Source organism: Sphingomonas sp. PAMC 26621 (assembly GCF_000251145.1).
Lineage (GTDB): Bacteria > Pseudomonadota > Alphaproteobacteria > Sphingomonadales > Sphingomonadaceae > Sphingomonas.
Map to the genome: position 1 here is coordinate 55110 of NZ_AIDW01000014.1, position 57521 is coordinate 112630.

General features: G+C 67.0%; 49 protein-coding genes, 1 tRNA gene and 2 pseudogenes (2 of these 52 cut by a window edge). 24 read left to right on the forward strand and 28 right to left on the reverse strand.

Annotated features, from left to right (window positions below):
* Positions 1-608: the 3' portion of a LacI family DNA-binding transcriptional regulator gene (locus RI03_RS06695; RefSeq protein WP_010216098.1), read on the forward strand. 400 nt of this gene lie to the left of the window's left edge; the window shows 608 of its 1008 coding nt (coding positions 401-1008); its start codon lies off the left edge, out of view; the stop codon is at positions 606-608.
* On the opposite strand, the gene RI03_RS06700 is transcribed toward RI03_RS06695, so the two are convergent.
* The gene (locus RI03_RS06700; RefSeq protein ID WP_010216100.1) at positions 609-1943 is read right to left on the reverse strand and encodes an MFS transporter; all 1335 of its coding nucleotides are present in this window, start codon (positions 1941-1943) and stop codon (positions 609-611) included.
* Positions 1944-2096: 153 nt separating this feature from the next.
* Between RI03_RS06700 and RI03_RS06705 the strand changes: the two genes are divergently transcribed.
* Both RI03_RS06705 and RI03_RS06710 read left to right on the forward strand, forming a co-directional pair.
* Positions 2097-4556: a TonB-dependent receptor domain-containing protein gene (locus RI03_RS06705; protein WP_010216101.1), complete on the forward strand. Its 2460-nt coding sequence runs from the start codon at positions 2097-2099 to the stop codon at positions 4554-4556.
* 65 nt (positions 4557-4621) lie between these two features.
* Positions 4622-5734 carry a glycoside hydrolase family 68 protein gene (locus tag RI03_RS06710; RefSeq protein ID WP_010216102.1) on the forward strand — a complete coding sequence of 371 codons (1113 nt, stop codon included), beginning with the start codon at positions 4622-4624 and terminating at the stop codon, positions 5732-5734.
* A 38-nt stretch (positions 5735-5772) separates the two neighbouring features.
* Here the strand turns inward: RI03_RS06710 and RI03_RS06715 are convergent, their stop codons facing one another.
* The 6 genes from RI03_RS06715 to RI03_RS06740 all read right to left on the reverse strand — a co-directional run bounded on the left by RI03_RS06715 (position 5773) and on the right by RI03_RS06740 (position 18556).
* Entirely contained in the window at positions 5773-6648 is an 876-nt protein-coding gene (locus tag RI03_RS06715; RefSeq protein WP_010216103.1) for an SDR family oxidoreductase, read from the reverse strand.
* Between the two features lie 67 nt (positions 6649-6715).
* Positions 6716-7036, reverse strand: a complete 321-nt coding sequence (locus tag RI03_RS06720) for an HNH endonuclease (RefSeq protein WP_010216104.1) — start codon at positions 7034-7036, stop codon at positions 6716-6718.
* 87 nt (positions 7037-7123) lie between these two features.
* Entirely contained in the window at positions 7124-9280 is a 2157-nt protein-coding gene (locus RI03_RS06725; protein WP_010216105.1) for a xanthine dehydrogenase family protein molybdopterin-binding subunit, read from the reverse strand.
* 33 nt (positions 9281-9313) lie between these two features.
* The gene (locus RI03_RS06730; protein WP_010216107.1) at positions 9314-12364 is read right to left on the reverse strand and encodes a glycosyl hydrolase family 28-related protein; all 3051 of its coding nucleotides are present in this window, start codon (positions 12362-12364) and stop codon (positions 9314-9316) included.
* An 85-nt stretch (positions 12365-12449) separates the two neighbouring features.
* Positions 12450-15491, reverse strand: a complete 3042-nt coding sequence (locus tag RI03_RS06735) for a TonB-dependent receptor plug domain-containing protein (protein WP_010216110.1) — start codon at positions 15489-15491, stop codon at positions 12450-12452.
* A gap of 56 nt (positions 15492-15547) precedes the next feature.
* Positions 15548-18556, reverse strand: a complete 3009-nt coding sequence (locus RI03_RS06740; protein WP_010216112.1) for a glycosyl hydrolase family 28-related protein — start codon at positions 18554-18556, stop codon at positions 15548-15550.
* A 212-nt stretch (positions 18557-18768) separates the two neighbouring features.
* Here RI03_RS06740 and RI03_RS06745 point away from each other — a divergent pair, with 212 nt between their 5' ends.
* Positions 18769-19338 carry a gluconokinase gene (locus tag RI03_RS06745; RefSeq protein ID WP_037514914.1) on the forward strand — a complete coding sequence of 190 codons (570 nt, stop codon included), beginning with the start codon at positions 18769-18771 and terminating at the stop codon, positions 19336-19338.
* A gap of 30 nt (positions 19339-19368) precedes the next feature.
* Here RI03_RS06745 and RI03_RS06750 read toward each other — a convergent pair whose 3' ends face one another.
* The gene (locus tag RI03_RS06750; protein ID WP_010163050.1) at positions 19369-20046 is read right to left on the reverse strand and encodes a FadR/GntR family transcriptional regulator; all 678 of its coding nucleotides are present in this window, start codon (positions 20044-20046) and stop codon (positions 19369-19371) included.
* 288 nt (positions 20047-20334) lie between these two features.
* On the opposite strand from RI03_RS06750, the gene RI03_RS06755 reads away from it, so the two are divergent.
* From RI03_RS06755 to RI03_RS06765, 3 genes and pseudogenes are all read left to right on the forward strand, one after another.
* Positions 20335-20601: a response regulator transcription factor gene (locus RI03_RS06755; RefSeq protein ID WP_010216115.1), complete on the forward strand. Its 267-nt coding sequence runs from the start codon at positions 20335-20337 to the stop codon at positions 20599-20601.
* 19 nt (positions 20602-20620) lie between these two features.
* Positions 20621-21717, forward strand: a pseudogene (locus tag RI03_RS06760) (Gfo/Idh/MocA family protein).
* A gap of 153 nt (positions 21718-21870) precedes the next feature.
* Positions 21871-23118, forward strand: a complete 1248-nt coding sequence (locus RI03_RS06765; protein WP_010216116.1) for a CaiB/BaiF CoA transferase family protein — start codon at positions 21871-21873, stop codon at positions 23116-23118.
* 192 nt (positions 23119-23310) lie between these two features.
* Here the strand turns inward: RI03_RS06765 and RI03_RS06770 are convergent, their stop codons facing one another.
* The 4 genes from RI03_RS06770 to hflK form a co-directional block, all read right to left on the reverse strand.
* Positions 23311-24969 (reverse strand): helicase HerA-like domain-containing protein, encoded by a 1659-nt coding sequence (locus RI03_RS06770; protein WP_010216117.1) that lies wholly within the window; start codon positions 24967-24969, stop codon positions 23311-23313.
* A gap of 105 nt (positions 24970-25074) precedes the next feature.
* Entirely contained in the window at positions 25075-26610 is a 1536-nt protein-coding gene (locus RI03_RS06775; protein ID WP_010216118.1) for a Do family serine endopeptidase, read from the reverse strand.
* A 110-nt stretch (positions 26611-26720) separates the two neighbouring features.
* On the reverse strand, positions 26721-27536 hold the full coding sequence (gene hflC / locus RI03_RS06780) for a protease modulator HflC (protein ID WP_010163057.1): 816 nt from the start codon (positions 27534-27536) through the stop codon (positions 26721-26723).
* A 38-nt stretch (positions 27537-27574) separates the two neighbouring features.
* Complete coding sequence (gene hflK / locus RI03_RS06785; RefSeq protein WP_010216119.1) at positions 27575-28735, reverse strand: protease modulator HflK; 1161 nt, start codon at positions 28733-28735, stop codon at positions 27575-27577.
* Between the two features lie 71 nt (positions 28736-28806).
* Here hflK and RI03_RS06790 point away from each other — a divergent pair, with 71 nt between their 5' ends.
* From RI03_RS06790 to RI03_RS06800, 3 genes are read left to right on the forward strand one after another with little or no spacing between them, the layout of a single operon-like run.
* Complete coding sequence (locus tag RI03_RS06790) at positions 28807-29769, forward strand: Mrp/NBP35 family ATP-binding protein (protein WP_026046511.1); 963 nt, start codon at positions 28807-28809, stop codon at positions 29767-29769.
* Positions 29748-30194 carry a CoA-binding protein gene (locus RI03_RS06795; protein ID WP_010216121.1) on the forward strand — a complete coding sequence of 149 codons (447 nt, stop codon included), beginning with the start codon at positions 29748-29750 and terminating at the stop codon, positions 30192-30194. Before RI03_RS06790 ends, RI03_RS06795 begins: the two co-directional genes overlap by 22 nt.
* A gap of 33 nt (positions 30195-30227) precedes the next feature.
* Positions 30228-30764 carry a hypothetical protein gene (locus RI03_RS06800; RefSeq protein ID WP_010216122.1) on the forward strand — a complete coding sequence of 179 codons (537 nt, stop codon included), beginning with the start codon at positions 30228-30230 and terminating at the stop codon, positions 30762-30764.
* A gap of 32 nt (positions 30765-30796) precedes the next feature.
* Here RI03_RS06800 and RI03_RS06805 read toward each other — a convergent pair whose 3' ends face one another.
* The 3 genes from RI03_RS06805 to RI03_RS06815 form a co-directional block, all read right to left on the reverse strand.
* Positions 30797-32083, reverse strand: a complete 1287-nt coding sequence (locus tag RI03_RS06805) for a homoserine dehydrogenase (protein WP_010216125.1) — start codon at positions 32081-32083, stop codon at positions 30797-30799.
* A 96-nt stretch (positions 32084-32179) separates the two neighbouring features.
* Positions 32180-33133 (reverse strand): isopenicillin N synthase family dioxygenase, encoded by a 954-nt coding sequence (locus RI03_RS06810; RefSeq protein WP_010216126.1) that lies wholly within the window; start codon positions 33131-33133, stop codon positions 32180-32182.
* A 110-nt stretch (positions 33134-33243) separates the two neighbouring features.
* On the reverse strand, positions 33244-33654 hold the full coding sequence (locus tag RI03_RS06815) for a DUF3597 family protein (RefSeq protein ID WP_010216128.1): 411 nt from the start codon (positions 33652-33654) through the stop codon (positions 33244-33246).
* A gap of 126 nt (positions 33655-33780) precedes the next feature.
* Between RI03_RS06815 and RI03_RS06820 the strand changes: the two genes are divergently transcribed.
* The 3 genes from RI03_RS06820 to RI03_RS06830 all read left to right on the forward strand — a co-directional run bounded on the left by RI03_RS06820 (position 33781) and on the right by RI03_RS06830 (position 36295).
* Complete coding sequence (locus RI03_RS06820; protein WP_010216129.1) at positions 33781-35013, forward strand: multidrug effflux MFS transporter; 1233 nt, start codon at positions 33781-33783, stop codon at positions 35011-35013.
* A gap of 96 nt (positions 35014-35109) precedes the next feature.
* Positions 35110-35460, forward strand: a complete 351-nt coding sequence (locus RI03_RS06825; protein WP_170318353.1) for a DNA primase — start codon at positions 35110-35112, stop codon at positions 35458-35460.
* 139 nt (positions 35461-35599) lie between these two features.
* On the forward strand, positions 35600-36295 hold the full coding sequence (locus RI03_RS06830) for a hypothetical protein (protein ID WP_010216130.1): 696 nt from the start codon (positions 35600-35602) through the stop codon (positions 36293-36295).
* Between the two features lie 27 nt (positions 36296-36322).
* Here RI03_RS06830 and RI03_RS06835 read toward each other — a convergent pair whose 3' ends face one another.
* Both RI03_RS06835 and RI03_RS24030 read right to left on the reverse strand, forming a co-directional pair.
* Entirely contained in the window at positions 36323-36529 is a 207-nt protein-coding gene (locus RI03_RS06835; protein WP_010216132.1) for a hypothetical protein, read from the reverse strand.
* A 61-nt stretch (positions 36530-36590) separates the two neighbouring features.
* Positions 36591-36767, reverse strand: coding sequence for a hypothetical protein (locus RI03_RS24030; protein ID WP_170318354.1), 177 nt, complete (start codon positions 36765-36767; stop codon positions 36591-36593).
* Between the two features lie 59 nt (positions 36768-36826).
* On the opposite strand from RI03_RS24030, the gene RI03_RS06840 reads away from it, so the two are divergent.
* The gene (locus tag RI03_RS06840) at positions 36827-37546 is read left to right on the forward strand and encodes a Crp/Fnr family transcriptional regulator (RefSeq protein ID WP_238542301.1); all 720 of its coding nucleotides are present in this window, start codon (positions 36827-36829) and stop codon (positions 37544-37546) included.
* Between the two features lie 214 nt (positions 37547-37760).
* On the opposite strand, the pseudogene RI03_RS06845 reads toward RI03_RS06840, so the two are convergent.
* Positions 37761-38440: pseudogene (locus RI03_RS06845) on the reverse strand (RBBP9/YdeN family alpha/beta hydrolase).
* A 285-nt stretch (positions 38441-38725) separates the two neighbouring features.
* On the opposite strand from RI03_RS06845, the gene RI03_RS06850 reads away from it, so the two are divergent.
* The 5 genes from RI03_RS06850 (at position 38726) to proC (ending at position 41899) form a co-directional block, all read left to right on the forward strand.
* On the forward strand, positions 38726-39514 hold the full coding sequence (locus RI03_RS06850; RefSeq protein ID WP_051007239.1) for a TlyA family RNA methyltransferase: 789 nt from the start codon (positions 38726-38728) through the stop codon (positions 39512-39514).
* Positions 39515-39575: 61 nt separating this feature from the next.
* The gene (locus RI03_RS06855; protein WP_010216137.1) at positions 39576-40157 is read left to right on the forward strand and encodes a TspO/MBR family protein; all 582 of its coding nucleotides are present in this window, start codon (positions 39576-39578) and stop codon (positions 40155-40157) included.
* A 19-nt stretch (positions 40158-40176) separates the two neighbouring features.
* The gene (locus RI03_RS06860; RefSeq protein ID WP_010216138.1) at positions 40177-40479 is read left to right on the forward strand and encodes an accessory factor UbiK family protein; all 303 of its coding nucleotides are present in this window, start codon (positions 40177-40179) and stop codon (positions 40477-40479) included.
* A 108-nt stretch (positions 40480-40587) separates the two neighbouring features.
* Positions 40588-41088, forward strand: coding sequence for a YbjN domain-containing protein (locus RI03_RS06865; RefSeq protein WP_026046515.1), 501 nt, complete (start codon positions 40588-40590; stop codon positions 41086-41088).
* A 4-nt stretch (positions 41089-41092) separates the two neighbouring features.
* Positions 41093-41899: a pyrroline-5-carboxylate reductase gene (proC, locus tag RI03_RS06870; RefSeq protein WP_010216141.1), complete on the forward strand. Its 807-nt coding sequence runs from the start codon at positions 41093-41095 to the stop codon at positions 41897-41899.
* Positions 41900-41918: 19 nt separating this feature from the next.
* Here proC and RI03_RS06875 read toward each other — a convergent pair whose 3' ends face one another.
* Entirely contained in the window at positions 41919-42407 is a 489-nt protein-coding gene (locus RI03_RS06875) for a MarR family transcriptional regulator (protein ID WP_010163078.1), read from the reverse strand.
* Between the two features lie 72 nt (positions 42408-42479).
* Here RI03_RS06875 and RI03_RS06880 point away from each other — a divergent pair, with 72 nt between their 5' ends.
* The 3 genes from RI03_RS06880 (at position 42480) to RI03_RS06890 (ending at position 45080) form a co-directional block, all read left to right on the forward strand.
* On the forward strand, positions 42480-43619 hold the full coding sequence (locus tag RI03_RS06880) for a branched-chain amino acid aminotransferase (protein WP_010216142.1): 1140 nt from the start codon (positions 42480-42482) through the stop codon (positions 43617-43619).
* A gap of 65 nt (positions 43620-43684) precedes the next feature.
* A tRNA-Gln gene (locus RI03_RS06885) sits at positions 43685-43759 on the forward strand.
* A gap of 760 nt (positions 43760-44519) precedes the next feature.
* Positions 44520-45080 (forward strand): HD domain-containing protein, encoded by a 561-nt coding sequence (locus RI03_RS06890; RefSeq protein ID WP_010216143.1) that lies wholly within the window; start codon positions 44520-44522, stop codon positions 45078-45080.
* A 118-nt stretch (positions 45081-45198) separates the two neighbouring features.
* Here the strand turns inward: RI03_RS06890 and RI03_RS06895 are convergent, their stop codons facing one another.
* The gene (locus RI03_RS06895) at positions 45199-46593 is read right to left on the reverse strand and encodes an MFS transporter (protein ID WP_010216144.1); all 1395 of its coding nucleotides are present in this window, start codon (positions 46591-46593) and stop codon (positions 45199-45201) included.
* Positions 46594-46635: 42 nt separating this feature from the next.
* Positions 46636-47127, reverse strand: coding sequence for a pyridoxamine 5'-phosphate oxidase family protein (locus RI03_RS06900; RefSeq protein ID WP_026046517.1), 492 nt, complete (start codon positions 47125-47127; stop codon positions 46636-46638).
* Between the two features lie 161 nt (positions 47128-47288).
* On the opposite strand from RI03_RS06900, the gene RI03_RS06905 reads away from it, so the two are divergent.
* Positions 47289-47633, forward strand: coding sequence for a hypothetical protein (locus RI03_RS06905; RefSeq protein ID WP_010163084.1), 345 nt, complete (start codon positions 47289-47291; stop codon positions 47631-47633).
* A gap of 120 nt (positions 47634-47753) precedes the next feature.
* On the opposite strand, the gene RI03_RS06910 is transcribed toward RI03_RS06905, so the two are convergent.
* The 4 genes from RI03_RS06910 to RI03_RS06925 all read right to left on the reverse strand — a co-directional run bounded on the left by RI03_RS06910 (position 47754) and on the right by RI03_RS06925 (position 52042).
* Positions 47754-48722, reverse strand: coding sequence for a phosphatase PAP2 family protein (locus RI03_RS06910; RefSeq protein WP_010216147.1), 969 nt, complete (start codon positions 48720-48722; stop codon positions 47754-47756).
* Between the two features lie 167 nt (positions 48723-48889).
* The gene (locus RI03_RS06915; protein ID WP_010216149.1) at positions 48890-49153 is read right to left on the reverse strand and encodes a hypothetical protein; all 264 of its coding nucleotides are present in this window, start codon (positions 49151-49153) and stop codon (positions 48890-48892) included.
* 126 nt (positions 49154-49279) lie between these two features.
* Positions 49280-49630: a DUF3147 family protein gene (locus RI03_RS06920; protein WP_026046519.1), complete on the reverse strand. Its 351-nt coding sequence runs from the start codon at positions 49628-49630 to the stop codon at positions 49280-49282.
* A 72-nt stretch (positions 49631-49702) separates the two neighbouring features.
* The gene (locus RI03_RS06925; protein ID WP_026046520.1) at positions 49703-52042 is read right to left on the reverse strand and encodes an ATP-dependent helicase; all 2340 of its coding nucleotides are present in this window, start codon (positions 52040-52042) and stop codon (positions 49703-49705) included.
* 390 nt (positions 52043-52432) lie between these two features.
* Here RI03_RS06925 and RI03_RS06930 point away from each other — a divergent pair, with 390 nt between their 5' ends.
* Positions 52433-54070: an inorganic phosphate transporter gene (locus RI03_RS06930; RefSeq protein WP_026046521.1), complete on the forward strand. Its 1638-nt coding sequence runs from the start codon at positions 52433-52435 to the stop codon at positions 54068-54070.
* Positions 54071-54217: 147 nt separating this feature from the next.
* On the opposite strand, the gene RI03_RS06935 is transcribed toward RI03_RS06930, so the two are convergent.
* The 3 genes in view from RI03_RS06935 to RI03_RS06945 are tightly spaced (at most 48 nt apart) and all read right to left on the reverse strand, a layout consistent with a single transcriptional unit that may run on beyond the window.
* Positions 54218-55468 carry a cation:proton antiporter gene (locus tag RI03_RS06935; RefSeq protein WP_037514938.1) on the reverse strand — a complete coding sequence of 417 codons (1251 nt, stop codon included), beginning with the start codon at positions 55466-55468 and terminating at the stop codon, positions 54218-54220.
* A 48-nt stretch (positions 55469-55516) separates the two neighbouring features.
* Positions 55517-56914, reverse strand: a complete 1398-nt coding sequence (locus RI03_RS06940) for an alpha,alpha-trehalose-phosphate synthase (UDP-forming) (protein ID WP_037514939.1) — start codon at positions 56912-56914, stop codon at positions 55517-55519.
* Positions 56911-57521, reverse strand: the 3' end of a protein-coding gene (locus RI03_RS06945) for a glycoside hydrolase family 15 protein (protein ID WP_010216157.1). 1171 nt of this gene lie beyond the right edge of the window; only the last 611 of its 1782 coding nucleotides appear in the window; its start codon lies off the right edge, out of view; the stop codon is at positions 56911-56913. Before RI03_RS06945 ends, RI03_RS06940 begins: the two co-directional genes overlap by 4 nt.

Sequence of the window (57521 nt, forward strand, 5' to 3'; positions counted from 1 at the left end):
GCCAGTCGAACCAGATCGATGCGATCGAACGCGTCGCCGAACGCTATCGCCGGATCGTCGTGTGGGGCGCGATCATGCCCGACAAGACGCAGGTGACGGTCGGCAGCGATAATGTCGCGGGCGGGCGGATCGCGGCGGAACATCTGCTGGCGCAGGGGCGGCGGCGGCTGGCGTTCTTCGGCAATACCGAGGTGCCGGAATTTGCCGCGCGCTATGCCGGCTTCCAGCAGGCGCTCGCCGCATCGGGGAGCGGGCAGGCGACGTTGCTGCCGGTGCATCTGACGAGCGAGGCGTCCTATGCCGCGATCGAGGCGTATCTTGCGGGGCATTCGTCGCCCGACGGGATCGTCGCGGCGTCCGACGTGATCGCGATGAGCGCGCTGCGGGCGCTGTCCGCGCATGGCAAGCGCGTCCCGCAGGACGTGAGCGTCGTCGGCTATGACGACGTGGTGATCGCGATGCACACCAACCCGCCGCTGACGACGGTCCGGCAGGATGTCGCGCGCGGGGCCGCGGTGATGGTCGACCTGCTGTTCCGCCGGATGGAGGGCGAGGACGTCCGATCGGTCGAGATGGCGCCCGAGCTGATCCTGCGCGCGTCCGCCTGATCAGGCCACGGCGAGCTGCGGCTGTGGCTGCGGCGCGCGGACGAACCAGGTCGCCACCGCCGCGGCCAGCATCATCCCCCCGCCGAGCAGCAGCACGTGGCGCGGATCGCCGCCCAGCAGCGGACGATAGGCGAGCCATACGAACAAAATCTCGACCATCATCGGGATGACGATGAACATGTTGAAGATGCCCATGTAGACGCCGGTCCGCTCGGGCGGGATCGCGTTGGCGAGCATCAGATACGGGTTGCCCATCAGGCTGCCCCAGCCGATCCCGATCCCGACCATCGCGACCACCAGCAGCGGGATCGACCCGGTCGAGGCGATCGTCAGCATCGCCGCGCCCGACAGCACCATCGCGACCGCATGGATCGGCCGTGCGCCGAACCGCCGCGCGAAGGGCACCATCGCGAAGGCCGAGACGAAGGCGACGAGATTGTAGAACGCCCCGAGCTGGCCGTTGAGCAGCCCCGCGTCGCGAAACCCGACGCTCCCGGGATCGCTGGTGTGGAACACGCCGCGGGCGAGCGCGAGCACGACATATTGCCAGTAGCAGAACATGCCGAACCACTGGAACAGCATCGCCACCGCAAGCTGGCGCATCGTCGGGGGCATGTCGCGGATTGCGTCGACAAGGCCGGTGACGGTCGAGCGCAACGACAGCGGATCGGCGGTGATCGCGGCGTCCTCCTCCGGCGTCAGCGGCAGCTCGGGGACGCGCCAGACCGACCACAGGATCGTCGTGATCGACAGCACCGCGCCGATCAGGAAGCTGATCCGCGTGATTTCGGGGATGCCGTTGCTGTCGAGCGTGTCCTTGTTGAGGCCCCACCAGACCAGCAGCGAGGGGGCAAGATAGGAAAGCGTCTGCGCGAGGCCGGTGAACGCGCTCTGCGTGAGGAAACCGAGCGGCCGCTGCGCCGCATCCAGCCGGTCGCTGACATAGGCGCGGTACGGCTCCATCGTGACGTTGTTCGCGGCGTCGAGCACCCACAACAGGCTCGCCGCCATCCACAGCGTCCGGCTGTACGGCATCGCGAACAGGCACAGGCTGCACAGGATCGCGCCGACGAGGAAATAGGGGGTGCGGCGCCCGAGGCGGGTCCGCGTCCGGTCGCTCATCGATCCAATCAATGGCTGGATGACCAGTCCGGTCATCGGACCGGCGAGCCACAGCAGCGGCATGCTGCCCTCGTCCGCGCCGAGATAGCTGTAGATCGGCCCCATGTTGCTTTGCTGCAGCCCGAAGCTGAACTGCAGGCCGAGGAACCCGAGGTTCATCTGCAGGATCTGCGCGAACGGCAGATGGATCTTGCCGACCGATACGCTGGTCACGTCTCTCTCCCGAAACGGCGGACTGTTGCCACCCTGCAACGGCGCATAAGCGATCCCGCAAACGATTGCAATTTTCGTCTTGCAAACGTTTGCACGAATCGATTAGGACCGGATCGAGCCGATAAACGGCCATGTTGTTTCCAGGAGAGTGATATGTTGAAAGGGCGCACCCTTTTTCTCGCGACGACCGCGCTGCTGGCCGCCACGCCGGTTTTCGCACAGCAGACCCCGGCCCCGGCGGCTGCGCCGGACCCCGCCGCCGAGCCACCGGCGAGTGACGACATCATCGTCACCGCGGTCGCGCGCGGGCAGAACCGCCTCGACAGTTCGGTTTCGGTAAGCTCGCTCAACAGCGATGCGATCGTCAACGCCGCCCCGCGCTCGACCGCCGAGCTGTTCCGCAGCCTGCCGGGCATCCGGTCCGAATCCTCGGGCGGCGAGGGCAATGCCAATATCGCGGTGCGCGGCCTGCCGGTCGCCTCGGGTGGCGCCAAGTTCCTGCAGCTCCAGGAAGACGGGCTGCCGATCCTAGAATATGGCGACATCGCCTTCGCCAATGCCGACATCTTCCTGCGCGCCGACTTCAATGTCGCGCGGATCGAGGCGGTGCGCGGCGGTTCCGCCTCGACCTTCGCCTCCAACTCGCCGGGTGGCGTAATCAACCTGATCTCCAAGACGGGCGAGCAGGAGGGCGGCTCGATCCAGGGCACCGTCGGGCTCGACTACGGCGAATATCGCCTCGACGCCGATTACGGCGGCAAGCTCAGCGATACGCTGCGCTTCAACGTCGGCGGGTTCTACCGCGTCGGCGAGGGGCCGCGGCGTGCGGGCTATGACGGCAACAAGGGCGGACAGATCCGCGGCAACATCACCAAGACCTTCGACCGGGGCTTCTTCCGCCTCAACGTCAAATATCTCGACGATCGCGCGATCGCCTATCTGCCGAGCCCGGTCCGCGTGACCGGAAGCGACAGCAACCCGACCTACCGCTCGCTGCCCGGGCTCAGCGCCAATACCGACACGATCCACAGCATCTATTTCACGCGCGCGGTCACCCTCGACGGGGCGAACAACCGCGAGGTCGACGACATTCGCGACGGGATGCACCCGGTCGTCAAGGCGATTGGCTTCGAAACCGAATTCGAGGTCGCCGACGGGTGGAAGGTCAGCGACAAGTTCCGCTATTCGGACATTTCGGGGCGCTTCATCTCGCCCTTCCCGGCAAGTGTCGACACCGCGCAGAACCTTGCCAATGCGATCGGTGGCCCGGGGGCGATCCTGAGCTATGCCAACGGCCCGAATGCCGGGCAGGCCTATGCCAACCCGACGACGTCGAACGCGATCGGTGTCGTGCTGTTCAATACGAAGCTGAACAGCCTCAACAACATCACCAACGATCTGCGAGTCAACCGGCGGTTCAATGCCGGGGACGGGACGGTCGACTTCTCGGCCGGCTTCTACAAGTCGCGCCAGACGATCAACGTCGACTGGACGTGGTCGTCCTACCTGCTCGACGCGAAGGGCGACAATGCCGCGCTGCTCAACGTCCGGACGGCCACCGGCCTGTCGCGGACCGACAACGGGCTGGTCGCGTATGGCGCGTCCTTCTTCGGCAATTGCTGCCGTCGCAGCTACAACGTCGACTACGACACCAACGCGCCGTTCGCGTCGATCGGCTACACTGGCAGCGGCTTCAACGTCGATGCCAGCGTGCGCTATGACACGGGGAGCGCCCGCGGCTTCGTCATCGGCGATGGCCCGGTGACGAGCTTCGACGTCGACGGCAACGGGACGATCTCCTATCCCGAGACGCAGACCACCATCCTGCCGCTCAACAGCCCGCAGCCGGTCAACTACAACTTCCACTATGCGTCCTATTCGTTCGGCGCGAACTATCGGCTGGCGAGCGACCTCTCGGTCTTCGCGCGCTACAGCCGCGGCGGTCGCACCAATGCCGATCGCTTCCTGTTCAACGCAAACAATGTCAGCGCGACCTCGGGACAACTCCAGCCCGGCGCGCGCCCGGTCGATTTCGTCCGCCAGGCCGAGGCGGGGGTGAAGTACAGCCATGCCGGGCTCAACCTGTATGGCACGGGCTTCTGGGCGAAGACCGCCGAGCAGAATTTCGAAGCGACGAGCCAGCGGTTCTTCGACCGGACCTACCGCGCTTACGGCGTCGAGCTCGAGGGCAATTACCGGATCGACGGGTTCAGCCTCGCCGCCAGCGGGACCTATACCAAGGCCAAGATCATCAGCGACAACGTCACCCCCGCGGTGATCGGCAACCGCCCGCGTCGCCAGGCCGAGTTCGTCTACAAGGTGACGCCGCAATATACGACCGGGCTGTTCACGCTCGGCGCGAGCGCGATCGGCACGACGTCGAGCTACACGCAGGACACCAACCAGCTGAAGCTGCCCGGTTTCACGCAGGTCAACGCGTTCCTGAGCGTGCGTCCGGTGGAGCGGGTGCAGGTCTCGATCAACGCGAACAACCTGTTCAACACCAAGGGCTTCACCGAAGCGGAGGAGGCATCGATCCCCACCAACGGCATCGTGCGCGCGCGCTCGATCAACGGCCGCACCATCTCGGCCGCGCTCAAGCTCGACTTCTGAACCGACCGCCCCGGGCGCCATCCCGCCCGGGGCATCTTGACGCCTGATCCAGTGAGTAGCCCGCTATGACAAGTCTCTGGTCCCGCGACGCGGTCGCCGCGATCGCGGATCGGCCGATCCCCGAGGTGCCGCGGATCGCCGCGCACAGCATGCCGCCGGTCCTCCCGGGGCAGGACCTGTGGGATTACTGGCCGGTCCAGGAACGCGACGGGCGGACCGCGACGATTGCCGGCGGCATGCTCCAGATGCTGCTGTCCGCCCCGGTCATGCCCGACCCCGAATCCCGCCACGCGCTTGCCCGCATCCGGTTGATGCACGAGACGCCGAACGGCTGGTGCGACCTTGGCACCATGTTGCCCGACGGGCTTGCCCCGGGGAGCCGTGAATGGTCGGGATCCGCCATCGTGACACCCGGGCATGACCGCGTGACGCTCTACTTCACCGCCGCCGGGCATCGCGGCGAGGCCAAGCCGAGCTTCGACCAGCGCCTGTTCGAAACCACCGCCACGCTGTCGGTCGAGGCAGGCGTGCCCCGGCTGACGGACTGGACGACCCCCATCGAGTCGGTCGTCGCCGACGGCGAGATCTACACGCGCGACATGGCCGGGGGCGGCGCGATCGGCACGATCAAGGCGTTTCGCGATCCGGCGTGGTTCCGCGATCCGGCGGATGGGGCCGAATATCTCGTCTTCGCTGCCTCGCTTGCGCAATCGACGTCGCCCTATAACGGCGCGGTCGGGCTGGCGCGGCGCGTGCTCGGGGGCTGGGCGCTGCAGTCGCCGCTGATCACGGCGGACGGGGTCAATAACGAGCTCGAGCGCCCGCATATCGTCCACCACGACGGGCGCTATTATTGCTTCTGGGCGACCCAGCGGAAGGTCTTCGCGCCGGAGGGACCGTCGGGACCGACCGGCCTGTACGGAATGGTCGCCGACCGGATCGAAGGGCCATGGACGCCGCTTAACGGGAGCGGTCTCGTCTGCGGCAACCCGCCCGCCGCGCCGCTTCAGGCGTATAGCTGGCTGGTGCTCGCCGACCTCAGCGTGTTGAGCTTCGTCGACCGGCCCGGGCTCGCCGCGAACCCGGTGGATGCCGCCGAAGCGCGCGCGCATTTTGGCGGCACGCCCGCGACGCCGTTCCGGATCGTGCTGAACGGCGACCGCGCGGCGGTGGCCTGAGGCAGCGAACGGCCGGGCCGTGCCGCTGCCCCGTACGATCAGTTGATCGGCACGCCCCCGGTGACCGCGATCACCGCGCCCGTCATGTAACTGCCCTCGGCGGAGGCGAGCAGGACATAGGCGGGGGCAAGCTCGGCGGGCTGGCCCGCGCGGCCGAGCGGGGTGTCCTGCCCGAGTTCCTCGAGTTCCTGCGGAGACTTGGCGATCGGCTGGATCGGCGTCCACACCGGACCGGGCGCGACCGCATTGACGCGGATCCCCTTGGCCGACAGCAGGTTGGACAGCCCGACCGTCAGGCTCGAAACCGCGCCCTTGGTGGCGGCGTAGACGATCATGCTCTTGGTCGCGACCTTGGCCTGCTCGCTGGTGGTGTTCACGATCGCGGACCCAGGCTTCATGTGCGGCGCGGCGGCCTTTGCGAGGCGGATCATCGCAAAGACGTTGGCCGAGAAGGCGGACTGCATCTCGTCGTCGTCGATGCTAGCGATGTCCTCGTTGATGGTCTGCTGGGCCGCATTGTTGACCAGCACGTCCAGCGCGCCCAGTTCGGCGACGGTGCGCTCGACCAGCGTCGCGCAATGCGCGCGATCCCGAAGGTCGCCCGGCAACAGCAGGCAGCGCCGCCCCGCCTGCTCGACCCAGGTGCGCGTGTCCTCGGCATCGTCCTGCTCGACCTCGAGATAGGAGATCGCGACGTCCGCGCCTTCGCGGGCATAGGCGATCGCAATCGCCTTGCCGATCCCGGAATCGCCGCCGGTGATGAGCGCGACCTTGCCCGCGAGCAGGCCCTTGCCGACATAGCTCTGTTCGCCATGGTCGGGCTTGGTCTTCATGTCGGTGGTCAGGCCGGGGCCCTGCTGCTGCGGTTCGCCGGGGAAGCTGGTGGGCTGGCTGGTGCGGGGGTTGTCGGTCATGCGGTTCTCTTTCCTGCGATGTCGCTGACCGAACGGTCGTGACCCGGTTAAGTGCCCGCGATTCCGCTCAGTCCGGCGCGCGGCGGCGGGTGGGGGCGTGAAAATCGGCGGGTTTGTCCGCGATCCAGCGCAGGAAGCGCGCGATGTCGGGCTGGACCCGCAACGCGTCGAGCTCCGCAAGGCCTGTCGCGAGATCGTGGTTGGAGACGCAGGCGTGGATGGTGCGGTGGCAGATCGGGTGCACCGGCAACACCTCGGTCCCGCCACGACTCTTGGGGATGCGGTGGTGCCACTCGACCTTCCGACCGAGCGGTCGTGCGCATAGCCCGCAACGTTCGGCCTCGGAAGGTAGGAGCGCGCGCGCGTCCGCCTGCCGCAGTCCTTCCATCCGCTTCACCCGTCCGCCCATTTTCCCAACATGGTAACCCCCGCGCGCGCTGCCAAGGGGCGTTGAGGATGCGCCATAACCGACTGTTCAGGCTAGCGTTTCGAGTCTTATCGGCAGGTTTCGCACACGGCGGCCCGTAGCGTTGAAGACGGCGTTGGCGACCGCGGCGTTGACCCCGATGATCCCGATTTCGCCGAGCCCCTTCACCCCCTCGGGGTTGACCGCGGGATCGTCGTCCTCGAGCAGGATCGCGGTCATTGCGCCGACGTCGGCGGCGGTCGGCACGAGATATTCGGCAAGGTCGCGATTGAGATACGCGCCGGTCCGTGGGTCGACGATCGTCTCCTCGAGCAGCGCCGCGCTCTGGCCCCAGATCATCCCGCCGAGCAACTGGCTCCGCGCGGTCAGCGGGTTGAGGATTCGGCCCGCGGCGAAGGCCCCGACATGCCGGCGGATTCGCACCTCGCGGGTATCGGCATGGACCCCGATTTCGACGAAATGCGCGCCGAAGGTCCAGGCAAGCTTGTCCTTGGGGGTGCTGGCGAGCTTGAGATGGCCCTTGCGCAGGTTGTCGATCGTCGACGGCTCCGACCCCGGCGGGGTGAAGGCGACTTCCACCGACCGGTCCGCGCCCGCCGGCTGCGCCAGCAACTGCCGACAGGCTTCGGCCAGCGCGTTGACCAGCGTCGTGCTCGTCGCCGATCCGCCCGAGATGCCCGCGGCGGGCAGGGCGGTGTCGCCCAAGTCGACCCGCACCTTGCCAACCGGCACGTTCAGCCGCTCCGACGCGGTCATCGCGAGCAGCGTATAGAGGCCGTTGCCGATTTCGTGATGCGCGGTTTCGACGTGGACCGCGCCGTCGGCGGTTTGCGTCACGCGGACGATCGCGGCGCCGATCTTGACCGGGCGCGCGGCGGCGGCGCAGCCGTGGCCGACCAGCCACGCGCCGTCGCGGGTTGCCCCCGGCTCGGCGGATCGTGCGGCCCAGCCGAACGCGGCGGCGCCGGCATCGAAGCAGCGCATCAGGGGGCGCGTCGTGAAGGGATCTCCCGTCACCGGATTTTTCAAGGTATCGTTGCGGCGGCGAAGCTCGACGGGATCGATCCGCAGCGCATGCGCAAGTTCGTCGACCGCGCTTTCGAGCGCGAACAGATACGGCACCTCAGGCGGAGCGCGCATCGGCCCCGGCGTGTTGCGGTCGACCCGCGCGACGCGTTCCGCGCTCGCGATATTGGGGCAGGCGTAGAGCGCGGTGGTGACGTCGGTGCCCTCCATCGCGAACGTGTCGAACCGCGAGGTCGCCACCTCCGCGGTGTGCGACAGCGCGACGAAGCGGCCGTCCGCATCCGCCCCCAGCCGGATCGCATGCTGCGTCTCGGTACGATGGTTGGCGATGGTGAAGCCGTCGGCGCGGCTGACCACGATCTGGACGGGCCGCTGGAGACGGCGCGCGGCGATCGCCCCCAATACCGTATGTTGCGACAGCGCGAGCTTGGACCCGAAGTGCCCGCCGATGAAATGCGCGACGACCCGGACCTTGGCGGGGTCGATCCCGAGCTGCGCCGCCAGCCCGTTGCGCGCCGCGCCCACGAAGCGGGTGGGTTCGTAGACGGTCAGCGTGTCGCCATCCCAGACGCTGGTCGTGGTCGGCAGTTCGATCGCATTGTGATGCTGGATCGGCGTAGAGTAGCGCGCGTCGACCGTCGTTGCCGCCGTGGCGTAGGCGGCGGCGAAATCGCCGACGTGCGGGTCCTCGAAGCCCTCGCGCAGCGTCGCGAGCGGGACGGCGTTCGCGCCCGGATCGCCGCGTTCACCGACATGCGGCGCGGCTTCGTAGCCGGTGCGGATCGCGTGGGCCGCCGCCTGCGCTTGTTCCAACGTCTCGGCGATGACGACTGCAACGATCTGGCCGGCATAATGGATTTCAGGCGAGGCCAGCGGGCGCAGCGTGCTGTTGGCCCAGCCGTCCGCCATCATGTGCCCGATCGGCGCTACCGCATTGCCGACGTTGCGCCACGTCAGGATGTCGAGCACGCCTGCGCCCTGCAACGCCGCCGTCGTGTCCATCCGCACGATCCGGCCCCGCGCCATCGGGCTGGTGACGAGCACGCCATACGCCATATGCTCGGGGTGGACGTCGCCCGGGAACTCGGCGGTGCCGCAGACCTTGGCGGGTCCGTCGATGCGGGCATGCGGTTTGCCGAGGGTCGCGCGGTCAGTGGATTGCGGGGCGTTGATTTCCATTTGATATCAACGCGCGAACGCGGCGGAGTTCCGCTATCCCGCAAGCGCCACGCGGTACACCGCATGATGCGTCAGGACGAACAGCGTCCGCCCGTCCGCGCCGCCGATCAGCAGTTGCAGCGGGCGCGTGGGTATGTCGATCCGGCCCAGCGCACTGCCGTCCGCGGCGTAGACGAACACTTGTCCGTTCGCGACATAGACGCGGCCCTGCGCATCGACCGCGACGCTTTCGCCGCCACGGTTCGCAAACGGTTTGAGGTCGACCACTGCGCCTTGGGCCGCGAGCCGTCCGCGATAGGTCCTGTTCTCGGACCCGTTGGTGACGAACACCGGTTCGCCCGGTCGCGCTACGGTGAAGCCATGCGCATCGAGCGTGTCCGAAAAGCGCCAGCCGCGGAAGGACGACGGACCCTGCTGGAAGGTGCGATAGGCGGGCAGGGCAATGCTGCCATCGGGCGAGACATACTGCTGCGGCTTGGCGAGCGCCATGTCACGCGCGTACATCTCGGCGAGGGTCGGGTAGGTGTAGCTCCTGAGGTCCAGCTGATCCTTGAATTCGCCATTGACCCAGGTGTTTACGGGCAGAACTGTCGCCGCGGTGGGATGATCGCTCGCAGGCGTTGGAGCGATCGTCACGATCGCGCCGTCGCGGGTGCGCGGGTTCAGACTGTAGACCGTCCCGTTGCGCCCATCCGACGACAGGACGAGCAGGTCGCCGGACTGCTGGACCGCGAGATTGACCGCGTCGAGCGGCGTGTCGCTGACGATCGACAGCCCGGTATCGGGCGCCCAGCGATGGATCCGCTGCGCATGCCGGTCGACGAAATACAGCGACCCGTCCTGCCCGATCGCCCCACCCGAAGCCGAGTAGAAGCCGTCCGCGATCCGCTCGGCGGTGCCGAGCGACGGCGCTTGCGCAACGGAAGCTGCCGCCCCGGACAGGTCGAGCGCGGCGAATTCGCGTTCGCGCACCTCCTTGCCCGAGGCCATGTCCTGGATCGCGTTCTCGTACGGAAATTTGCTGACGCGTAAATAGGTTGCACAGCCTTGCTCGTCGCAGGTGCCAAGCCCGCTCTCGGCGTTGACGTGGACGTTGCGGAACCGGACGGCGTTCGTCCCGTACAGCCGCACCGCCGTCGGCGCCGGCTTGATCGAGCGGGTAACGCGGTACGCGTGATAGTTGGCGATCAGGATATCGCGCGAATCGCGGATCTCGAACGAGGTCGCGTCCTGGCTCTCGCCGGCTTCCTCCTCGGTCTGCGGCGCGAGGAATTCCCAGTTGGCGACGTGGTCGAGCACGAACTCGCTGCGCGCGTGGTGCTCGCTCGACATCTGATAGACGTGACCGGGCGTCGTCGTGTCGGACACCAGCATCCCCGCCGAGGCATAGGTATCCGGGGTCCACAGGTTGGCGAAGGTCCCGCCGCCGCCGCGCGTCACCCACAGGCTCGGATATTGCGCGTCCCAGCGTTTGGCGGGTTCGGCGTCGCCGCTGTGGTTGGCATTATACGGATCGAACCGCGATCCATCGGCGAGATCGGTGCCGTGACCGCCCTGGAACTTGACGTCCTCGACCAGCGACTGCGCGCCCGCCATCCACAGCAGCGCGGTCGCACGCGGGTTGATCCCGCCGGTGAACAGCCCGAGCCCGGAGACGATCGCAGTCCCGCCGTGCGCGCTCTCGATCAGCGGTTTGGCGCTGCCGACCCCCTGGAAGGCGGGCGTGCCGTCGGGGAGGATCAGCTGCGTCAGGCTCGGGTGGAGCGCGACCAGCACGCTGTCGGGCCGGAGCTTGAGCGTATCGGTGACGACATAGCGGCCGGCAGGGAAATAGACGGTGCGGTGCGTGTCGATCGCGTGCTGGATCGCAGCGGTGTCGTCGGTGTGGTCGTCGCCCTTCGCGCCGAGCGTGCGGACGTTGGTCCACGTCGTCGTCGGGGGCAGCGCGCGGATTGCAAGCGGCGCGGGCGCTGGAAGCCGGGGGATCGGCGCGGCCTTCATCACCGTCTGGTAGGTGCCGGTCGTTCCCAGCCCGGGAACCATCAGGCCATAGCCGAAGGACGCGACGCGGTAGCTGCTGCCCGCGCCGCCGACCGTCCGCCCGCTGTCGCGGAACCGCGCGAACACCGGCGTCGCGCGCGCCAGCGCGTTCTCGAAGCCGATCTGCGTGAAGACGGTGTTCTCGTTGCTGATGACGACCGCGGCCTTGGTGATGAGATCGAACCGGACGTCCTTGCCCCACAGCCAGTCGCCATAGCCCCGGTCGATATCGATCGCGGTCGGCATGTCGCGGAACGCGACGTTGACCAGCGTGAGGTTCGCCTCATGCTCGCGGATTCCCGCCTCGCGTTGCCCGTCGAAGCTCGAATCGAGCAGCGTGAACTGCCAGGCGGGGGAGGGTTTTTCGGTCAGGATGCCATAGCGGCCGCCGTGGAAGTGCAGGTCCTGCGCCTGGTTGGCGACCTGATACAGTCCGGCGAGCCCCGACCCGATCTGGAAGTCGATATGCGCGAGATAGGAATGTTGCGCGGCGTGGAAGCGGATCGCGGTGGCGGCCGGGTTGCCCTTGCCGATCACGAAATCCACGTTCGACAGCGCGGGATAGAAGGTGCCGGGATTGGCATCCGCGATCGCGGGATTGAACGGCACGCTGCCGGGTGGCGGGAAGGGCGTGCGATAAGCGGCAGCCGTATCGACCGCGCCGGGTTTCGCGCCGGCGAAGATCACCATGTTGGCGAGCCCCTGCTGGAAGCCGGGGGTCGCATCGCCGAGCACGATCACGGGGCGAGTCGCGCCCACCCCGAACACGCGCACCCCGGGCCAGAGGAAGATCGTCCGGCTGATCCGGTAGCGCCCCGACGGCACGAACACGATCCCGCCGCCACCCTTCGCCGCCGCCGCATCGATCGCGCCCTGCAGCGCCGCCGTATCGTCCGCACGCCCGTCGCGCACGCCCGCGACGGTAACCGCGCGGGGGTCCTGCGGCGCGGTCCGATAGTAAGACGTCGAGGCGAACGCGGGTGCCGCCGCCCCGCACAGGCTCGCCAGCAGCGTCAGACGGAACGGGAGCGGCCTGGCGGCCATGATAGGTCCTTCAACAAAACGTCCCGACCACCGGCCGGGACGAGGGGTTGCGGCGACCACCGGTCGCGGCGGGGGGAGGGTAAGGTCAGAAATTGTAGCGCATTCCGATCCGGAACATCCGGCCAAGCGTATCGTACAATCCCTGGTTGACGTCGATTCCGGTGTTGGTCTGCGGCGATGGTTCCGGATCGCTGTTGAGCAGATTGTCGATCTTGAAATAGGCGTTGAGCTTCTTGGTGACGTTGAACGACCCGCCGATGTCGAGATAGAAGGCACCCGGCATCGTGTTGTTGTCGATCGTCGGCCGCTGCGTGTTCTGCAGCGGGGTGCGCCCGGTCGGGCAGGTGCCCACGCTGCACACGACATATTCGTTGCTGTACACACCGTCACTGAACCAGCGCTCTTGCACGTTGAAGCTCACCCGGTCGCTGCTCCATGTCTGCGTCGCGAGGAGCTTCCACGACGGCGTGTTGCCGGCATTGACGCCCGCGCCCTGCGTCGGGATCGTGCCGGGAACGCCCGGATCGGTGATGAAGTTCTTCACGTTGGTCGCCAGCCCGCGGATCGCGATCCGCCCGGGCAGCCCGACCTTGTCGAGCGAGGTCTGGTAGCTTGCCTCGATATCGAACCCGTCGGTGAAGATCGACGCGAGGTTGAACGCCTGGAGATTGACGAACGGCGTGCCGGTCGCGGGGGCCAGATCGAACGCACTGCACAGCGTGGTGACGCCGTTGAAGCAGAGATTGACCTCCTGCTGCGCGTTGAGCGTCGAGATGACTCCGTTGAGCTTGATCCGGTAGTAATCGAACGAGGCGCTGAACCCGGGGAGCAGCGACGTCCGCGTCAGCACGATCCCCGCGGTTGTATTGCGCGCGATCTCGGGCTTGAGCGCGGTGTTGCCGATCGCATTCTGCAGGATGGTCAGCGCGCTGCCGTTGAACGGGTTGGTGAAGTTGGGGACGGTCGTGGTGATCGGCGCGGCGAACAGCTCGGACAGGTTGGGCGCGCGGACGTCGCGCGAGGTGACCGCGCGCAGCCGGATGCCGTCGATCGGCGTGTCCCAGGTGCCGCCGATCTTCCAGGTATAGACCGTGCCCGACGTGCTGTAATTGGTCACGCGGCCCGCGACGTTGAGGTTGGCTTTCCCCAGCTGTTCCGAATTGACGAACGGCAGGTTCACTTCGAGGAACCCTTCCGCGACGTGATAGCTGCCGCGGCCATTGTGGTAATTGCCCGCATACCAGTTCGCGCCATTGGTCGAGAGCAGCGGGTCGGCCGGGTAGGCAGCGGAATTCGGGCTCTCGCTCGACACGCCATTGCCGTAGGGATCGCCGACGACATGGTAGAATTCGTTGCGATATTCCGCACCCGCCGCGACCGAGACCGGCCCCGCCCATAACGTCAGCGGCGAGCCGCTGAAGCTGAAGTTGAACGCGTCCTGCGTCTGGCGGGTATGCTGGAACGGGCCGTTCTCGGGTTCGATATAGGCAAGCGCGGCCGCGCTCGGCGTCGCCCCGCCGATGATGTTGATCGGCACGCACCCGCTCGCACGCGCTGCCGCACTCGCGCAGACGATCTCGCCGTTGAGCCGGATCGCCTGGATCGCGGCATTGTAGCGCGGGGTCAGCGTGATGTTGTCGACGTTGATGTCGGTGATGTTCTCGCCATGCTCGTAGGAGACGTCATACGACCAGTCGGTCCCGAGCACCGGCACCTTGCCCGCGGCACCCCCGACGAAGCGATATTGCTTGCGCGACGGATAGACCGTGATGTTGCGCGGAAGCTCGCCGTTGCTCGTGCCGAACTGGAACTGCGTGATCCCCGCGGTCGCGCACGCCGCCTGGATCGAGGCAGGGACATAGGGGTTCGAACATTGCAGCGTCAGCCCGGACTTGGTCGCGCCCGGGTTGGGCTGGTTCATCGTGTCGACCTGCGCGATGTTGACCGTCGCATAGATCTCGTTGTTGGCGTCGATGTCGAACCCGACACGGCCATAGCCATTGTAGCGATCCAGCCGCGACTGGAGCGTGGTGCCGATCCCGACGTTGCCGGACAGGTCGCCGCCGAGGCAGAACCCGCCCGAGGCAAAACAGCCCGAGACGTTGCCTGCGGCATTCTTCGCGGGAACGCCGTTCGAGCCATATTGGAACGGGAACGGGTTGCCGTTGACGTCGAACGCGGTGCCCTGCAGCGGTCCGGCGCTGATCAGCCCGTATTTGGTATATTGATACGCCTGCGCGTGATCGCGCACGAGATATTGCGGCGATCCGTCGTTGGTGACGCCGCGGTTGACGAAGGTGGTCGTGCGATACCAGTTGCGCGACCCCGCCAGATCCTCGCCGAACCCGCCGGCGGGGACGCCATCCTCGTGATCATATTCCCCGCTGAGCTGGACATGGAGCCGGTCGTTGAAGAACGCCTTGCCGACCGCCGCCTGGAACAGCCCCTGCTTGTTGTCGCCGTAGGTGGTGATGCCGCCCTGGACGTTCGCCTTGAACCCGACGAAGCGCTTGTCGGTGATGAAGTTGACGACACCGCCGACCGCATCCGACCCGTAGGAAGCCGACGCGCCGCCGGTCACCACGTCGACGCGCTTGACCAGCAACTGCGGGAACAGGCTGATGTCGGGCACGCCGGTCACGTTCGCCCCGACGACGCGCTGGCCGTCGAGCAGCGTCAACGTGCGGATTGTGCCCAGGCCGCGCAGCGAGAAGGAGCTCAGCCCCTGCTGCCCGCTCGAGGTGCTGTTGGTGCCGGTGGTGACCCCGCTCGACCCCTGCAGCGAGGGCAATTGCGCGATGGTGGTGAAGATGTTGGGCTGCGCGTTGCGGGCGATATCGGCGACACCGATCACGGTCGTGGGCGTCGGCGCGGTGAAGCCGCTCGCGGTGATGCGCGAACCCGTGACGACGATGTCGCCGTCCGCCGGCGACGCGTCGGGCGCGTTGGGAACCGGGGCGGGCGCGGGGACGACCGCCTGATCCGGGACCGACTGGCCCGCGTCCGGGGCGGTCTGCGCGCTCGCCGGGACCGCAAGTGCGATCGCGATCAGCGAGGCGACGCTCGCCCCGAGCAGGATCCCGCGGCGCCGTGCGACGGGAGAGGTGTCTGAAATGATGCTAGCCATGATAATCCCCACCTGTTTGTTTTATCGTTGATTTAAAGTCTTTTACGATCGCCGGCTCATACCCTGACCGAATAGAGCGCATGGTGCGTCAGGATGAACAGCGTTCGCCCGTCCGCCCCGCCGAAGATCAGTTGCAGCGGCCGCTCGGGCACGTCGATCCGGCCGATCGCGCTGCCGTCGGGTGCATGGACGAAGACCTGCCCGTTCGCGATGAAGACGCGCCCCTCGCCATCGACCGCGACGCTTTCGCCGCCGCGTTCCGTGAACATCTTGAGATCGGTCAGCGTGCCCCCCGCGCCGACCAGCCCACTGAGCGTACGCCCTTCGGACTCGTTGCTGACGAACACGCGCGACCCGGTCTTGCCGCGGACGAAGCCATACGCATCAAGCGTATCCGAGAAGCGCCAGCCGACATGGTCGGGCGTGCCCTGTTGCCACACCCGGAACGCGGGGAGGACGAGGCTGCCATCGGGCGAGACATATTCGAGCGGTTTCGCGGTGCCGGCGTCGCGCGCGAACATTTCGCCGAGCGTGGTGAAATGGTCGGTCTTCGCATCATATTGATCGCGGAATTCGCCGTTGTTCCACCAGTTGACCGGTAGCAGCGTGGTCGCGTCGGGATGCGCGGCGGCGGGCGTCGCCGGGATGACCTGCAGCGCGGCTTTGGGGGCGGCGGGGTCGAACGCATAGACGCTCGCCTCCGCCCCGAGCGAGGACAGGACGAGCAGCTTGCCCGATGCCTCGACCGCGAGGTTGACCGGGTCGAGCGCTGCGTCGCGCACCGTCTCGAGCCCCTTGGCCTCGGTCCAGCGATGGATCCGCTGGAAGCGATGTTCGACGAAATAGAGCGCTCCCTTCGCATCGACCGCCGCGCCCGAGATCGAGAAGAACCCGTCTTCGAGCTTGCGGACCGGACCGATGCCGGGGATCGATGCCGTCGGCGCGGCGACGATCGGGGTCGCGGGCAAGTCGAGCCGCGCGAACTCGCGCTCGCGCAGCGCGACGTGGCGGGTCTTGTCGACGATCGCATTCTCGAACGGGAACTTGCTCGCGCGGACATAGGTGCCGCAGCCCGCAGGTTCGCAACTTGCGAACGCGCTCTCGGCGTTCACATGGACGTTGCGGAAGCGGATGTCGCTGCTGTTGGTCAGCTGGACCGCGCTCGCCGCCGGGTGGAAGGTCCGCGTGACGCGATAGCTGTGGTAATTGGCGAACAGCAGGTTGCGCGAATTGCGGATCGCGAGCGACACCGCGTCCATCCCCTCGCCGACTTCCTGCTCGGTCTGCGGCGCGAGGAACTCCCAATTCTCGACCCCGTCGAGGACGATCTCGTTGCGGACGTGATGCTCCGCCGACAGTTCGTAAACGTGCCCCGGCGTCTTCGTGTCGGAGACGTAGAAGCCCGCCTGCGCGAAGGTATTCGGCGTCCACACATCGGCGAAGGTGCCGCCGCCGCCATCGGTGACCCAGATGCTCGGATATTGCGCGTCCCAGTGGTTGTCCGCGACCGGGTCGCCGCTGCGCGCGCTCTTCGCGCCGAGCGGGAGGCCGTCGGCGGTGGGGGTTCCGCCGCCGCCCATGATCTTGACGTCGTCGAGCAGCGAGTCCGCGCCCGATCGCCACAGCAGCGCCGACGCACGCGGGTTGATCCGCCCGGTGAACAGCCCGATGCCGGAGACGATGTTGCTCCCGCCGCGTGGCGTCTCGAGCAGCGGGACGACGCCGCCGAGCCCGGCGTGCGCGGGGTTGTTGTCGGGCAGGACGAGCTGCGTCAGCGCCGGATGAAGCCCGAGCAGCACACTGTCGGGCTTAAGCTTGAGCGGCGCGGTGATCCGGTAGAATCCGATCGGCAGATACACCACGCGGTGCGTGTCGATCGCGCGCTGAAGCGCGGCGGTATCGTCGGTCTTGCCGTCGCCGACGACGCCGAGGCTGCGCGCGTCGGTCCAGTCCTTGACCGCTGGCAAGGCGCGGATCGCTGGAGGGACGAGGGCGGGAAGCACGCGCAACGGTACGATCTGCGCGTCGGTCGCGACCGTGCCGATCGCGCCCAGCGCGGGGACCGCGACGCCGTGGCTGAATGCGGTGACGCGATAGCTGCGGCCCTTGCCCGCGATCGTCTTGCCGCTCTCGCGGAACTGCGCGAACACGGGCGTCTCGGTCGCGACCGCATTGTCGAAGCCGATCTGCGTGAAGACGCTGTTCTCGCGGCTGACGACGACGCCCGCGCGCGACACCCGCTCGAACCGGACATCCTTGCCCCACAACGAATCGCTGTAACCCGGGTCGATCTCGATCCCGACCGGCGTGTCGCGGATCGCGACGTTGACCAGGGTGAGGTCGACCTCATGCTCGCGGATCGCGGCATCGCGCTGGCCGTCGAAGCTCGAATCGATCAGCGTGAACTGCCACGCGGGCGAGGTCTTCTCGGTGACGATGCCATAGCGGCCGCCGTGGAAATGCACGTCCTCCATGACGTTGCCCGCCTGGTAGACGCCCGCGAAGGCGGAGCCGAGGCGGAAGTCCATGTGGCTGAGGAAGGCATGCTGCGCGACGTGGAAGCGCACCGCGGTCGCCGCCGGGTTCCCCGCGCCGATCTCGACGTCGACGTTGCTCATCGCCGAATAGAAGGTCGCCGAATTGGCGTCGCGCACGTCGTCGCGCGGCGGGACGACGGTGGTGACGGGGACGGGGACCTTGCCGACGTTATACTGGTCGCCGCCGGTGAAGATCACCATCGTGCCGACCCCGCTCTGGAACCCCGGCGTCGCGTCGGCGAGCACCAGCACGGGGCGTGTCGGCCCCACGCCGAAGATGCGGACGCCCGGGGGCACGAGGATGCTGCGCGACACGCGATACCGGCCCGAGGGGAGGAACACGATCCCCGCACCCTGCCCATCGGCGCGGCGCGCGGCGTCGATCGCGTGCTGGATCGCGGCGGTGGCATCGGTCTTGCCGTCCGCCGCCTGCTTGACGGTGATGGCCAGCGGGTCCTTCGGGGCGGTCGCCAGCGTCGAACGACCGGCCTGCGCGGCGCCGGGCAACAGCATCGCCGCCGTCGTCATCAGCCAGACTGCGCTTCTCTTGATCACGTCGACGCTCTCCCGGGCCCAGCGCCTGCAAGGCCGGACTGCTGCTGGATAGTCTGCGTATTCGGGCGTGCCATCCGCGACCAAGGTCGTAGTTTTCATCCGCGCAGGCGCTGCGCTAGAGCGCCATCCGGCATGGTCCGGCCTCGCGCGATCGTGGAGCGCGGGGGGCCGTGCGGTACAAGGACATGACTTTGCAACGGGTATCCGCCACCAGCACGATCGCGCCGATGGCGGTCATCATCATGGGCGTCAGCGGCAGCGGCAAATCGACGCTCGGGGCGATGCTCGCCCCGATGTTGCACGCCAGCTTCGTCGAGGGGGATTCGTTCCATGACGCGGCGGCGGTCGCGAAGATGCGCAGCGGCCATCCGCTCGACGATGCGGATCGCTGGCCCTGGCTCGACCGGCTCGGCACGGCGATCGGCGTGCGAGTGCGCCGCGATGGCGTGGCGGTGGCGGCATGCTCGGCGCTGCGCCGTGTCTATCGCGAACGGCTTTCCACCGCGATCGGCCAGCCGACGCGGTTCATCCTGCTCGACGACAGCCGTGCGGAACTTCAGCGGCGGATGGCGGCGCGTGCCGGGCATTACATGCCGCCGAGCCTGCTCGACAGCCAGATCGCCACGCTCGAACGCCCCGCGCCCGACGAGGCCGCGACGATCCTCGACGCCAGCGCCCCGGCCGAGGACCTGAGCGCCGAGGCCGTCGAATGGCTGACGCGCGAAGCGGCACGGCTGCGCGCAACGCAGGCGTAGGGTTCCCGACCCCGTCGCGCGGGCGATCCGCTACGGCATCAGCCGCTTGCGTCCCTCCGACAGATGCCAGCGCATCGCCAGCGCGGCGCCGTCCGGGTCCTGCACCCGGATCGCTTCCACCACCATCTCATGCTCGCGCAGCATCGCGCCGATCACCTCGGGCGGGCGCGAGCGCGAGATGTCGACGCCCGCGCGCATGATCCGCTCGACATCCGCGAACAGCGCCTCGAACGCGATCAGGAACGCGGGGTTGGCGGTCGCCAGCATCACGCGGCGGTGGAATTCCATGTCCTCGTCATGCGCGGGTGCGCTCGACAGCAGGGCGGTGCGGAGACGGAGCAACCCGTCCTCGATCTGCGCCATCTCCTCGTCCGAGCGCCGCGTCGCGGCAAGCCGCGCGGCTTCCGCCTCGAGCACGAAGCGGACCTCATAGGTGCCGAGCGTCGCGGACATATGATCCATCGGCATGAATGCGATCAACTGGTCGGACGGGCGGCGCTTGACGAACGACCCCGCGCCACGCCGCGCCTCGGTGATCCCGTCCGACGCGAGCCGAACCAACGCCTCGCGCACGATCGTCCGCGACATGCCGAAGGTCTCGGCGAGCCGCGCCTCGGACGGCAGCCGGTCCCCCACCGCCAGCGCGTCGGCGTTGATGATCTCGACGATGCCGGCATAGGCCCTGTCGGCCAGACGCCCCTCGCTCATCGGTCTCTCCCTCGCAATCCTCGCAGCGGCCAGAGTAGCCGAAGCGTCGTTGCGTTCAACGCAGATGCCGGGATGGCGCGCCCGTGGTCAAGCTGTCGGACAGCATTGCGTCAAATTGGCAACAAATCGCAGAATATGACGCTTTGGAAACAATGGGGGGTTGAACCTGTCCAACCAATTTGCCTAGGATATGGATGTGAGGACTCGAAAGCGGGCCTTGCGCGACCGGCGCGTCCGGTCGGACGAAGTGCGTGCAACGTCACGCCCAACGCTACAGGGAGAGGTTGCGTGATAGCCGATCAATCGCATGCGCCGTCTGATGACGCCGCCCCGGACCAGCCGCTCGCGCTGCTGACGCCGACCCAGCGCAAGGTGCTCGAAGGCGTGTCCTCGGGTCAGCTCAACAAGCAGATCGCGTTCGACCTCGGGATCGCCGAGGCGACGGTCAAGGCGCACATGACCGCGCTGATGCGCAAGCTCAAGGTCCGCAACCGCACGCAACTCGCCATCACTGCGCAGTCGCTCGGGTGGCAGGGGCAGATGCTTGCGCATTGATGGGATGGGAAAGCCGGTGATCGACTTCGGACGACGCGACGTGCTGCTCGGGTCCGCCGCGCTCCTGCTGGCGACCAGCAGCGCCGCGCGTGCGGTGCCGGGGCGCAAGCTCGGCTATGCGATCGTCGGGCTCGGCGGCTACGGCCTCGGCGTGATCATCCCGCAATTCGTCAATTGCACGCACAGCCGCCTCGCCGCGGTGGTGAGCGGCGACCGCGCGAAGGCGACGCGACTCGCCGCCGAGCATGGCCTCGGCGCGGGGGCGATCTACTCCTACGCCGATTTCAACCGGATCCGCGACAATCCCGACGTCGATATCGTCTATGTCTGTTTGCCCAATGCGATGCACGCCGAGTTCACGATCCGCGCCGCGCGCGCGGGCAAGCACGTGCTCTGCGAAAAGCCGATGGCGGTGTCGGTCGCGGAATGCGAGGCGATGATCGCGGCGTGTCGTGCGGCGGATCGCAAGCTGATGATCGGTTATCGCTGCCATTTCGAGGCGTATAATCTCGAGGCGATGCGGCTGGCGCGGAGCGGGGCGGCGGGGAAGATCCGCTACGTCCGCAGCGAGCATGGCTTCGTCCAGCACGATCCGGCGCGTGGCGGCTCAAGCGGGCGCTGTCCGGCGGGGGCTCGCTTATGGACATGGGCATCTACAGCCTGCAGGCCGCGCGCTACATGACCGGCGAGGAACCCGTCGCGGTCACCGCGCGCGAATCGACCGACCGGCGCGACCCGCGCTTCCGCGAGGTCGAGGACATCCTCGACTGGACGCTCGAATTCCCGTCCGGCGCGATCGCGAGTTGCCAGTCGATGTACAGCGCCGCGCAGAACCACGTGCTGCTGATGGGCGACGCGGGGCGGATCGAGCTCGAACCCGCGACGCGGTATACCGGCAACCACATGTGGGTCGGCGAGGACGGTCGCGAGAAAGCGGTCACCCCGCCGCCGGGGCCGCGCGTCACGCAATTCGCGGGGCAGCTCGACCATATGTCCGAGAGCGTCGTCGCCGGGCGGCAGCCGATCGTCTCGGGCGAGGAGGGCCTGCGCGACATGCGGATCGTCGAAGCGATCTACCGCTCCGCGCGTGAGGGGCGGACGATCCGGCTGGGGTAGGAGGGCCGGAACCGCCACCTCTCCGTTCGTTTCGAGCCTAGTCGAGAAACTTGGCACAGCGCGGGGTTTCTCGTTTTCGCTCGAAACGAACGGGGGGGCAGGAAAATGCCGGAGCCCCTCGCCCGGCACGGAATTTCGTGGCAGCACGCGGGCATGTCCGATCTTCCGCCTCTCGCCGCACCGACCCCCAAAGCGCTCGAGGGCGTCAAGGTCCTCGACCTGTCGCGCGTCCTCGCCGGCCCGTGGGCGACGCAGATGCTGGGCGACCTCGGTGCGGATATCCTCAAGATCGAGCAGCCGGGGCAGGGCGACGATACCCGCCGCTGGGGCGGACCCGCGCTCGCCGACGGCTCGGGCGATTCCGCCTATTTCCTGTGCGCGAACCGCAACAAGCGCTCGCTCGCGATCGATCTCTCGACCCCCGAGGGCGCCGCGCTGATCCGGCGGCTGGCGCTGCAGAGCGACATCGTCGTCGAGAATTTTCGCGTCGGCGGGCTCGCGAAATACGGGCTCGACCATGCCGCGCTGTCCGCGCTCAACCCGCGGCTGATCTATTGCTCGATCACCGGCTTTGGACAGACCGGGCCTTATGCCGACAAGGGCGGCTATGACTTTTTGATCCAGGCGATGGGCGGGCTGATGAGCATCACCGGCCTGCCCGATGGCGTGCCCGGCGGCGGGCCGATGAAGGTCGGCGTGCCGATCGTCGACCTGTTCACCGGCATCTACGCCACCGTCGCGATCCTCGCCGCGCTGCGCCACCGCGATGCGACCGGGCAGGGCCAGCATATCGATTGCGCGCTGCTCGATACGCAGCTCAGCATGCTGTCGAACCAGGCGTCGCGCTATCTCAACGGCGGCGCGGTGCCGGGGCGGCTGGGGAACGACCACCCCGATATCGTGCCGTATCGCGATTACGCGTGCGCGGACGGCGATATCGTCGTCGCGCTTGGCAACGACCGGCAGTTCCGCGATTTCGCGGCGATTCTCGGGCTGGGCGCGCTGCTCGAGGATCCACGGTTCGCGAGCGTATCGCTGCGCAGCGCCAATCGCGCGGCGCTGCACGATCTGATCGGCCCGGCGGTGGCACGGTGGCACGTGGACGATCTGGTCGTGGCGATGGAGGCGGCGAAGCTGCCGGCGGGCAAGGTGCAGGGCATTCCGGAGATCCTCGCGGATCCGCAGGTTGCGGCGCGGGGGGCGGTGCAGACGCTGGCGCGCGACGACGGCACGCCGCTGCGGGTGGTCGGTTTCCCGGTGACATTGTCGGCGACGCCGGCCCGCTACGATCGCGCACCACCGCGCGCCGGGTCGGATACGCGCGCGGTGCTGGGGGAGGTGCTGGGTGTGTCGGAGGTGGAGCTGGATGTGCTTGCGGCGAGTGGGGTGATTGGGGGTTAGAGCGCTGTTGTTGTTTAACGAATGCGCTTCCCCGGCGAAGGCCGGGGCCCAGTAGCGAAGGTCGCCGTTCTCGCGCGGTGCGCGCACTAACTGCTGCGCCGCTACTGGGTCCCGGCCTTCGCCGGGGAAGCGTAAGAAGGGGGAAGAGCGGGAGGGGGAGGGTGATCGGCAATTCCCCCACCTCCGCAGCCATCACCGGCCCTTGAACAGCCCGCCCAGCACACCGCGCACGAGGCTCCCGACGATCCCGCCCGCAGCCCCGCGCGACGAGCCGAATACCGCCTTCGACACCTCGTTCGCGACCTGCCGCCCGACCGCCGAAGACGCCGACCGCGCCGCCGAGGTCGCAACCCGGTTCCACGGCGAGTTTGCCGCGGCGCGCGCGTCGTCCTTCGCCTTGCGGTCGGCCTCGCGCTGTTCGGCGACGCGCTGCTTTTCCGCAACGCGCGCGGCGACCGCATCGGCCTTCGCCTGGACCGCGGCAGCCTTGTCCGCGGCCGACTTGGCAGCGGCTTCGGCGGCGGCAGCGGCGGCTTCCTGCGCCTTGCCCGACAGGATCTCCTCGGCCGAAACCCGGTCGATCGGCGTGTCGTATTTCGTGCCGACCGGATCGGTCTGGATCAGCACGCCGCGCTCGACCGGCGTCACCGGGCCGACGCGCGAGCCCGGCGGCGCGATCAGCGTGCGTTCGACCGGCGCGGGCGAGCCATCGGGGAGCAGCATCGAGACAAGCGCCTCGCCGACCTTCAGCTCGGTGATCGCAGTCTCGACGTCGACCCCGGGGTTCGCGCGGAAGGTCGTCGCCGCCGCGCGCACCGCCGCCTGGTCGCGCGGGGTGAAGGCGCGGAGCGCATGCTGGACGCGGTTGCCGAGCTGTCCCGCCACCGTATCGGGGATATCGATCGGGTTCTGCGTGATGAAATAGATGCCGACGCCCTTGGAGCGGATCAGCCGCACGACCTGCTCGATCTTCTCGAGCAACGCCTTGGGTGCGGCATCGAACAGCAGATGCGCCTCGTCGAAGAAGAAGCACAGCACCGGCTTGTCGGGATCGCCCACCTCGGGAAGATGCTCGAACAATTCGCTCATCAGCCACAGCAGGAAGGTGGCGTACAGCTTGGGGCTCGCCATCAGCTTGTCCGCCGCGAGGACGTTGACGATGCCGCGGCCCTTGTCGTCGAGCCCGATGAAATCGTCCATGTCGAGCGCAGGCTCGCCGAAGAAATGCTCGCCGCCCTGGCTGCGCAACTGGAGCAGCGCGCGCTGGATCGTCCCGACCGACTGTTTGGAGACGTTGCCGTAAGTGGTCGTCAGTTCCTCCGCGCGGCCCGCGCAATCGACCAGCATCGCCTGCAAGTCATCGAGGTCGAGCAACAGCAGCCCGTCCTTATCCGCGACGTGGAAGGCGATCGTCAGCACGCCTTCCTGCACCTCGTTCAGGTCCATCAGCCGCGACAGCAGCAGCGGCCCCATCTCGCTGACGGTGGTGCGGATCGGATGGCCTTGCTCGCCGAACAGATCCCAGAACTGCACCGGGGTATCGGCATAGGCCCAGCTCGCATCCCCGATTTCGGCGGCGCGCGCGGCGAAGGTGGCGTGGGTCTTTGCGGTGGCGGAGCCCGCCATCGCGAGGCCGGAGAGATCGCCCTTCACGTCGGCGACGAAACAGGGGACGCCCGCCTTCGACAGGCCCTCGATCAGGCCCTGGACCGTGACGGTCTTGCCGGTGCCGGTCGCGCCCGCGATCAGGCCGTGCCGGTTGGCGCGCTTGAGGTCTAGCTGTTGGGGCTTGGTGCCGCCCGTGCCGGCGCCGATGAAAATGCCACCTGGGGCAATAGGGGTGTCGGTCATTACAGGGCCTCCCGAGCGCGCGCTTGCGGTCAAAGCTATTGCGCGAAATCGGTGGCGGCGGAAGGAAAATCCCGCTCCCCCAGTGGGGGGAGCGGGACGTTCGTCTTACTTCTTGAGCTTGACGCCGATGAACGCAGCCGGGTTGCGCCCGCGGACCAGCAACAGCGCGATCTGCGTGCGACCGGCGGCCTTGGCCTGCGCGACGGCTGCGGCGAGCGCTGCCGGGGTCGTCGTCGGCGCGCCATTAGCGGAGATGATGACATCGCCGCGCTTCAGGCCCTTGGACGCCGCGTCGCTGGTCGGATCGACCATCCCGACGACAACGCCCTGCACCGACGAATCGATGCTGAAGGTGCGCGCGATCGGCGGGGTCAACGTCTGGACGGTGACGCCGAGCGCGTTCGGCACGGCCTTTGGCACCGTCGGCGTATCGTCGTCGTCGCTCATGTCGTCACTCTCGGCACCGCTCGCCTTTGCGATCAGCGCTTCCTCGGACGGACGCGTGCCGATCACGGTCGCGATCGTCATCGGGCGGCCCTGCCGCAGGATGTCGATCGGGACGCGGCTGCCCGGCGTGATGTTCGCGACGAGATAGCTGAGCGACTGGTCGGGGTTGACCTGCTTGCCATCGACACGCAGCACGACGTCACCGACCTTGAGCCCGGCCTTTTCGGCGGGCTGGCCCGGCTCGATCTGGCGGAGCAGCTCGCCCTGGTTCTTGGGCAGGCCGAACGAGTTGGCGAGGTCGTCGTCGATCGGCTGCGGGCCGACGCCGAGATAGCCGCGCGCGATCGTCGTGCCCTTCATCAGCTTTTCGATGACCGGCTTGGCGTCGTCGGCGGGAATGGCGAAGCCGATCCCGATGTTGCCGCCCGATTGCCCTGCGAAAATCTGCGAGTTGATGCCGATGACGTTGCCCGAGAGGTCGAACATCGGGCCGCCCGAGTTGCCCTGGTTGATCGCGGCATCGGTCTGGATGAAGCGGTCATACGCGCCGCCGCCCGTCACGCGGTGCAGCGACGAGACGATCCCCGCGGTCACCGTGCCGCCGAGACCGAACGGATTGCCGATCGCGACGACCCAGTCGCCGACGCGCGCCGCGTTGGAGTTGCCGAACTTGACGAACGGCAGCGCCTTGGCGTCGATCTTGAGCAGCGCGAGATCCGACGTCGGATCGCGGCCGATCAGCTTGGCGACATATTCCTTGCGGTCGGTGAGCGTGACGGTGATCGAATCGACCGTCGCGCCCTTGGCGCCTGCAGCGACGACGTGGTTGTTGGTGACGACATAACCGTCGGGCGAGATGATGAAGCCCGAACCGAGCGACGTCGCCTGGCGCGTCACTGGCGCGGCGCCACCGCCTTGGCTCTGGTTGAACAGACCCTCGAACGGCGTGCCCGCGAACGGGTTGGGCTGCTGTGCCTGGGTAATGTGCTGGCTGGTCGAGATGTTGACGACCGCAGGCTGCAGCTTGGCGACCAGATCAGCGAAACTCATCGGCGCGCCGGCCTTGGGCGCGGACGCGGCCATGGCGGCGGGTTCGTTCTGCGCGGTTTGCGCACCGCTCATCGTGGGGAGCGCGATGGCGGTCGCTGTGCCGCTCAGCAACAGGGCGGCGGTGATGGCGTAGGCGTAGCGCACTAGTGATCTTCCTCTCGTCTACCGTGAACGGCAACGCGCATAGTCATACGACGCGATGCTGAACGACGTTTGAATATGAACCGTTGGTCAGGCGAAATGGATGCACTCTATCACTTCTTGCCCTCGAATTGGCGCAGATAGGCATTGTCGCCCGACAGGACCATCGACGTGTCGCCCTTCGCCTCTGACCCGAAGGTCGTGCGGTAGGACTGCATTGCGCGATAGAAATCGTAGAAGTCGGGGTCCTTGTTGAACGCCTCTGCGTAAATCTGCGCGGCCTTCGCGTCCGCTTCCGCGCTGATGATCTGCGCATCCTGCTGGCCCTTGGCCTGGATCGTCAGGCGCTCCTGCTGGCGCGCGGTCTTCATCCGGTCGAACGCGCTCTGCAGCGGCGTACCCGCGGGAAGATCGGTCCGCTTGATGCGGACGTCGATGATCTGCACGCCATATTGGCTGGCGAGTTTCTGCAGGCCGGCACGGATATTGTCCATCACCTGCCCACGCTCAGGGCTGAGCAGCGACGCCGACGGGCGCTTGCCAAGCTCGTTGCGCAACGCCGAGCTCAGCAACGGCTGGAGCTGGTCGATCACGCGCTGTTCGGTCACCGAGGTGCTGCCGGTCGACGTCACCGCCTGCAGCGGATCGACGATCCGGAAGCGGGCATAGGCATCGACCTCGAGCCGCAACTGGTCGGTCGAGAGCACGGGCTGCTTGTCGAGTTCGACATCGAGGACGCGCTTGTCGACCCAGATCAGCCGGTCGACGAACGGAATCCGTGCGGCAAGGCCCGCACCGGTGCTGCCGAACACTTCGTTCGGCTTCCACCGGTTGATCGTGCGGTACGGCTGTTCGAAGCGCAGGATGACCGCCTGGCTCGTCTCGGGAACGATCGTCAGCGAACTGGCGAGCAGGATCAGCCCGACCATGGCGGCGGCGCCGAGCGTTACGGGGTTACGGGCGAGATTCACTGGGCTGCTCCCGGAGCGGGCGTTTGCGGGGCGAGGGCGGCGGGCGCGATCGCTTCGGGAAGCTTCTTGCCGCGCGACAGCGGCAGATAGGGCACGACGCCCGGTGCCTCGACGATCGTCTTGTCGCTGCGCGCCAGCACCTGCTCCATGGTCTCGTAATAGAGACGGCGGCGAGTCACCTCGGGGGCGAGGCGGTATTGGGCGTACAGCACGTCGAACGAGGTCGCATCCGCCTGCGCACGCGCCAGCGTCTGCTGCGCATACCCACGCGCCCGGTTGATGTTGCCCTGCGCCTCCTGCTGCGCTGCCGAGACCGCCTTGAAATCGTCGATCACCTGCGCCGGGGGCGCGGCGTTCTTGATCGCGACGCCCTGGATGCGGATGCCCGAATTATAGCGGTCGAGGATCGACTGCATCTGCTCCTCGGCGCGGACTTCCATCGCGTCGCGGCCGCCACCGAGCGCCTGGTCGAGCGATACGGTCGCGACGACCGCACGCATCGCGCTTTCGGCGGTCGCGCGGAGCGTCGACTTCTGGTCCTTGATCTGGAACGCGAAGTCTTGCGGGTTGCTGATGATCCAGCGCACCGAATAATCGAGATCGACGACGTTCTGGTCGCGCGTCAGCATCAGGTTCGCACCCGAGCCTTCCTCGGGGAAGGTGTCGGTGCTGATCTGCGCGACGTCGACCTTGGCGACCGACGACAGCGGCGCGGGCATCGTCAGGCGGATACCCGGCTCGAGCGTCCCGGCATAGCGACCGAGGAACGTCACGACACCGCGCTGCTGCGGCCCGATCGAATGGACCGCGGTAAAGGCGAGCCACAGCACGAGGATGATCCCGACGCCGATGATCCACAACTGCGTCGGCGAAGGCGTGCCGGGGATCCGCGGGCGACCGCCGAAGCCGCCACCATTCCCGCCGCCGCCCCCCGAGGTGCGCGCGCGCTTGAGGAATTCGTCGAGCGCGCTCGGTCCGGTCTGTTTCCCGCGCGGCGTGCCGCTTGGCGGTTGCGCCCAGGGATTGCGCGGGCCACCCCCGCCGGGCGTGCCGCCCTTGCCGTCGTCGTCGGAACCGCTCGGAGGGCCGCCCCAGGGGCCCTTGTTGTCGGCGGTAAGGATGGAGAGGCGGCGGAACCAGCCCGAAAGGATCGTCATATGACCTTTATAGGGGGCAAGACTTACGAAAAACAGTGGCAAGCGCACGCCACGCGCCTATCTGCACGCGGATGACCGATCCAGTTTCGCTAGACGCCATGCTAGCCCCCGTTGCGGGCACCCGCGCCACCGGCCGTATCGAAGGCGATCGCGCCAGTATCGTGGTCGATGTCAGCGGTCTCGACGAGGCCGAGCGCGATTCGCTCGAAGCTAATGTCCGGGCGTTTGCGGGCGGCCTGCCGGGCGTGGCGACGGTGCGCGTCGCGCTCACCAGCCAGCGCAGCCAGCGGCTTTCGATCGCGGTGGCGAGCGGAAAAGGCGGCGTCGGCAAGTCGACCGTGTCGGCCAATCTCGCGATCGGTCTCGCCGCGCGCGGGCGCCGCGTCGGGCTGGTCGATGCCGATATCTACGGCCCGTCGCAGCCCAAGCTGATGGGCGTGGAAGACGCCAAGCCGACCGCGCGTAATAAAGTGTTGCAGCCGGTGCCGACCCCGTTCGGCGTCCCGATGCTGTCGATGGGGATGCTCGTCGCCGCCGACCAGGCGATCGCGTGGCGCGGGCCGATGGCTGCAGGCGCGTTGCAGCAGATGCTCGACGCGAACTGGGGCGAGGCGGATACGCTGGTGCTCGATCTCCCGCCGGGGACGGGCGACGTCCAGCTGACGATGATCCAGAAATACCGGCCGCAGGGCGCGGTGATCGTCTCGACCCCGCAGGATCTCGCGCTGATCGACGCGAAGCGCGCGATCGATCTGTTCGTCAAGGCGGGTATTCCGATCATCGGGCTGGTCGAGAACATGGCGGGCTATGTCTGTCCGTCGTGCGGGGAAGTGTCCGATCCGTTCGGCAGCGGCGGGGCGGAAGCTGCGGCGCTCGCGCTGGGGATTCCTTTCCTCGGGCGGATCCCGCTCGACATGGCCGTGCGAATTTCGTCGGACGCGGGGCGGCCGTCGGTCGCGGGTGACGGGCCGGAGGCAGTCGCGTTCGGTGCCGTTGCGGACAAGGTTGCCGCATGGATCGGGGCGCAACGCTGATGCTGACGCAGGACGTCGAGATCGCGACGCTGTTGCGCGAGACCCGGACGATCGCGCTGGTCGGTGCGTCGGACCGGCCGCATCGGCCATCCAATGGCGTGATGCGGTCGCTGCTGGCGCATGGCTATCGCGTGATTCCGGTCAATCCGCAGCTTGCCGGGACCGAGATCAACGGGGTTGCCGTCGTCGCCACGCTGTCCGACATCGCGGAGCCGATCGACCTGGTCGACATCTTCCGCAATTCCGCCGCTGCCGGGGAGACGGTCGACGCGGCGATCGCGGTTGGCGCCAAGGCGGTGTGGCTCCAGCTCGGGGTGATCAACCTGGAGGCGGCGGCGCGCGCCGAGGCGGCGGGATTGCAGGTGGTGATGGACCGCTGCCCCGCGATCGACATTCCGCGGCTGGCGATTCCGCGCATCGCCTGAAATTCGCCATGATCGCGCCGCAGCTTGAATACCATGCTGTTGCTGATCCTCGCCGCGCAGGTCGCGACATCCGCCCCGGCCGGACCGTCGTCCGCGCCGTCGAAACCCGCGTGGTCGATCCTCGATCCGGTCGGCACCGAACCGTGCAAGCCGCGTGACGGCGTCAAGGCGAAGCCCGACGACATCATCGTGTGCGGCAACCCGCTGCCCTCGCAGACGCTGCCGTATCCGAACGAGGTCGTGCTCGATCGGCCGAAGCCGTCCAACCCCTATTTGACGGGAACCGGCGCGCTCGCGGTGGAAAGCAGCGCGCCGTGCGCGACGATGCAGGGGGGGTGCCCGGGTGGCATCCAATTCTTCAGCGGCGGGACTCAGGTGGTGCGGCTGGTGCAGAAGCTGGTGTCGCCGGGGAGCTGTTGCGAGGACCCGGGGGAGGGCAAGGACCCGATCCGCCTCGGCAAGGACATTGCGCACGGGATCGGCGGCGTGTTCCGCAAGAAGCCGGACAAGTCCGGCCGCGTTGCGATTTCGCTCGAGGATAAAGCGCGACCGTCGGTGATCCTCCCCTAAAAAGCCCCTCCCCTTCAGGGGAGGGGCTTAGATTACCCCAGGATATGCATCCACAACGGCTGACCGACCAGGCTCTGCGATCCGCGCAACCGCTCCAGCGCCTGCGCCACCGCGCGTTCCGGTCCCTCGTGCGTGACGATCGCGACGAGCACCGATCCGTCCGCCATCGCGCCGCGCTGCATCAGGCTCTCGATCGACACCCCCGCATCGCGCATCGCCGCCGCGATCTCCGCCAGCACGCCGACCCGGTCCGCGACCGTGAAGCGCACATACGCGCGCCCGCGCCGGTCGCCGGTGTCGGCGGCGGTCTGCTGCGTCAGCGCATCCGCCGGCATCGCGAACGCCGGGCCGAATTCGCCGCGCGCAATGTCGATCAGGTCCGCCACCACCGCGCTCGCGGTCGGGCCGTCGCCTGCGCCCGCGCCCTGGAACAGCAGCCGCCCGACGAAATTGCCTTCCGCCACCACCGCATTGGTCGCGCCGGTGACATGCGCGAGCGGATGGCTGACCGGCACGAGATGCGGATGCACCCGCTGGAACAACCCGGCCTCGTCCGCCTCGGCGACGCCCAGCAACCGCACGCGATACCCGAGCGCCGCCGCCTCCGCGATATCGGCGGCGAGTACGTGGCGGATTCCGCTCGCGGCGACATCGGCGAAGGCGGGCTGTGTCCCGAATGCAAGGCTCGCGAGCAACGACAGTTTGTGTGCGGCATCGACCCCGTCGATGTCGAAGCTCGGGTCTGCCTCGGCGAACCCGAGTGCCTGCGCCTCAGCGAGGACCTCGGCGAAGTCGCGGCCCTCGGCTTCCATTTTCGACAGGATGAAATTGCACGTCCCGTTGAGAACGCCATAAACCCGCTCGATCACGTTGGCGGCAGCGCCTTCGCGCAGCCCCTTGATCACGGGAACGCCACCCGCGACCGCCGCCTCGAACTTGAGCGCGACCTGCGCGCCTTCCGCGAGCCGCGCGAGCTCGAGCCCGTGGTGCGCGAGCATCGCCTTGTTCGCGGTGACGAAGCTCTTGCCCGCCCCGAGCGTCGCGCGCGCGAGCGTCAGCGCGGGGCCATCCGACCCGCCGACCAGCTCGACCACCACGTCCGCGCCCGACTGCGCGAGCGACGTCGTGTCGTCGACCCACTGGAACCGCTCGATATCGACGCCGCGGTCCTTGGACCGGTCGCGCGCCGACACCGCGACGATCTCGATCGGCCGCCCGGCGCGCCGCGCGATCAGCGCGCCATTGGCGTCGAGCAGGCGGATCACGCCAGCGCCGACCGTGCCGAGCCCGGCGAGCGCGATGCGAAGTGGTTCGGTCATTGTTGCGGTCCCCCGTCCCCCCGGCATCGCGCCGGGGCTGTCATGGTGGACCCGCTAGCGGAGGATTAGACCGCGGAACAACCCCGAAACGACAGATTATTTCTTGATAAGCCCGATCTCGACCAGCCGCTCGTACAGATAGTCATGCGCAGTGATCGGGGTCGGATAGCGGTTCGGGTTCTCCGCGGTGATCGTCGCGGGCAGCGTCTCGATCAGGAAGTCGGGGGCGGGATGGAGGAAGAACGGCATCGAATAGCGTGAATGCCCGCGCCGCTCGACCGGCGGGTTGACGACGCGGTGAGTCGTCGAGGGAAGAACATGGTTGGTCAACCGTTGCAACATGTCGCCGACGTTGACGACCATCGCGCCTTCGGGTGGCTTGATCGCGAGCCAGTTCCCGTCCTTGTCGAGCAGTTCGAGCCCCGCTTCCTCGGCCCCGAGCAGCAGCGTGATGAGGTTGATGTCTTCATGCGCCCCGGCGCGCACCCCCGGCGCATCGGCGGGGATCGGCGGATAGTGCAGCAGGCGCAGAACCGAATTTCCGTCCTTTACCGCACGGTCGAACCAGTCGGGCGCGAGCCCGAGATGCCGCGCGATCGCCGACAGCAGCCGGTCGCCCGCGGTGTCGAACGCGGCGAACAGCTCGATGAAGGTTTCGCGGAAGCCCTCGGGCTGGTCGGGCCAGACGTTGGGGGACATCTGTTGCTCGAAGCGATGGCCCTTGGCCAGCTCGCGCCCGACGTGCCAGAATTCCTTGAGGTCGACGTGAGTCGCGCCCTTGGCGATCTCGGTCTTGAACGGCGTGTAGCCACGCGCGCCGCCACCGCCTGCACTGAAATACTGCCGCTTGGTTTCCTCGGGCAGCGCGAAGAACGCCTCGGTCATCGCCCACGCGCGCGCGATCAGGTCTGCGGGGACACCGTGATCGGATACGACCGCAAAGCCGAACCGTTCGAACGAACCGCCAAGCGCCGCGGCGAAAGCGGCGGGGTCGCCTGCTTCGTCGGCAAGCGAAAGGGCGGGTACCTGTGCGGCGGGGGAATCAGACATGGGTAGGGTCCATCAGACGAGAGATGGCGCGCTCTACCGCCAAACCGTCGTGCGGGACAATCGCGCCGTGCGGGGCCCGGCCCGTGATCGGACCGGGCCCGCGGATCAGATCAGTTCGCCAGTTCGGCCGGCACCTTGCCGCCGGACTGCGCGAGCTTCGCCATCACCTGCTTGTGCAGCCAGATGTTCATCGACGCGCTGTCGTTGGTGTCGCCGGTGAACCCGAGTTCCTTGGCGAGTTCGAGCCGGTTGGCATGGCTCGAATCGAGATCGAGGACCTTCATCAGGTCGACGATCGACGTGCGCCAGTTGAGATCCTGTCCCTTGGCGGCCGCCTTCTGGGTCAGCACGGCCTCGACGTCGACGGGGGCTGCCGGTGCTGGTGCTGCGGCGGCGGGGGTGCCCGGGTCGGACGGTGTGTTCATCTGCGGCATGTTCGGCGACGACGGCGCAGCTTCGACGGGCGCAGCCTTGTGACCCCAGATCGCGTCCTTGATCCTGCTGAAAATGCTCATCGTCATGGTCCTCTTGTGGTGATGGGACCGGAATGCACTGCGTCGGGGTCCGTTCCGTCTCCAAACCGGACGCTACGGCAAATTGTTGAATTGCGGCGTGACCTGTGCGGCGTGCTGGGGCATTGGCGCGCCATGTCCGATCGTGTTGTTCCCACCGAAAGGCTCGACGGCCCGCCGATCCGGCTCGTCGAGTTCGTGCCCCTTGTTGCCGCGCTGATGGCACTTGGCGCCCTTGGCATCGACTCGATGCTGCCCGCGCTGCCCGATATCGCGCGTCGCCTCGGAGTCGACGCGATCCTCGACGGGCCGTTGATCCTCACCGTATTCGTCGTCGGGCTCGGGATCGGGCAGTTGATCCACGGGCCACTGACCGATCGCTTCGGGCGGCGCCCGGTGCTGATCGGCGGGCTGATCTGCTACGCGCTGGGCAATCTTCTGGCGGGTCTCGCGAGCAGCTTCGCGCTCCTGCTGATCGTGCGATTCATCACCGGTCTGGCGATCGCCTCGAGCCGGGTGGTGACGATCGCGCTGATCCGCGATTGCTTCTCGGGTCGCGCAATGGCGCAGGTGACGAGCCTTGCGTTCATGGTGTTCATGGCGGTGCCGATCATCGCGCCGAGCTTCGGGCAGGCGGTGCTGCTGGTCGGATCGTGGCGGCTGATCTTCGAGGTGATCGCGGGTGCGGCGCTCGCGTGCCTCATCTGGTTCGCCGCGCGCATGCCCGAGACGCTTCCGCGCGACCGGCATATCCCGCTGTCGCTGCTGACGATGGCGCGCGGTTGGAAGACGACGCTGACCGACCGCTATTCGCTCGGCTATACCGCCGCGGCGATGATCGCGCAGGGGGCGATCTTCGGCTATCTCAGTTCGATCCAGCCGATCATGGAACACGTCTTCCATCGCCCGGCGTGGCTGGGCGCGGTGTTCGCGGCGTCGGCGGGGACGATGGCGGTCGCCAATCTGCTCAACTCGCGGATCGTGATGCGGATCGGGATGCGGCGGATTTCGCAGACCGCGCTCGTCGTGATGATCCTCTCCTCGGGCACCGGCCTGCTGGTCGGGCGGATGGGGGACGAGCCGCTGCTCGTGTTCGTCGTGCTGCAGGCGGTCACCATGGCGTGCTTCGGCCTCGCGACGTCGAACATGTCCGCGATGGCGATGGAAAACATGGGTTCGATCGCGGGGACCGCGTCGAGCGTGCAGGGGTTCTTCGGAATCACGATCGGCGGGCTGATCGGCTGGGCGATCGGGCGCAGCTTCGACGGGACGACCGTCCCGCTGCACGCGGGCTTCCTCGTCGCGGGCGTAATCGGGATCGTGATCGCGGCGATCGTCGAGCGTGGGCGTTTGTTTCGACCGAGTTGACCTATTCCGTGCTTCGATGCGGAACCGATCCAATCCTGCTAGGTTCGCATCTGCAGCCGCCCCCCGCATCGGGCCGGGGCGGCCGGGAGACACGACATGAGCATTGGTGGCCATCAAGTGCCCGGCGAAGGCTCGGGCGACGACGGATTCGATGAAGAAGGCTATGACGAGAGCCAGCGTGCGGAGATCCTCGAGGTCACGCGCGACGGACCGACCGACGGGACGATCCTGACCGATCTCAACCCCGACATCACGTCCAAGAGCGACGACGATGACGAGGATGAGGACGACCTCGACATGGATTCGGAAGACGTCGGCGAGGAAGACGACGATGCCGACATGGACGAGGACGATCTCGACGAGGACGACGTCCAGGACGATGTCGACGACGACGATGTCGAGGAAGACGAACTGACCGATCGCGACGACGCAGCACTGCGGCCGTGATGGCGGGCGGCGGGCCGGGTACCGGTCCGCTGCCAGTCCCGGCCCGGTACGCCGGACCAATCGCGCGAGGGAACGGCGCGGGCCGATCTTCGTTAGCCAAGCCCCCGCCGATCCCATTCCCTGTCAGTCGAGCTTGTATATGACGCGCACCCTGCTTCTGTCCGTATCCCTGCTGGTGTTGGCGGGTTGTGCCGAGAGCGAGCCGGTGACCAACACCCCGGTCGATATCAATGCCGCCGCGATCGACGCGCAGGATGCGATCGACGCATATGGCGACAATGCGTTCGGCAATGACGATGCCGAGGTCAATCCGGCCGGCGGTGCCGACATCAACAAGACCGACGACGAAGCCCCCGACAACCGGCTGGCCTCGCTCAACCCGCCTGCCCCCGGAACTCCGGGAGGACTCTCCGACGACCGGACGCCGGTTTCCGAGGCAAGCTTCACGCCCGACAGCGCGCAGGGCGCGGCAAATGTCGTGCAGACCTATTACGCGCTGCTCGGCGCGCGCAAGTTCGCGGAGGCGCGTGCGCTGTGGCGCCCGGGCAGCGCGGCGGCGGGACGTGACCTTGCGGCCTTCACCGCTGGCTTCGATCGGTACAGCGAATATCACGCCAATATCGGCGCCCCCGGGCGGATCGATCCGGGCGCAGGTCAGCGCTTCGTGACCGTGCCGGTGCAGGTCTATGCCAGGCTCAAGGCAGACCGCGCGCCGAGCTACGAAATCGGCAGCGTGACCCTCCACCGCGTCGCCGACGTCGACGGTGCGACCGCGGAACAGCGGCAATGGAAGATCGACGCGATCGCGCTCAAGCCGACCGCTGCGACGCGGTAGGGCGCGTCCATCCGTCCGCCGCCGCGATCAGTCATTGCGCAGGGCGTTGGCGAGCAGCGCCAGACCCTGCGCCTCGACCGGTTCGCCGTCAGCATCATGGAATGTCCCGGGTGCCTCGGTGACCCGATGCGCCTTGTCCGGCGCGAAGCCGACAGTATCGACAGCGGTCCATATGATGCCCCCGGCCCACAACAGCGCCGACCATCGGCTCAGGAACAGTTTGCGGAACGGCATGCGGACACTTTGGCCGCCAGACCGTGAAGATCCGACGAGGGTACATCGTTAACGCCGGTGTCTAGTCGCGGTCTTCCGCGTCGCTTTCGGCATCACGCGCGGCCTCGCGCAGGCGTTCGGCCGATTTGCGCGCAGCGTCTGGCGTGAAGCTTTCGGCCAGTCCTTCCGGTCCATCGAGCAGCACCTCGCCGCCCTCGGCCACGACGTCCATCGGTTTGGAGTGCGGATCTTTTGGCATTACGGACGTCTCCCTCTGGACAGAACGTCGGCATACCGGCCATGTTCCGGGGAAGGGGATTGATCACCAGCATGTATATCGATCTGTTTTTAAAGAAGCATCGCACGCCTGTGCTGTCTGCGGAGGAAGTCGCTGCAATCGAAGCGGCGGCAATCCGCACGACGAGCTATGCCACGCGGCAGATCTTCATCCGGCAACAGACCCCGCTGACGCAATGCACGCTGCTGCTCGAAGGGTTCGTCGAGCGCTTCAAGGACACGCCCGAGGGCCGGCGGCAGATCCTCGCGATCCACGTGCCTGGCGATTTCGTCGATCTGCACAGCTATCCGCTCAAGCGGCTCGAACATTCGGTCGCGGCGTTGACCGATATTCGTGTCGCGCTGTTTCCCCATGCCGAAGTTCGCGCGTTGACGGAGAAATCCGCGACGATCACCGAATTGTTATGGAAGTCGACGATGATCGACGCCGCGATCAACCGCGAATGGATCGTCTCGGTCGGCGCACGCGGCGCGGCAGTGCGGCTCGCGCATTTGTTCTGCGAACTGTTCGTGCGGCTGGAGCGGATCGGCCATGCCTCGGGCAACAGCTTCGCGATGCCGCTGACGCAGGTCGATCTTGCCGACGCAACCGGGCTGACCGCGGTTCACGCCAACCGGATGTTGCGGCAGTTGCGCGAGGACGGTCTCGTCACCTTCCGGCAGGGGGTCGCCGAAATCCTCGACTGGCCACGGCTGCGCGCCTTCGCCGAGTTCGACCCGGCGTATCTGTTTCTGGACTGATGCCGCGAAAGCGCGTGTTCCTGCATAGGCAGGAACCCAGGCGGCGTGTCTGAAGGCGTTCCCGGTTCCCGAAACGCCTTCCCCGGCGAACGCCGGCGCCCAGTAGCGAGGGCCGCCGCAACGGAGCGCAACGCCCGGAGATACCAGCGTTTTGCTCCTGGACCCCGGATTTCGTCGGGGAACAACCGAACCGCCGGCTCAACTGGCGTCCTGACTATCGCCCCGCGTGCGGCAGGTAATGCGTCTGTGCCGCATCGGTCGCGTTGATCACGAGGATCGAGCGCGCTTCGCTTTGCGGGAGCGGTCGCCCGTGCCGGTCCGCCGCCGCGCCGATCACGCGGTCGAGCAATTCCTGCCCCTCCTGCCACCAGCCGATCCCGCTCGCGGCATTGAGATGCCCCTGCGCGCCCGCATCGACGAAATGGCTGCCCCAGCCGACCGCAAGGCTGTGCGCGCGCTCGATCGCGATCCACGGATCGTCGCGGCTGGCGACGACCAGCGAGGGGAAGGGGAGCGGCGTCGTCGGGGTCGGCCCGAACGACGCGAGTTCGGCCTGCGCGCCCGGACGGTCGACGTCCGCGGGCGCGACCAGCAGCGCGCCTGCGACCGGCCAGCCATAGGGCTGCCGTGTCATCACCGCCCACCACGCGACCGCGAGGCAGCCGAGGCTGTGCGCCGCCAGCACGACCGGTGCCTTCGCCTGCCGGATCGCCTGGTCGAGCTTGGTCACCCAGGCGTTGCGAGCGGGGTGTTCCACATGCCGAGTTCGACGCGAACCGTATCGGGTCGCGCTGATTCCCATAAGGCCTGCCAGTGCGACGGGCCCGAGCCACCGAGGCCGGGGACCGTCAGGATGGTCGGCTGCACGGGTTCGAAACTTGAGAAGCTACCCATCGATGCTCTCCCATTTGAGAATGGGAGACGTGACCGCCCGTGCTCTAGGGGGACGCCGCGCGGCCACGCCTCCCGGTCTCGAAAGCTATTCCTACTGGAATGGTAGGCAATAGACCTGCGCCGAATCGAAGGCCGGATGCGCCGGCCTGAAAAGACGGTTTCGACGTGTCGCGGATTTGCGTGGTTCGGGCGGACGGGGCGATCGGCGACTCGCCGCGCTTGGGGTCGGGCGCGAAGCTTGATAGGGGGTGGCGATGCCCGAATTGCCCTGCCAGCCGACCCCGCATGCCCAAGCTTAGAGCAGACCAGTTGCTGGTCGATCGCGGCCTCGCCGAAAGCCGGACGCGCGCGCAGGCGCTGATCATGGCGGGGCTGGTGTTCCTTGGCCACCGCAAGATCGACAAGCCGGGGCAGGCGGTGGCGGACGATGTTGTGCTCGACGTGCGCGGGCGCGATCATCCCTGGGTGTCGCGCGGCGGGATCAAGCTGGCGCACGGGCTCGAGGCGACCGGCTGGGACGTGACCGGGGCGGTCGCGATCGATGTCGGCTCGTCGACCGGCGGGTTTACCGACGTGCTGCTCCAGCGCGGTGCGGCGCGCGTCTATGCGGTCGACAGCGGGACCAACCAGCTCGCGTGGAAGCTCCGGCAGGACGACCGCGTGATCGTCCACGAGCAAACGAGCGCGCGGATCCTGACCGCGGCGCACATCCCTGAACCGATCGACCTGATCGTCTGCGACGCGAGCTTCATCGGGCTCGCCAAGGTGCTCGACGTGCCGATGCGCTTCGCCAAGCCCGACGCGCGGTTGCTCGCGCTGATCAAGCCGCAGTTCGAGGCGGGGCGCGGCGAGGTCGGCAAGGGCGGGGTGGTGCGCGATCCCGCGATCCACGCGCGAGTGTGCGACGAAGTGTCGGCGTGGGTCACGGGCAAGGGGTGGCGTGTCGTGACGCTGGTCGAAAGCCCGATCACCGGGCCGGAAGGCAATATCGAGTTCCTGATCGGGGCCGTTCGCGCGGACGCTGCGCCCGCGACGGCAAATAATCCCGACTCCGCCGGGGGAGTTCTCCTATAGCGGCGGCGGGGGAAGGTTCGCGCCGCCATCGGCGCGCGGATCGATAAAGCGGAACAAGGGAGTGCGCGAAGTGGCGACGAACATGGCTGGCGGCATCGCATCACGGGAACAGCTTCGCGCGTCGTTCCTGCGCTGGACCGCGGTGACGATCCCCGGAATGCTGCTGCTCGGGTTCGGTGCGGCGCGACTGTCGCCAACTGGCAGCGAAAACCGCTGGTATGCCGCGCTCAACAAGCCTGCTTACAATCCGCCCGACTGGGTGTTCCCGGTCGCCTGGTCGCTGCTCTACGTCATTCTCGGCGTCGCGCTCGCGATGATCCTCAACGCGCGCGGCGCGCGGTTGCGGACCCCGGCGGTGATCGTGTTCTTCGGACAGCTCGTGCTCAACCTTGCCTGGTCGCCGCTGTTTTTCGGTCTGCATCAGGTGGTTGTCGCGCTCGTGCTGGTCGGGCTGATGTTCGGCGTGACGATGCTGATGACGATCCTGTTCTCGCAGGTGCGCGGGCTCGCGGCGGTGTTGCTGGTGCCCTATCTTGTGTGGCTGCTGTTCGCAGCGTATCTCAACTATGAGATTCTGGCGCTCAACCCCGGGGTGGAAACCCTTGCACCGGGTTCGACGACAACCCAGATCAGAGCCAGATAGTTCGATTGGACCCTTCCGCATGCAAGCCGACAACAAGATTTTCGACGATTTCGCGAAGCTCCTCAACGGCGCGGCAGGTACGCTTGCGGGCGTCGGGCGCGAGGCGGAAGCCGGCGCGCGGGCGCGGGCGCGCGAGTGGATCGGCGGGCTCGACTTCGTCTCGCGCGACGAGTTCGAAGTGGTGAAGGCGATGGCGGTCGCGGCGCGCGACGAGGCCGATGCGCTGCGCGCGCGGCTCGACGCGCTCGAAGCCAAGGGTTCGTCGGCGTCTGCGTCGTCTTCTGCCGCAGCCTTCACCTCGCCCCCCGAAACCGGAGTCTGACCTCATTTTATCCACAGCTAATTCGACGCGCATGTTCCCCTGCCGCTTGTATCGCCGCGCCGAAGCGGCCACGCTTGCTTGCGTAAAGCGGACGGGAGGCTCCGAATGATGTTGGATGAAGCCGATTTCGACCGCGACGATGCCGCGCCGATCGATATGCTCGAAAGCTATTTCGCAGCGCATGGCTGGGATTACGAGCGGCAGGACGATGAGGTCATCGCTAAGGTCAAGGGCAGTTGGGCGCAGTATGAATTGCGCGCGCTGTGGCGTGACGAGGATGGCGTCATCCAGTTCCTGGCGTTCCCCGACATCAAGGTCGCCGACGACAAGCGCGCCGCGATGTATGAGGCGATCGGGCTGATCAACGAGCAATTGTGGGTCGGCCATTTCGAGCTCTGGTCGTCGAGCGGGATCCTGCTCTACCGCCACGCCGCGATGATCGACGGCGATGGCGGCACGCTGTCGCTCGGCTCGGCAGAACTCATGGTCGAAAGCGCGATCGACGAGTGCGAGCGCTTCTACCCGGTGTTCCAGTTCATCCTGTGGGGCGGCAAGACGCCCAAGGAAGCGCTCGCCGCCGCGATGACCGAAACCCAGGGCGAAGCCTGACCCCGTGACCGACGCGAGCATCGGCCGTATCTGGATGATCGGATGCGGCACCATGGGCGGCGCGATGTTGCGGCGCTGGATCGACAGCGGCGTCGTGGATGCGCGCGCCGTCCATGTCGTCAACCGGTCGGACCGTGCGTTGCCGGACGGGGTCCGGCAGGCGCGCGACCTGCCCGACGGTGCGCATCCCGATCTCCTGATCCTGGCGATGAAGCCGCAACAGCTCGACGAGATTGCGGCGCGCTTTGCGGGGCGCATCGCCGGCATACCGATCCTGGTGTCGATCCTCGCCGGCGTGGAGGAAAATGCGCTGGCAACCCGCTTTTCGGCCGGCGCGATCGTTCGCGCGATGCCCAATCTGCCGGTCGCGATCGGGAAGGGCGTCGTTGCGCTCGACAGCGCTGGCACGGACGTCACGGCGCGGGCCAGCGTCGAGCAGCTGATGCAACCGCTCGGTCTGGTCGAATGGGTCGCGCCGGCGCAGTTTGACGCGGTCACCGCGCTGGCCGGGAGCGGTCCGGCCTTCCTCTATCGCTTCATCGATTCGCTTGCCCGTGCGGGTGTCGCGCAGGGGCTGCCCGCCGATCAGGCGCAGCGGCTTGCGCTTGCGACGGTCGAGGGGGCAGGGCTGCTGGCTGCAGCGGCCGACGTCGACCCGGCTACGCTAGCGGACCGCGTGGCGAGCCCGGGTGGATCGACCCGCAAGGGGCTCGACGTACTCGATGCGGATGGCGCGCTGGATAACGTGCTGCGCGAGACGATCGCCGCTGCGACCCGCCGCAACGCCGAGATGGCGGCCGCGGCACGCTGACCGCGCGAAGACCCGAACGCTAGTCCTGCGGCCCCGACAACCGCGCGAGATCCTCCTCGCCAATCATCCCCTCGAGGACCGACCAGAATCCGGTCACGGCGCTCTGCCCGGCCCGCGCATAGGCGCGCGACCAATGCTGCCGCACCATCTCGAACAACTCCTGCTCGAGCGCCGACCCGGCGGTCGACAGCCGCAGCAATCGTTGCCGCCGGTCCCGCTCGCCAACGCGCGTCTCGACCAGGTCGCGATCGACCAGTTCGTTGAGCACGCGCCCGAGCGATTGCTTGGTAATGCCCAGCAAGCTCAGCAGCGCGCTCACCGTAAGATCCGGATGCCGCGCGATGAAGTACATCGCGCGATGATGCGCGCGGCCAAGCCCCATCTCGCTCAGTCGCACCTCGGTGGAGCGAGCGAGCGTGCTCTGGGCGAAGTAGAGCAATTCCATGCCGCGCCGAATTTCGGGTTCACGGAGGAAGAGCGGCGAAGCAGAGGCGATTGCGGTTGCCATTGTTGACCGCGTTTGACGCGTCCCGTACACCCCTTCAACCCCCAAATTGTCGCAATATGTCGCAAGGATATCATGCCGAACACCGTTACGCTCGCTGGCGGTCAGCCTGCCGATCCCGCATTGTCCGAGACACCCGGCTTCACGTTCGAGCCGAACGCCGCGCCGCTCGCCGCGAACGAACGCGCCGCGCAGCTCGTCAACCCGGGCTTCGGCCGGGTCTTCACCGATCATATGGTGACGATCCGCTACAGCGAGGCGGCGGGCTGGCACGACGCCAAGATCACCGCGCGCGCGCCGTTCACGATGGATAGCGCGTCCGCGGTGCTGCATTATGCGCAGGAGATCTTCGAGGGGATGAAGGCGTATCGCCTGCCTGACGGCGGTGCCGCACTGTTCCGCCCGACCGCCAATGCCGCGCGGTTCCGCTCCTCGGCCGAGCGGATGGCGATGGTCCCGCTGCCCGAGGCGCTGTTCGTTGAGTCGGTCCGCACGCTCGTGCGGCAGGAAGCCGACTGGATCCCCGATATCGACGGCGGCGCGCTGTACTTGCGCCCGTTCATGATCGCGAGCGAGGTGTTCCTCGGGGTGAAGCCGTCGACCGAATATCTCTACGCGGTGATCGCCTCGTCGGTCGGCGCCTATTTCAAAGGCGGCGCGCCCGCGGTGACGCTATGGGTGTCGCAGGATTATACGCGCGCTGCACCCGGCGGGACGGGTGCTGCCAAGTGCGGCGGCAATTACGCCGCCAGCCTGATCGCCCAGGCCGAGGCGACGCGCCAGGGGTGCGACCAGGTGCTGTTCCTCGACGCGGTCGAGCGCCGCTGGATCGAGGAACTCGGCGGCATGAACATCTTCTTCGTGTTCGACGACGGCAGCCTCCAGACCCCGCCGCTGACCGGCACGATCCTTCCCGGCATCACGCGCGATTCGCTGATCACGCTCGCGCGCGACATGGGGCTGACGGTGCGCGAAGAACCCTATGCGATCGACCAGTGCCGCGCAGATGCGGCAAGCGGCCGGCTGCGCGAGGCGTTCGCCTGCGGGACCGCGGCGGTGGTGACGCCGATCGGGACGATGAAGCTGGCCGACGGCGGGTTCGACATCGGCGACGGCGGCGCGGGCGAGACCACGCTGCGGCTTCGCCAGGCCCTGATCGACCTCCAGCGCGGCATCGCCCCCGATCCGCACGGCTGGCTCGAGCGCGTCGTCTGAGCGGCGCTCGCATTTTTTAGGTTTGCAACGGGGCACGCGCAGCTTAAAGGCCTGCGCTCCCGGATTGGGGCGTCGCCAAGTGGTAAGGCAGCGGCTTTTGATGCCGCCATTCGCAGGTTCGAACCCTGCCGCCCCAGCCAGTTTCAGAAAAATCAACGGTCATAGCGCCGGGCAAGGTTACTCCGTCGTGGCGGTGATCCACTCTGCCCCGCTAAATCGGTCGGCGAATACCCTACGCCATCGACGGCCACGATCTCCACGCTCGGGTATGAGAGTGCGGTCTGGCCTGAGGGTCTTTCCACCATGATCGAAGCCCACGTCGAACGTATGCACGATGTTCATGTGTTGCCCTGATCGTGCGGGCTCGGCCTTGTCGGGCAGGCGTATCGGGAGTGCTCGAACAGATAGATATCGCTGACGTTTATCTGACGAAGCTTTCGCAAACTACGGTCAAGATACTGCGATGACAGGATTCATGGTCATGTAGCGATCAATATTCGGATTCCAGCTTGACCTATGCCTATTCAGACAAGCATTGCGCGACACTGTAGTCGTTGGCATATCGGTAACACATGATCTAATCTGTTGTGAGCAGTATTAGATATTTTGCTTCAGGGCTATTGATAGGGGAATCGTCGTTTCGGAGCATCTGTAGCGCCACGTCGCCGAGATCATGTCCATGCCACAGTCGACCAGCGGCATAACGACCGGCGGATGCTCGGCGCACGCGGTAACCGACATCACGAGATCTTCGGGCCGACGGCATCGCGATATGGTTCGTCGAAATCGATCGCGACTACGGCAGGTTTTTCGGTCGTCACCTGGGGGGGGTACCTGCTTTTGGCAATGACGGGTGGAATGGTTGCCGCGTGCGCCCGTAGCTTCACAAAGGGAGAGACCATGCTGACCGATCGCTTCGATAAGGCGCTGGCCTATGCCAGCAAGTTGCATCGCGACCAGCGGCGCAAGGGGACCGATGTTCCCTATGTGGCGCACCTGCTCGGCGTCGCATCGATCGCGCTGGAGAATGGCGCGGACGAGGATCAGGCGATCGCGGCACTTCTGCATGATGCAGTCGAGGATCAGGGTGGCGCGCCCCAACTGGCGGTGATCAGGGCGACGTTCGGCGACCGCGTCGCCGAGATCGTCGACCATTGTACCGATTCCGAAACCGAGCCGAAACCACCGTGGCGTGCGCGGAAAGAGGCGTATCTTGCCAGCCTGGCGCACAAGCCGGTCGCGTCCCTGCAGGTCAGTCTTGCGGACAAGACGCATAACGCGCGCGCGATCGTCGCCGATCTCGCGGTCCATGGCGACGCGCTGTGGCAACGCTTCACCGGCGGCAAGGACGGGTCGCTGTGGTATTACGAGGCCTTGGCGCAGGCCTTCCGCGCCCGCATTCCCGGGCCGGCGACCGATCGACTGGCGGCACTGGTCGACGAAATGCGGCGGCTCGCCTGACGCTGCCGTAGGTCGCGCAGGGTGGCGCTGTCGAACCCGGTGTTCTCCAACTTCGACCCGAACTTCTGAAGAGGCCGGGCCTCCCGTGCCGCACCGACGCGAGGGCTAGCCCGGTGCTTTACCGCACCGGGCTGGCCGGCTGAACATCTGCGGATTCCTCGGTTTTCGGCATCCGGATCGATGGGCGGAGCCGGGCGAGGCTGCACAGGCCCGCGACGAACGCCAGCCCCGCCGCCACCAGCGGCGGGGTCGCGCCGCCGCCCATCCCGAGCGCGAGCAACGCCGCGACCAGCGTCGCGCCGGTCGTCTGGCCGAGCAGGCGCGTGGTCGAGACAAGGCCGCCCGCCGCCGCCGCGCGCTCGCGTGGGGCGCTGCCGATGATGAGGCGCGCGTTGGGGGGCAGGAACGTTCCGAACCCGGCACCGCACAACGCCATCCGCCACGCGACGTCGAGGGCGCTGGGATGCGCCGGCATATCGGCGATCAGCACCAGCGCGACGATCGAGATCGCCATGCCGATCCCGCCCAGCAGACCGGCGGGGATCCGGCTCGACAGCCAGCCCGACAAGGGCGCGACGACGATGTTGGTCAGCGGCCAGGGCGCCATCAGCAGCCCCATTTCGGTCGGCGTAAAGCCGAACTCGCTCTGCAGCCGGAAGGGCATCGAGATGATCAGCGTCATCGAGGCGATGAACGCGGTGTAGGCGCCGATCACCGACAGCCGCAGCACCGGACGCGCGAGAAGATCGATCGGCAGTATCGGGTCCCGCTCGCCCCGCTCGCGCCGCACGAACAGCACGCCGACCACGACCCCGGTCAGCACGATCGCCGCCGACACCACCGGACTGTCGCCATGCACCCCGCTCTCGAGCCCGCCGATGATCAGCCCGAACATCGCCGCGCACATGACCGCGCCGACCACGTCGAACGGCGTGTCGCGGGGCGGTGTGTCGGGCAGCGCGCGGCCGAGCAACAGCGAGCCGATCGCGAACGGCACCGCGCTCGCGAACACCCACGGCCAGGGCGCTATTCCGAGGATGAACCCCCCGAGCGACGGCGCGAGCGCCGCGCCTGCCGAGACGATCGCGGAATTGATCCCGAGCCCGCTGCCGAGCTGCTTCGCGGGATAGGTCGAGCGGATCAGCGCCGAGGAAACACTCAGCGCCGCCGCCGCGCCGATCGCCTGCGCAACGCGCACGATCAGCAGGAACGGCAGGCTTTTCGCGAAGAAACACAGCAACGTCGCGACCTTGAACACGAGCTGCCCGATCTGGTACATCCGCTTGAGCCCGATCCGCTCGCCCAGTCCGGCGAAAGGCAGCAGCAGCATGACCAGCATCAACTGGTAGATCGTCACCACCGACACGACCGAGGACCGGTCTACCCCGAGATCGCGCGCGATCGTCGGGAGCGCGATGTTGGCGACGCCTCCGTCGATGATGATGAGCGCCGTACCGAGGCACAGCGTCGCAATCGCGGCGTAGCGCCGGGGAAGGGGAAGGCCGTCGGTCATGTGAGCATCACGCGCCGCGCCTGGCGGAAACAGGGTGCGCGTTCAATCGAGCGTCACCTTGGCGACCTTGTCCTTGTAGTCTTCCTTGGGATCGATCCCGAGCAGCATCTTGACCCCGGCGATCATGCTCGACGCATCGACCCAGATTTGCGCCTGGTCCGGGTCGAGCCGGATCAGCTGGAGCTTGGGGTCGTCCTTCCCGCCTTCGAACCAGGCGGCCACGAAGCGATTCCACAACCGGTCGATCAGCGCACGATCATCGTCGAGCGACAGCGTGCCGTGGACCGCCGCGAAGAGATCGTTGCCCTTCGACGCGAACGTCGCGACCGCCCGCGCGCCGGGCTTCAGATCGGCGACGAGTTCGGTTTCCCTGGAGGTAAAGAAGTAGATCGGCCCGCGATCCTCGTCGCCATCGAGCTGGGCGGTCATCGGGCGCGTATGCCCTTCGTCGACCCCGGCGAGCCCGAGCATCATCGTCATGTCGGAACGCAATGCCTTCCAGAATTTGTGCTCGATTTCTGCCTGGTCGGTCATCACTGTCTCCTGTGGCCGTGCAACGGGCGGTTGCAGCGTGGGGTTCCTCAGCGACATGATCGACCGGATTGATGAGCCGCGAAAACACGGTTCGGCGTGGATCCGACGCGACGGATCGAACGTTACTTGCTGCACCGCACCATTTTTGGTACAACGTTGTCATGAAATATCCCGACGAACAGGGCGAAGCTGCAATGCCTACCGGACCCACGCCGACGGTCTTCGAGGCGATCGTCCGCAAGAAGTGCCTAAGCGCGACGTATAACAAGATGCACATCGTGCTCGCGCCGCACATTATCTATACCCGCCATGACGAACTGTACGTCGACGGCGTCGTGCTGGAACGCGACGGCAAGCCGCCGAAGGAATTCAAGGTCGGTACCTTCAAGCTGATCGGGCTGGTGGACCTTGGTCTCGTCGACCGCAATTTTCAGGTGAGTGAGCTGTTCTCGCCGACCGATCCGAAATATGCCGACACGGCGCTGATGGCGGTCGAACACGCCTGAGGCGGCCGACCGCTTCCGCGCCGCTTTGCGCGCGGCCGCGGTGCTTCGTCTGTTCGTTTCGTATGATCTCGAGGAACCGGGCATAACGCACGCTTCTCGAAACGGTTGACTTCAACTGTTTCAGGCGTGGCCCGGCAGACGCCGGCGCACCACCGTGACCAGGAGCACCGCCACGATCGCCACGCTGGCACCCGCCAGCATGTCGGCGAGGTAATGCGTGCCCTCGACCGGCGTCGCGACCAGCATCGCGAGATTGACCAGCAGGATCGGCTTGCGGATCCGCGCGAACGGCCACGCCGCGGCGATATACAGGACTGCGCTGGCGGTGTGGAAGCTCGGCGCCTCGACCAGCCCGCGCAGGTTCCCCAGATCGACCTCGCGCAGGACATGGCTTCGCAGCAACGGCAGCAACTGCGATTCGTAGAGGCCGCTCTCGGTCTGATAGGGGGCGGGGCCGTGCCACAGCGTCGCGAACGGACCGTATGCCGGCCAGAAGCTGAACAGCACCAGCGCCAGCACCGCGGCGACCCAGAAGCTCGCGATCAAACCGCGCGCGGCCGCACGCTTGTCCGCCCAGGCACAATAACCGAGGATCAGCGCGGGGCTGACGTAAATGCTTTGATACGCCGCGGTCCCGAGGATCTGCAGCGCGCGATGATCGGCCACGACCTGATACCAGGCAAGCCAGTCGAAATGGAGCGCGACGTCGATCTGCTGGAGCAGGGGGTCGATCGTGCCGCTGGTTTCCGCACCGATCGGATAGGTCGCTACCGCTCCCGTCAACGATATCGCGGTGAACAGACCAAAGGTTTCGGCGATATCGCGCGCAACGCGCTGTGCCGCGCTGCGGGGTGTGCGGAGGAAATACCGGAGGCTCGCCGCCAGCGTGAACACGCCTGCGAACACCAGCGTGCTCGGCGCGCGCGGGTCGATCGTCAGCCCGGTGTCGGTCATCAGCGCGACGAGGCACGCCAGACTCGCCACAAAGCCGATTGCCAGCCAACGTCCTGGAATCAGGCCCGTCTGCGATCGCCCGACGGGATAGACGGGGGCGGGCGGGGCGAAGGGGAAGACGACCGAGTTGAACAAATATGCTGCGCCTGGATTGGACGATCGACCCGATCGTCGCAGGATAGGGCGCTGATACCCTGATCTACCCTCTCCATGGCGTGAAGACTTTATGACGTAAAGGTTACATTCGCCCGACTACGCCAGTCGGAGCCGGAGGGGCGCTGGAACGCCCCTCCGGAAACAGGTCAGCGGCAGATCTGGACGCGACGATGGTTGCGCCAGTCGGTCCGGCAGTTGCGGCCACGGTTGTTATAGCCATTGTGGCGGCCGTGGTAGCGATTGTCATAGCGACGATCGCCACGGAAGTCGCGATGATCGCCGCGCCGGTCATCGAAGCGGCGATCGTGATGGCCCCCGCGGTCGCCGCGATAGTCCTGCGCCGAAGCGGTGGTCGAGACGCCGATCCCGGCGATCAGGCTTGCGGCGGCAAGAATGTGGGCGATCTTCATGATGAGTCCTTTCGGCCCGGCGATCGGGCTTGTGACGGTTATGCAGTGCTGGCCGGTTATGCTTGCTGAACGTATCCGACAGCGCACGTACACTTTGAGAGCGGGATGGTTGCGCGGACTGGGATACTAGAGGGCGATGCCAAGGCGCGGGGCGAGCGCGACGAGTGCCGTGTACAGGACGATCGTCAGCGCACAGCCGATCCCGAGCGTCAGCCAGAAACCGAAGCCGTGGCGCAGCAGCACCGGCATCACCACGAACATCGGCAGCGACGGCAGGATGTACCAGAAGGTCGCGCCGATATGCGCGGCCATGTTGCCGGTGTCGGGCTTTTCGCCCCACAGCCAGATCATCCCCAGCACCGATACCAACGGAAGCGACGCGACCAGCGCGCCGAACCCCGGATACCGCTTGGCCAGCGTCGATGCGGCGGCGATCAGGATGCCGGAGATGAGGGCTTTGAGCGCGAGGAACAGCATCGTGCCGCTATTCCGCACATTGTGGTGCGTCGCCAAGGACACACGTGACGGTGAACCGTATGCCCCGCACGATCAGCCGCCGAGCGTCACGAAGCTGTCCATCACGCGCTTGCGCCCGGCGCTTTCGAAGTCGATCTCGAGCTTGTTGCCCTCGATCTCCGCGATCAGGCCGTAGCCGAACTTCTGGTGGAAGACGCGCATCCCGACCGATACGTCGCTGCGACCCTTGTTGCCGAGGCTGATCGCGGATGACCGCGACTCCTGCACGCGCGACGGTTCGCGCGAGAAGGTGCGACTGGTAAAGTCCCCGCCGGGCTTGGACCCGCCGCCGACCCCGCCGCCGACCCCTGCCGCCCGCTGCCAGCCGGGGCCACGCCCGGTCCCGCGTGCGACGTCCGCGAACGGATCGGCGCGTTCGGACCAGTTGGCGCGCCACAGGCTTTCGCCGCCCGCCATGCTGCTTTCGGCCTCGATATGCTCGGGCGGGAGTTCGTTGACGAAGCGGCTCGGGATGCTGCTCGTCCACTGGCCATAGATCCGGCGGTTGGCCGCATGCAGGATCGTCGCGCGGCGGCGCGCGCGGGTGATCGCGACATAGGCGAGGCGGCGTTCCTCCTCGAGGCTCGCGGTGCCGCCCTCGTCGAGCGAGCGTTGCGACGGGAACAGCCCTTCCTCCCAGCCGACGAGGAAGACGGTGTCATATTCCAGGCCCTTGGCGGCGTGGATCGTCATGATCGTGACCTTGGGCTCCTCGGCCGCAGCCTCATTGTCCATCACGAGACTGACGTGTTCGAGGAACGCACCGAGCGTTTCATATTCCTCCATCGCGCGCACCAGCTCGGTCAGGTTCTCGAGCCGCCCCGCCGCCTCGACCGATTTCTCGGCCTGGAGCATGCCGGTATAGCCGCTCTCGTCGAGGATGATGCGGGCGAGGTCGCCATGCGACAGCTCGGTCACCTGCGCGCGCCATCGCGCCATGTCGATCACGAGATTGCCGAGCGACTTGCGCGCGGCGCCCGTCAGCTCGTCGGTGTCGAGCAGACGCGCTGCGGCAGTAACGAGCGGGATGCCCTGCGCGCGGGCGAGCTGGTGGACCTTGGACACCGCCTTGTCGCCGAGGCCGCGCTTGGGGACGTTGACGATCCGGTCGAACGCGAGATCGTCCGCGGGCTGCGCGACGACACGCAGATACGCCAGCGCATCGCGAATCTCGGCGCGTTCGTAGAAGCGGAAGCCGCCGACGATCCGGTAATTAATCCCGGTCGCGATGAAGCGGTCCTCGAACTCGCGCGTCTGGTGCTGCGCGCGGACGAGAATCGCGACCTCGTCGAGCGAGGTACCCGCGCGCTGCGCCGATTCGATTTCCTCGCCGACGCGGCGCGCTTCCTCGGGTCCGTCCCACACGCCGAGCACCTTGACCTTCTCGCCGACGTCGAGCTCGGTCCAAAGCTGCTTGCCCAGCCGCCCGCTGTTGTTGGCGATCACGCCCGAGGCGGCGCCAAGGATGTGCGGGGTGGAGCGGTAATTCTGCTCGAGCCGGATGATCTTCGCGCCCGGAAAGTCCTTTTCGAACTTCAGGATATTCTCGACCTGCGCGCCGCGCCACGAATAGATCGACTGGTCGTCGTCGCCGACGCAGGCGATGTTCTTGCGCTCCTGCGCGAGCAGGCGGAGCCAGAGATACTGGACGCTGTTGGTGTCCTGATACTCGTCGACCATGATGTACTTGAAGCGGCGCTGATAGTCGGCGAGCACGTCGCGATCGCGCTGCAGGATGACGAGCATGTGGAGCAGGAGATCGCCGAAATCGCACGCGTTGAGCGCGGCGAGACGGGTCTGGTACGCGGCGTACAATTCCTGCCCGCGCCCGTTGGCGTAGAGCTCGCTCTCGCCCGCATCGATCTGCGCCGGGGTCAGCCCCTTGTTCTTCCACCCGTCGATCAGCCCCGCAAGCTGCCGCGCGGGCCAGCGCTTCTCGTCAAGGTCGGCGGCCTGGATCAACTGCTTGAGCAACCGCATCTGATCGTCGGTATCGAGGATCGTGAAGTTGCTCTGCAACCCGACGAGCTCGGCATGCCGCCGCAGCATCTTCGCGCCGATCGCGTGGAACGTCCCGAGCCATGGCATCCCTTCCACCACATCGCCGACGAGCCGCCCGACGCGTTCGCGCATTTCGCGCGCGGCCTTGTTGGTGAAGGTGACGCTCAGGATTTCGCTCGGCCACGCCTTTCGGGTGTTGAGCAGATGCGCGAGTCGCGCGGTCAGCGCCGCGGTCTTGCCGGTGCCGGCGCCCGCGAGCACGAGCACCGGGCCTTCCGTCGTCAGCACCGCGTCGCGCTGCGGCGCGTTGAGGCCCCACAAATAGGGTGGATCATGGGGCGCAAGGGCGTCGGGGGAAACAGGGAGACTCATCTGTGAACAGGTAGGGAACGCGCGCCGTGGGAGCAAGCGCGCCGTTGCATAGGCCCCAGCGGTGCGACTCCGGACGACGTCTATCGGCCGGGGATGCCGCGCCAGGGCCGAAGGCTTGCCCCGAAGCGTTCGCAAAACAATGCCGTATCTATACTAGGAGGCAAGTCGAGCGGGGTGCCAGGTGTCGGACGGCGCCATGGGTTAGGTTGGCGACGGTTCGCGGTGGCGACCGACCGTCATAGTATTCAACGTCTTATGGTAGGAATGGGACGCGGTTAGCATCGACCGGATGCTTCGGGGCTGGCCTTTGTCGTGCGAGGCAGCTATCGGCGCGGGACACCAGTACATCTTAAACACCCGTAACCATCCGAGTGAAGGCCTTTCAAAGCCATGGCTACTACCTTGTCGGCGCCTCTCGAAGCAGAGGCAAAGAGCAGCCCCCGGTTGGATCATCAACTGCATCCCGCTGGCCGCTGGATCTTCCTGGCGGTGATGGTGGCGGGTCTGGCCTTCGCGGGTTTCAGCATCTTCACCGATACCAAGCAGGTCGGCGAGGGCCTCGCGCTCGGGACCTTCGCGTTTCTCGCGCTCGCGCTGTTGATCGCGCTGGGGTTCGAGTTCGTCAACGGCTTCCACGATACCGCCAACGCGGTCGCGACCGTCATCTACACCCATTCGATGCCGGCCCCGCTCGCGGTGGTCTGGTCGGGCTTCTTCAACTTCCTCGGCGTGATGTTCTCGACCGGGGCGGTGGCCTATTCGATCATCACGCTGTTGCCGGTCGACCTGATCCTCCATGTCGGCAGCAGCGCCGGCTTCGCGATGATCTTCGCGCTGCTGCTCGCGGCGGTGTTGTGGAACCTCGCCACCTGGTTCGTCGGCCTGCCCAATTCGTCGAGCCACGCGCTGATCGGGTCGATCCTTGGCGTCGGTTTCGCCAACCAGCTGATGTCCTCGGGAGTCGGCGGAACGTCGGGCGTCGACTGGAGCCAGGCGACCAAGGTCCTCACCGGCCTGTGGATGGCACCGCTGATCGGTTTCGGCGCGGCGTTCCTGCTGCTGATCGTGATGAAGTTCGTCCTCAAGAACCCCAAGCTCTACAAGGAACCCGAGGGCAATGCGCCGCCGCCCAAAGGCATCCGCGCGCTGCTAATCTTCACCTGCACCGCGGTCAGCTTCGCGCACGGCGGGAATGACGGGCAGAAGGGCATGGGGCTGATCATGCTGATCCTGATCGGCTGCGCGCCCACCGCCTATGCGCTCAACCGCACGATGCCCGAGAGCCAGACGCCGGCGTTCGTCGCGAGCGCGAATGCTGCTGCGAACGCCTTCTCGGTCCATGCCAATGGCGGCACGGTCGCGACGATGGACGAAGCGCGCGGCGTGCTGACCAAGGCGCTCCAGACGCGCAAGGCATCCAGCCCCCAGGTCTATGCCGCGGCATCGTCGCTGTCGCGCGATCTCGGCCAGCGGATCAACGCGTTCGGCTCGCTCAACAAGGTGTCCGCTGCGGCGACCCCGAACCTGCGCAACGACATGTATCTCGTGCTCGACACGACCCGGCTCGCGACCAAGGACAAGAAGGCCGCCGCGGCGACGTTCAGCGAGCCCGAGCTGAAGGCGATCACCGGCTATCAGACCAACCTCGAGAAGGGCACGCGCTACATCCCGACCTGGGTCAAGATCACGGTCGCGCTCGCGCTGGGTCTCGGCACGATGGTCGGATGGCGTCGGATCGTGATCACCGTCGGTGAGAAGATCGGCAAGTCGCACCTGACCTATGGCATGGGCGCGTCGGCCGAGCTGGTCGCGGCGGGGACGATCATGGCGGCGGAAGTGTACGGCCTGCCGGTGTCGACGACGCATATCCTGTCGTCGGGCGTCGCGGGTGCCTCGGTCGCCAACGGTGCCGGGCTGCAGTCGCGGACCGTGATCAACATGGCGCTCGCGTGGTTGCTGACGCTGCCGGTGGCGATGGCGCTCTCGGGTGCGCTGTACGTGCTGTTCCTGACGCTGACGAAGCTCTGATCCGACCGCGTCGGGTCTGAGCAGGGGGCGCGGAAGTCTTACGGCTTCCCGCCCCCCTTTCGTTTTCCGCGACGTCGGGCAACCGGCGCGATGCCGGACCTCTCGGCTGCGTTCGAAACGAACGGCCCGCAGGATATCGTTAAGCGCTTACGCCGGTTCGGCCGCCTCGGCGTTTTCCCGCTCTTCGCGTCGCGCATCGGCCTTCGCCATCAGCGGTGTCGCGGTCATCCCGTGGACGACGATCGACAACAGGATCGCCGTTCCCGCGATCGCCCAGATCTGCGAGCGCTCCCCGAACTGGGCGCGGTTGAAGGCGTATTGCAGGTAGAACAGCGTCCCGATCCCACGGATGCCGAAGAACCCCATCAGCCGCTTCGACAACCCCGGCGTATCCGACCGCGCAAACGCGACGAGGCTGGCGACCGGGCGGATGACGAACACGATCCCCACCGCGAGCAGCGCCCCGCGCCAGTCGAGCGGCGCGAGCAGGCCCTTGCCGACTGCCCAGCCGAACAGCACCATTACCAGCGTCATCAGCACGCGTTCGATCTGGCCCGAGAATTCCGCCATCGCCGTGTGAAATTCATTGTCGGGGCAGGTCGATCGGATCGTCAACGCCGCAATGAATACCGCGATGAAGCCGTTGCCGTGGATCAACACGGACAGGGCATAAGCGCAGAAGGTCACGCCGATCGCAACCAGTCCGTCCCCGGTGTCCGACAGTTTGGCCGAGGGCAGGCGGAACATCAGATAGCCCGCGATGCTGCCGAGCACCCAGCCGATCAGTACGCCGAGCGCGAGGTCGCTGGCGACCTCGACGAGCGACCAGTGCAGCCAGTCGACCGCACCCTGTTGCACGCTGATCGCAAGCGCGATGAACGGGAAGGCGAGGCCGTCGTTGAGGCCGGCTTCGGACGTAAGCCCGAAGCGGGTCTCGCCATCCTCGCCCTGCGTCGGCGGGCCGGTCTGTACATCGGCGGCGAGCACCGGGTCGGTCGGCGCGATCGCGGCGGCGAGCAGCAGCGCAGCGGCGACGCTCAAGCCGACACCCCAATGCGCCGCAGCGAACACCGCAAGCATCGTCAGCGGCATCACGGCAAGCAGCAGGACCCATGTCGAGCGCCAGCGCCGCCAGCCGAACTTACGGTCGAGCCGCAGTCCTGCGCCCATCAGCGCGATCAGGACGATACCTTCGTTGAGATGTTCAAGCGTCGGGTCGTGCGTCAGGCGGGTCTGGCTCGCCTGAAACCACGGCGTCATCGACAGCAACAAACCGAGGCCGATGCAAATGATCGGCAACGACAGCGGCAGCTTCTTCAGCAGCAACGGTAGCCAGGCGGCGAGCAGGATAAGTCCGCCGATCCCAAGCAGGATCAGTTCATGAGAGAGTTGCAGCATCCGCATCAACGACCGGATGCTACATAGGCTCCCGTTGCACGACGACGATCAGGCCGCCGCGGATGCCTCGGGCATGTCCGCCGCCATCAATGCGGCAAGGAACGTCTCGCGCCACCAGTCGATGTCCTGATCCTCGATCGAATCCATGCACGCGCGCCAGCGGCGGATCCGTTCGTCCTTGCCCATCCGCAGCGCGGTCAGGATCGCATCCGCCATTTCCTCGGCGCTGTACGGGTTGACCTGGATCGCCTGGGTCAGTTGCGCCGCCGCGCCCGCGAAGCGCGACAGGATCAGCACGCCCGGATCCTCGGGGTCCTGCGCCGCGATATATTCCTTGGCAACGAGGTTCATCCCGTCGCGCAACGGCGTGACGAGCCCGATCTTCGACGCACGGTAGATCCCCGCGAGCGTATCGCGGCCATAGCCCTGGTTGACGTAGCGGATCGGCACCCAGTCGACGTCGGCATAGGCACCGTTGATCCGGCCCGACAGGCTTTCGAGCGTGTTGCGGATGCGCTGGTAACTCCCGACCGCGCCGCGTGACGGCGGGGCAATCTGGAGCAGGAACACTTCCTTGCGCTCTTCCGGATGCTCGACCAGGAACCGCTCATAGCCGAGGAAGCGCTCCTCAAGGCCTTTGGAATAATCCAGCCGGTCGACCCCGACGATCATGTCGCGCCCGTCCGCGCTGTCGCGCATCCGGCGATAGGTCAGCCGCGCAACGACGCTGCGCGCGAGCTCGGCGAATTCGGGCGCGTCGATCCCGATCGGGCAGGCGAGCACGCGGACGCTGCGGTCGCCGAGCGTGACGGTGCCGTCCGCGACGGTCGCGCCCATTTCGAGCCGCGCGAAATCGAGGAAGCTCTCGAGCCACTCCTGCGTGTGGAAGCCGATCACGTCATAGGCGAACATCCGCCGCACCAGTTCCTGCGCTTCCGGCAGGATCGACAGCAGGCGACGCGGCGGCCACGGGATATGAAGGAAGAAGCCGATCCGGTTCTCGCACCCGCGTTTGCGCAGCTCGTCGCCGAGCGGGAACATGTGGTAATCCTGGATCCATACCACGTCCTCCGCCTCGATCAGCGGCTGCACCGTCTCAGCGAAACGCTCGTTGACGCGCTGATAGCCGCCCGCAAAATCGCGTTCATATTCAGCGAGATCGACGCGGTAGTGGAACAGCGGCCACAAGGTCCGGTTGGCATAGCCGTTGTAATATTCGTCGATGTCCTGGTCTTCGAGATCGACCGTCGCGGTCGTGACGCCATCGTTGCGATGGAAGTTGATGTCACCGGTGAAATGGTCGGTGCGTTCGCCCGACCATCCGAACCACACGCCGCGATACTGCCGCAGAGCCGATTGCAGCGCGACCGCAAGGCCACCCTGCGCGCCCGATTCCGACCCCTTGGGCGCGGACACGCGGTTCGAGATGATCACCAGACGAGTCATCGGATCGAGCTCCACGGTTTGCTCAGCAGGGCGGCACAGTTGATCATGCCGACCAGCGAGTAGGTTTGCGGGTAATTGCCCCAGAGTTCGCCCGTCTCGGGCTCGATATCCTCGGACAGCAGCCCGGCAGCGGTCCGGCGCGCGAGCATTTCCTCGAACAGCGCGCGGGCATCCTCGCTCCGCCCGGTAAAGTGCAGCGCCTCGATCAGCCAGAAGGTGCAGACGTTGAAGGCGGTTTCGGGCATCCCGAAATCATCCTCGATCGCATAGCGCAGCATGAACGAGCCGCGTCGCAGCCCTTCCTCCGCCGCCTTCAACGTATCGATAAAGCGCGGATCCTCGGGTTCGAGGAAGCGAAGGTCGAGCAACTGCAACAGGCTAGCGTCGAGATCGTCACCCGAGAAGGTCGCCGACATGCGCTTCGTTTCCGGCCGCCACGCGGCGGTCTCGATCCGTTCGCGGATCGTCGCCGCGCGGTCCTGCCACAGCGTCGCGCGCTCGGTCAGCCCGAGCTTGTGTGCAGCATTCGCGAGCCGGTCGCACGCCGCCCAGCACATCGCGGACGAATAGGTGTGGACGCTCTGCCGCGTGCGCAGTTCCCACAGGC

Bases quoted from the DNA above. Each gene is read 5' to 3' on its own strand.
- RI03_RS06705 (WP_010216101.1), top strand. From the start codon at position 2,097: ATGTTGAAAGGGCGCACCCTTTTTCTCGCGACGACCGCGCTGCTGGCC.
- RI03_RS06710 (WP_010216102.1), top strand. From the start codon at position 4,622: ATGACAAGTCTCTGGTCCCGCGACGCGGTCGCCGCGATCGCGGATCGG.
- RI03_RS06715 (WP_010216103.1), bottom strand. From the start codon at position 6,648: ATGACCGACAACCCCCGCACCAGCCAGCCCACCAGCTTCCCCGGCGAA.
- RI03_RS06720 (WP_010216104.1), bottom strand. From the start codon at position 7,036: ATGGAAGGACTGCGGCAGGCGGACGCGCGCGCGCTCCTACCTTCCGAG.
- RI03_RS06725 (WP_010216105.1), bottom strand. From the start codon at position 9,280: ATGGAAATCAACGCCCCGCAATCCACTGACCGCGCGACCCTCGGCAAA.
- RI03_RS06730 (WP_010216107.1), bottom strand. From the start codon at position 12,364: ATGGCCGCCAGGCCGCTCCCGTTCCGTCTGACGCTGCTGGCGAGCCTG.
- RI03_RS06735 (WP_010216110.1), bottom strand. From the start codon at position 15,491: ATGGCTAGCATCATTTCAGACACCTCTCCCGTCGCACGGCGCCGCGGG.
- RI03_RS06740 (WP_010216112.1), bottom strand. From the start codon at position 18,556: ATGACGACGGCGGCGATGCTGTTGCCCGGCGCCGCGCAGGCCGGTCGT.
- RI03_RS06745 (WP_037514914.1), top strand. From the start codon at position 18,769: ATGACTTTGCAACGGGTATCCGCCACCAGCACGATCGCGCCGATGGCG.
- RI03_RS06750 (WP_010163050.1), bottom strand. From the start codon at position 20,046: ATGAGCGAGGGGCGTCTGGCCGACAGGGCCTATGCCGGCATCGTCGAG.
- RI03_RS06765 (WP_010216116.1), top strand. From the start codon at position 21,871: ATGTCCGATCTTCCGCCTCTCGCCGCACCGACCCCCAAAGCGCTCGAG.
- RI03_RS06770 (WP_010216117.1), bottom strand. From the start codon at position 24,969: ATGACCGACACCCCTATTGCCCCAGGTGGCATTTTCATCGGCGCCGGC.
- hflC (WP_010163057.1), bottom strand. From the start codon at position 27,536: ATGGTCGGGCTGATCCTGCTCGCCAGTTCGCTGACGATCGTTCCCGAG.
- hflK (WP_010216119.1), bottom strand. From the start codon at position 28,735: ATGACGATCCTTTCGGGCTGGTTCCGCCGCCTCTCCATCCTTACCGCC.
- RI03_RS06790 (WP_026046511.1), top strand. From the start codon at position 28,807: ATGACCGATCCAGTTTCGCTAGACGCCATGCTAGCCCCCGTTGCGGGC.
- RI03_RS06795 (WP_010216121.1), top strand. From the start codon at position 29,748: ATGGATCGGGGCGCAACGCTGATGCTGACGCAGGACGTCGAGATCGCG.
- RI03_RS06800 (WP_010216122.1), top strand. From the start codon at position 30,228: ATGCTGTTGCTGATCCTCGCCGCGCAGGTCGCGACATCCGCCCCGGCC.
- RI03_RS06805 (WP_010216125.1), bottom strand. From the start codon at position 32,083: ATGACCGAACCACTTCGCATCGCGCTCGCCGGGCTCGGCACGGTCGGC.
- RI03_RS06810 (WP_010216126.1), bottom strand. From the start codon at position 33,133: ATGTCTGATTCCCCCGCCGCACAGGTACCCGCCCTTTCGCTTGCCGAC.
- RI03_RS06815 (WP_010216128.1), bottom strand. From the start codon at position 33,654: ATGACGATGAGCATTTTCAGCAGGATCAAGGACGCGATCTGGGGTCAC.
- RI03_RS06820 (WP_010216129.1), top strand. From the start codon at position 33,781: ATGTCCGATCGTGTTGTTCCCACCGAAAGGCTCGACGGCCCGCCGATC.
- RI03_RS06825 (WP_170318353.1), top strand. From the start codon at position 35,110: ATGAGCATTGGTGGCCATCAAGTGCCCGGCGAAGGCTCGGGCGACGAC.
- RI03_RS06830 (WP_010216130.1), top strand. From the start codon at position 35,600: ATGACGCGCACCCTGCTTCTGTCCGTATCCCTGCTGGTGTTGGCGGGT.
- RI03_RS06835 (WP_010216132.1), bottom strand. From the start codon at position 36,529: ATGCCGTTCCGCAAACTGTTCCTGAGCCGATGGTCGGCGCTGTTGTGG.
- RI03_RS24030 (WP_170318354.1), bottom strand. From the start codon at position 36,767: ATGCCAAAAGATCCGCACTCCAAACCGATGGACGTCGTGGCCGAGGGC.
- RI03_RS06850 (WP_051007239.1), top strand. From the start codon at position 38,726: ATGCCCAAGCTTAGAGCAGACCAGTTGCTGGTCGATCGCGGCCTCGCC.
- RI03_RS06860 (WP_010216138.1), top strand. From the start codon at position 40,177: ATGCAAGCCGACAACAAGATTTTCGACGATTTCGCGAAGCTCCTCAAC.
- RI03_RS06865 (WP_026046515.1), top strand. From the start codon at position 40,588: ATGTTGGATGAAGCCGATTTCGACCGCGACGATGCCGCGCCGATCGAT.
- RI03_RS06875 (WP_010163078.1), bottom strand. From the start codon at position 42,407: ATGGCAACCGCAATCGCCTCTGCTTCGCCGCTCTTCCTCCGTGAACCC.
- RI03_RS06880 (WP_010216142.1), top strand. From the start codon at position 42,480: ATGCCGAACACCGTTACGCTCGCTGGCGGTCAGCCTGCCGATCCCGCA.
- RI03_RS06890 (WP_010216143.1), top strand. From the start codon at position 44,520: ATGCTGACCGATCGCTTCGATAAGGCGCTGGCCTATGCCAGCAAGTTG.
- RI03_RS06895 (WP_010216144.1), bottom strand. From the start codon at position 46,593: ATGACCGACGGCCTTCCCCTTCCCCGGCGCTACGCCGCGATTGCGACG.
- RI03_RS06900 (WP_026046517.1), bottom strand. From the start codon at position 47,127: ATGACCGACCAGGCAGAAATCGAGCACAAATTCTGGAAGGCATTGCGT.
- RI03_RS06905 (WP_010163084.1), top strand. From the start codon at position 47,289: ATGAAATATCCCGACGAACAGGGCGAAGCTGCAATGCCTACCGGACCC.
- RI03_RS06915 (WP_010216149.1), bottom strand. From the start codon at position 49,153: ATGAAGATCGCCCACATTCTTGCCGCCGCAAGCCTGATCGCCGGGATC.
- RI03_RS06920 (WP_026046519.1), bottom strand. From the start codon at position 49,630: ATGCTGTTCCTCGCGCTCAAAGCCCTCATCTCCGGCATCCTGATCGCC.
- RI03_RS06925 (WP_026046520.1), bottom strand. From the start codon at position 52,042: ATGAGTCTCCCTGTTTCCCCCGACGCCCTTGCGCCCCATGATCCACCC.
- RI03_RS06930 (WP_026046521.1), top strand. From the start codon at position 52,433: ATGGCTACTACCTTGTCGGCGCCTCTCGAAGCAGAGGCAAAGAGCAGC.
- RI03_RS06935 (WP_037514938.1), bottom strand. From the start codon at position 55,468: ATGCTGCAACTCTCTCATGAACTGATCCTGCTTGGGATCGGCGGACTT.
- RI03_RS06940 (WP_037514939.1), bottom strand. From the start codon at position 56,914: ATGACTCGTCTGGTGATCATCTCGAACCGCGTGTCCGCGCCCAAGGGG.